This is a genomic window from Gilliamella sp. X-60, assembly GCF_057063585.1.
Map to the genome: position 1 here is coordinate 1 of NZ_JBXSQJ010000006.1, position 57671 is coordinate 57671.

At 36.5% G+C, this 57671-nt stretch carries 54 protein-coding genes, 1 pseudogene and 2 CRISPR repeat arrays (1 of these 57 running past the window's edge); of the genes and pseudogenes, 28 read left to right on the forward strand and 27 right to left on the reverse strand.

What is annotated here, in order from left to right; genetic code table 11:
- Positions 1-564 precede the first annotated feature (564 nt).
- Positions 565-1142: a CRISPR direct-repeat array (repeat unit 28 nt; unit sequence CTGTTCCCTATACACATAGGGATAAACC).
- A 393-nt stretch (positions 1143-1535) separates the two neighbouring features.
- Complete coding sequence (gene guaA, locus ACYIAM_RS04570) at positions 1536-3119, reverse strand: glutamine-hydrolyzing GMP synthase (RefSeq protein WP_483747435.1); 1584 nt, start codon at positions 3117-3119, stop codon at positions 1536-1538.
- A 256-nt stretch (positions 3120-3375) separates the two neighbouring features.
- Between guaA and ACYIAM_RS04575 the strand changes: the two genes are divergently transcribed.
- Entirely contained in the window at positions 3376-3807 is a 432-nt protein-coding gene (locus ACYIAM_RS04575) for an SRPBCC family protein (RefSeq protein WP_065567570.1), read from the forward strand.
- A gap of 3 nt (positions 3808-3810) precedes the next feature.
- On the forward strand, positions 3811-4278 hold the full coding sequence (locus ACYIAM_RS04580; protein WP_483747436.1) for a MarR family winged helix-turn-helix transcriptional regulator: 468 nt from the start codon (positions 3811-3813) through the stop codon (positions 4276-4278).
- A 223-nt stretch (positions 4279-4501) separates the two neighbouring features.
- Here the strand turns inward: ACYIAM_RS04580 and pta are convergent, their stop codons facing one another.
- Complete coding sequence (gene pta / locus ACYIAM_RS04585) at positions 4502-6652, reverse strand: phosphate acetyltransferase (protein WP_483747437.1); 2151 nt, start codon at positions 6650-6652, stop codon at positions 4502-4504.
- A 66-nt stretch (positions 6653-6718) separates the two neighbouring features.
- Positions 6719-7924 carry an acetate kinase gene (locus tag ACYIAM_RS04590; protein WP_483747438.1) on the reverse strand — a complete coding sequence of 402 codons (1206 nt, stop codon included), beginning with the start codon at positions 7922-7924 and terminating at the stop codon, positions 6719-6721.
- 194 nt (positions 7925-8118) lie between these two features.
- Between ACYIAM_RS04590 and yfbV the strand changes: the two genes are divergently transcribed.
- Together yfbV and priC are read left to right on the forward strand one after the other, a co-directional pair.
- Positions 8119-8580, forward strand: a complete 462-nt coding sequence (gene yfbV / locus ACYIAM_RS04595; protein WP_483747439.1) for a terminus macrodomain insulation protein YfbV — start codon at positions 8119-8121, stop codon at positions 8578-8580.
- A 5-nt stretch (positions 8581-8585) separates the two neighbouring features.
- Entirely contained in the window at positions 8586-9092 is a 507-nt protein-coding gene (priC, locus tag ACYIAM_RS04600; protein ID WP_483747440.1) for a primosomal replication protein PriC, read from the forward strand.
- A gap of 309 nt (positions 9093-9401) precedes the next feature.
- Here the strand turns inward: priC and ACYIAM_RS04605 are convergent, their stop codons facing one another.
- Together ACYIAM_RS04605 and ACYIAM_RS04610 are read right to left on the reverse strand one after the other, a co-directional pair.
- Entirely contained in the window at positions 9402-9794 is a 393-nt protein-coding gene (locus ACYIAM_RS04605; protein ID WP_483747441.1) for a hypothetical protein, read from the reverse strand.
- A 107-nt stretch (positions 9795-9901) separates the two neighbouring features.
- On the reverse strand, positions 9902-10120 hold the full coding sequence (locus tag ACYIAM_RS04610; RefSeq protein ID WP_065637828.1) for a DUF7710 domain-containing protein: 219 nt from the start codon (positions 10118-10120) through the stop codon (positions 9902-9904).
- A 594-nt stretch (positions 10121-10714) separates the two neighbouring features.
- On the opposite strand from ACYIAM_RS04610, the gene cysK reads away from it, so the two are divergent.
- The gene (gene cysK, locus ACYIAM_RS04615) at positions 10715-11680 is read left to right on the forward strand and encodes a cysteine synthase A (protein ID WP_174796370.1); all 966 of its coding nucleotides are present in this window, start codon (positions 10715-10717) and stop codon (positions 11678-11680) included.
- 93 nt (positions 11681-11773) lie between these two features.
- Here the strand turns inward: cysK and ruvB are convergent, their stop codons facing one another.
- On the reverse strand, positions 11774-12778 hold the full coding sequence (ruvB, locus tag ACYIAM_RS04620; protein ID WP_174796369.1) for a Holliday junction branch migration DNA helicase RuvB: 1005 nt from the start codon (positions 12776-12778) through the stop codon (positions 11774-11776).
- Between the two features lie 13 nt (positions 12779-12791).
- Positions 12792-13400 (reverse strand): Holliday junction branch migration protein RuvA, encoded by a 609-nt coding sequence (gene ruvA, locus ACYIAM_RS04625; protein WP_174796368.1) that lies wholly within the window; start codon positions 13398-13400, stop codon positions 12792-12794.
- Positions 13401-13670: 270 nt separating this feature from the next.
- On the opposite strand from ruvA, the gene ACYIAM_RS04630 reads away from it, so the two are divergent.
- The gene (locus tag ACYIAM_RS04630; protein WP_174796367.1) at positions 13671-14477 is read left to right on the forward strand and encodes a cold-shock protein; all 807 of its coding nucleotides are present in this window, start codon (positions 13671-13673) and stop codon (positions 14475-14477) included.
- Between the two features lie 65 nt (positions 14478-14542).
- Here the strand turns inward: ACYIAM_RS04630 and ACYIAM_RS04635 are convergent, their stop codons facing one another.
- The 8 genes from ACYIAM_RS04635 to nlpD all read right to left on the reverse strand — a co-directional run bounded on the left by ACYIAM_RS04635 (position 14543) and on the right by nlpD (position 23701).
- Positions 14543-14881, reverse strand: coding sequence for a YbaB/EbfC family nucleoid-associated protein (locus ACYIAM_RS04635; protein ID WP_160431306.1), 339 nt, complete (start codon positions 14879-14881; stop codon positions 14543-14545).
- 32 nt (positions 14882-14913) lie between these two features.
- Positions 14914-17136, reverse strand: a complete 2223-nt coding sequence (gene dnaX, locus ACYIAM_RS04640) for a DNA polymerase III subunit gamma/tau (RefSeq protein WP_483747442.1) — start codon at positions 17134-17136, stop codon at positions 14914-14916.
- A gap of 422 nt (positions 17137-17558) precedes the next feature.
- Positions 17559-18065: direct repeats of the CRISPR family, unit length 28 nt; unit sequence TTTCTAAACCGCCTACACGGCGGTGAAC.
- 291 nt (positions 18066-18356) lie between these two features.
- Positions 18357-18821, reverse strand: coding sequence for a hypothetical protein (locus ACYIAM_RS04645; protein WP_483747443.1), 465 nt, complete (start codon positions 18819-18821; stop codon positions 18357-18359).
- On the reverse strand, positions 18805-19413 hold the full coding sequence (locus ACYIAM_RS04650; RefSeq protein ID WP_483747444.1) for a UbiX family flavin prenyltransferase: 609 nt from the start codon (positions 19411-19413) through the stop codon (positions 18805-18807). The genes ACYIAM_RS04645 and ACYIAM_RS04650 overlap by 17 nt, the downstream gene beginning before the upstream one ends.
- Positions 19414-19679: 266 nt before the next feature.
- On the reverse strand, positions 19680-20888 hold the full coding sequence (locus ACYIAM_RS04655; protein WP_483747445.1) for an aldose 1-epimerase family protein: 1209 nt from the start codon (positions 20886-20888) through the stop codon (positions 19680-19682).
- A gap of 180 nt (positions 20889-21068) precedes the next feature.
- On the reverse strand, positions 21069-21647 hold the full coding sequence (locus ACYIAM_RS04660) for a thymidine kinase (RefSeq protein WP_065637863.1): 579 nt from the start codon (positions 21645-21647) through the stop codon (positions 21069-21071).
- A gap of 115 nt (positions 21648-21762) precedes the next feature.
- Complete coding sequence (gene gpmA, locus ACYIAM_RS04665) at positions 21763-22515, reverse strand: 2,3-diphosphoglycerate-dependent phosphoglycerate mutase (RefSeq protein ID WP_065637836.1); 753 nt, start codon at positions 22513-22515, stop codon at positions 21763-21765.
- Between the two features lie 121 nt (positions 22516-22636).
- Positions 22637-23701, reverse strand: a complete 1065-nt coding sequence (gene nlpD, locus ACYIAM_RS04670; protein WP_483747446.1) for a murein hydrolase activator NlpD — start codon at positions 23699-23701, stop codon at positions 22637-22639.
- A gap of 425 nt (positions 23702-24126) precedes the next feature.
- On the opposite strand from nlpD, the gene rsmI reads away from it, so the two are divergent.
- From rsmI to ACYIAM_RS04690, 4 genes are all read left to right on the forward strand, one after another.
- Complete coding sequence (rsmI, locus tag ACYIAM_RS04675) at positions 24127-24954, forward strand: 16S rRNA (cytidine(1402)-2'-O)-methyltransferase (protein ID WP_174796361.1); 828 nt, start codon at positions 24127-24129, stop codon at positions 24952-24954.
- A 1185-nt stretch (positions 24955-26139) separates the two neighbouring features.
- Positions 26140-27231 carry a redox-regulated ATPase YchF gene (gene ychF, locus ACYIAM_RS04680; protein ID WP_160431299.1) on the forward strand — a complete coding sequence of 364 codons (1092 nt, stop codon included), beginning with the start codon at positions 26140-26142 and terminating at the stop codon, positions 27229-27231.
- 164 nt (positions 27232-27395) lie between these two features.
- Positions 27396-28622 carry a molybdopterin molybdotransferase MoeA gene (moeA, locus tag ACYIAM_RS04685; protein ID WP_483747447.1) on the forward strand — a complete coding sequence of 409 codons (1227 nt, stop codon included), beginning with the start codon at positions 27396-27398 and terminating at the stop codon, positions 28620-28622.
- 211 nt (positions 28623-28833) lie between these two features.
- On the forward strand, positions 28834-28971 hold the full coding sequence (locus ACYIAM_RS04690; RefSeq protein WP_483747448.1) for a hypothetical protein: 138 nt from the start codon (positions 28834-28836) through the stop codon (positions 28969-28971).
- Positions 28972-29124: 153 nt separating this feature from the next.
- Here the strand turns inward: ACYIAM_RS04690 and ACYIAM_RS04695 are convergent, their stop codons facing one another.
- Positions 29125-29718 (reverse strand): hypothetical protein, encoded by a 594-nt coding sequence (locus tag ACYIAM_RS04695; protein ID WP_483747449.1) that lies wholly within the window; start codon positions 29716-29718, stop codon positions 29125-29127.
- A gap of 562 nt (positions 29719-30280) precedes the next feature.
- On the opposite strand from ACYIAM_RS04695, the pseudogene ACYIAM_RS04700 reads away from it, so the two are divergent.
- Positions 30281-30469, forward strand: a pseudogene (locus tag ACYIAM_RS04700) (IS3 family transposase); the annotation flags it as partial.
- A gap of 985 nt (positions 30470-31454) precedes the next feature.
- On the opposite strand, the gene ACYIAM_RS04705 reads toward ACYIAM_RS04700, so the two are convergent.
- The 4 genes from ACYIAM_RS04705 to folB all read right to left on the reverse strand — a co-directional run bounded on the left by ACYIAM_RS04705 (position 31455) and on the right by folB (position 33556).
- Positions 31455-31883, reverse strand: coding sequence for an EamA family transporter (locus ACYIAM_RS04705; RefSeq protein ID WP_174796358.1), 429 nt, complete (start codon positions 31881-31883; stop codon positions 31455-31457).
- Position 31884: 1 nt separating this feature from the next.
- Positions 31885-32091: a hypothetical protein gene (locus tag ACYIAM_RS04710; RefSeq protein WP_174796357.1), complete on the reverse strand. Its 207-nt coding sequence runs from the start codon at positions 32089-32091 to the stop codon at positions 31885-31887.
- Positions 32092-32154: 63 nt separating this feature from the next.
- Complete coding sequence (locus tag ACYIAM_RS04715) at positions 32155-33156, reverse strand: MBL fold metallo-hydrolase (RefSeq protein ID WP_483747450.1); 1002 nt, start codon at positions 33154-33156, stop codon at positions 32155-32157.
- A 28-nt stretch (positions 33157-33184) separates the two neighbouring features.
- Positions 33185-33556 carry a dihydroneopterin aldolase gene (folB, locus tag ACYIAM_RS04720; RefSeq protein WP_483747451.1) on the reverse strand — a complete coding sequence of 124 codons (372 nt, stop codon included), beginning with the start codon at positions 33554-33556 and terminating at the stop codon, positions 33185-33187.
- A gap of 97 nt (positions 33557-33653) precedes the next feature.
- Here folB and rsmE point away from each other — a divergent pair, with 97 nt between their 5' ends.
- From rsmE to ACYIAM_RS04760, 8 genes are all read left to right on the forward strand, one after another.
- Positions 33654-34379 (forward strand): 16S rRNA (uracil(1498)-N(3))-methyltransferase, encoded by a 726-nt coding sequence (gene rsmE, locus ACYIAM_RS04725; protein ID WP_483747452.1) that lies wholly within the window; start codon positions 33654-33656, stop codon positions 34377-34379.
- Between the two features lie 178 nt (positions 34380-34557).
- Complete coding sequence (gene gshB / locus ACYIAM_RS04730) at positions 34558-35514, forward strand: glutathione synthase (protein ID WP_483747453.1); 957 nt, start codon at positions 34558-34560, stop codon at positions 35512-35514.
- A gap of 3 nt (positions 35515-35517) precedes the next feature.
- Positions 35518-35970, forward strand: coding sequence for a GNAT family N-acetyltransferase (locus tag ACYIAM_RS04735; protein WP_065637849.1), 453 nt, complete (start codon positions 35518-35520; stop codon positions 35968-35970).
- A 21-nt stretch (positions 35971-35991) separates the two neighbouring features.
- A complete protein-coding gene (locus ACYIAM_RS04740) occupies positions 35992-36549 on the forward strand; it encodes a YqgE/AlgH family protein (protein WP_174796352.1) in 558 nt (185 codons plus the stop codon).
- Between the two features lie 3 nt (positions 36550-36552).
- Positions 36553-36963: a Holliday junction resolvase RuvX gene (ruvX, locus tag ACYIAM_RS04745; RefSeq protein WP_174796351.1), complete on the forward strand. Its 411-nt coding sequence runs from the start codon at positions 36553-36555 to the stop codon at positions 36961-36963.
- 100 nt (positions 36964-37063) lie between these two features.
- Positions 37064-38101 carry a phosphoribosylformylglycinamidine cyclo-ligase gene (gene purM, locus ACYIAM_RS04750; protein WP_483747454.1) on the forward strand — a complete coding sequence of 346 codons (1038 nt, stop codon included), beginning with the start codon at positions 37064-37066 and terminating at the stop codon, positions 38099-38101.
- A 289-nt stretch (positions 38102-38390) separates the two neighbouring features.
- Complete coding sequence (gene nifJ, locus ACYIAM_RS04755) at positions 38391-41933, forward strand: pyruvate:ferredoxin (flavodoxin) oxidoreductase (RefSeq protein WP_483747455.1); 3543 nt, start codon at positions 38391-38393, stop codon at positions 41931-41933.
- Positions 41934-42197: 264 nt separating this feature from the next.
- Entirely contained in the window at positions 42198-43382 is a 1185-nt protein-coding gene (locus ACYIAM_RS04760; protein ID WP_483747456.1) for a pyridoxal phosphate-dependent aminotransferase, read from the forward strand.
- Between the two features lie 79 nt (positions 43383-43461).
- Here the strand turns inward: ACYIAM_RS04760 and ACYIAM_RS04765 are convergent, their stop codons facing one another.
- The 4 genes from ACYIAM_RS04765 to zapB all read right to left on the reverse strand — a co-directional run bounded on the left by ACYIAM_RS04765 (position 43462) and on the right by zapB (position 46934).
- A complete protein-coding gene (locus tag ACYIAM_RS04765; RefSeq protein WP_174796347.1) occupies positions 43462-43995 on the reverse strand; it encodes a C40 family peptidase in 534 nt (177 codons plus the stop codon).
- Positions 43943-45301: a DUF3482 domain-containing protein gene (locus tag ACYIAM_RS04770; RefSeq protein WP_483747457.1), complete on the reverse strand. Its 1359-nt coding sequence runs from the start codon at positions 45299-45301 to the stop codon at positions 43943-43945. The genes ACYIAM_RS04765 and ACYIAM_RS04770 overlap by 53 nt, the downstream gene beginning before the upstream one ends.
- Before the next feature lies 1 nt (position 45302).
- A complete protein-coding gene (locus tag ACYIAM_RS04775) occupies positions 45303-46610 on the reverse strand; it encodes a DUF2868 domain-containing protein (protein WP_483747458.1) in 1308 nt (435 codons plus the stop codon).
- A 78-nt stretch (positions 46611-46688) separates the two neighbouring features.
- Positions 46689-46934: a cell division protein ZapB gene (zapB, locus tag ACYIAM_RS04780; protein WP_160431283.1), complete on the reverse strand. Its 246-nt coding sequence runs from the start codon at positions 46932-46934 to the stop codon at positions 46689-46691.
- A gap of 100 nt (positions 46935-47034) precedes the next feature.
- Between zapB and tpiA the strand changes: the two genes are divergently transcribed.
- Positions 47035-47799 carry a triose-phosphate isomerase gene (tpiA, locus tag ACYIAM_RS04785; protein WP_483747459.1) on the forward strand — a complete coding sequence of 255 codons (765 nt, stop codon included), beginning with the start codon at positions 47035-47037 and terminating at the stop codon, positions 47797-47799.
- 53 nt (positions 47800-47852) lie between these two features.
- Here the strand turns inward: tpiA and ACYIAM_RS04790 are convergent, their stop codons facing one another.
- Positions 47853-48089 carry a helix-turn-helix domain-containing protein gene (locus ACYIAM_RS04790; RefSeq protein ID WP_065637466.1) on the reverse strand — a complete coding sequence of 79 codons (237 nt, stop codon included), beginning with the start codon at positions 48087-48089 and terminating at the stop codon, positions 47853-47855.
- A gap of 151 nt (positions 48090-48240) precedes the next feature.
- Between ACYIAM_RS04790 and ACYIAM_RS04795 the strand changes: the two genes are divergently transcribed.
- The 8 genes from ACYIAM_RS04795 to ACYIAM_RS04830 all read left to right on the forward strand — a co-directional run bounded on the left by ACYIAM_RS04795 (position 48241) and on the right by ACYIAM_RS04830 (position 56779).
- The gene (locus ACYIAM_RS04795; RefSeq protein WP_483747460.1) at positions 48241-48930 is read left to right on the forward strand and encodes a LexA family transcriptional regulator; all 690 of its coding nucleotides are present in this window, start codon (positions 48241-48243) and stop codon (positions 48928-48930) included.
- A 276-nt stretch (positions 48931-49206) separates the two neighbouring features.
- The gene (gene mnmA, locus ACYIAM_RS04800) at positions 49207-50325 is read left to right on the forward strand and encodes a tRNA 2-thiouridine(34) synthase MnmA (protein ID WP_174796342.1); all 1119 of its coding nucleotides are present in this window, start codon (positions 49207-49209) and stop codon (positions 50323-50325) included.
- Position 50326: 1 nt separating this feature from the next.
- On the forward strand, positions 50327-50974 hold the full coding sequence (gene hflD, locus ACYIAM_RS04805; RefSeq protein ID WP_174796341.1) for a high frequency lysogenization protein HflD: 648 nt from the start codon (positions 50327-50329) through the stop codon (positions 50972-50974).
- Between the two features lie 47 nt (positions 50975-51021).
- Entirely contained in the window at positions 51022-52389 is a 1368-nt protein-coding gene (gene purB / locus ACYIAM_RS04810) for an adenylosuccinate lyase (RefSeq protein ID WP_483747461.1), read from the forward strand.
- A gap of 122 nt (positions 52390-52511) precedes the next feature.
- On the forward strand, positions 52512-53432 hold the full coding sequence (gene hemC, locus ACYIAM_RS04815) for a hydroxymethylbilane synthase (RefSeq protein ID WP_483747462.1): 921 nt from the start codon (positions 52512-52514) through the stop codon (positions 53430-53432).
- Complete coding sequence (locus tag ACYIAM_RS04820) at positions 53429-54157, forward strand: uroporphyrinogen-III synthase (protein WP_483747463.1); 729 nt, start codon at positions 53429-53431, stop codon at positions 54155-54157. Before hemC ends, ACYIAM_RS04820 begins: the two co-directional genes overlap by 4 nt.
- 242 nt (positions 54158-54399) lie before the next feature.
- Entirely contained in the window at positions 54400-55869 is a 1470-nt protein-coding gene (locus ACYIAM_RS04825) for a uroporphyrinogen-III C-methyltransferase (protein WP_483747464.1), read from the forward strand.
- A gap of 10 nt (positions 55870-55879) precedes the next feature.
- Positions 55880-56779 (forward strand): heme biosynthesis HemY N-terminal domain-containing protein, encoded by a 900-nt coding sequence (locus ACYIAM_RS04830; protein WP_174796336.1) that lies wholly within the window; start codon positions 55880-55882, stop codon positions 56777-56779.
- 79 nt (positions 56780-56858) lie between these two features.
- On the opposite strand, the gene ACYIAM_RS04835 is transcribed toward ACYIAM_RS04830, so the two are convergent.
- Both ACYIAM_RS04835 and ACYIAM_RS04840 read right to left on the reverse strand, forming a co-directional pair.
- Positions 56859-57182: an AzlD domain-containing protein gene (locus ACYIAM_RS04835; RefSeq protein WP_174796335.1), complete on the reverse strand. Its 324-nt coding sequence runs from the start codon at positions 57180-57182 to the stop codon at positions 56859-56861.
- Positions 57179-57671 carry the 3' portion of an AzlC family ABC transporter permease gene (locus ACYIAM_RS04840; RefSeq protein ID WP_483747465.1) on the reverse strand. Its footprint extends 203 nt past the window's final position, so the window shows 493 of its 696 coding nt (coding positions 204-696); its start codon lies beyond the right edge, outside the window; the stop codon is at positions 57179-57181. The genes ACYIAM_RS04835 and ACYIAM_RS04840 overlap by 4 nt, the downstream gene beginning before the upstream one ends.

A 57671-nucleotide genomic window follows, 5' to 3' on the forward strand; every position in this document is an offset into this window, starting at 1 on the left:
TTATTCCTAAAATTCATACCGTTTATTTTTATTATGCTATTGGTTTATCGCGATATCATTGTTTTTATGCTGACTATTTTCAATATAAGCGATAATGCAAACAGAGTATAAACGATTTTAACGCAAAATTTAACCTTTTTAATCAATATCTTTGTTTAATATGAATAATTTCAGTTAGTTAAACCAGTAACTGATAGCGGCTTAACCCCTTTGTTAAATAAGGGATTTAAGCAATCTTATTCTTTATCAAAAATAATTTATTAAATGATTGCATTTAAAATAGTTGCACGCTGAAACGGTATAGAATCCTGAATATTTTTTACAAGAATTACGCCTTTTTAATAAAGAAACACCCTGTTTTATTGCTAACTATGTTATAACTATAAGAAATTTAAAGATTAATTGGTAGAATAAAAAAAGTGCAATATCTCCTATTTTATTTTTAATATTAATTTAATAAAAACAATGTGTTATAAAATAATTGTTGTTTTAAGAATAATCAAAAAAGTTGGTAGAAATTTAAACTAAAATATTTTAATTATAAAACAAAATGTTATAATTGGTCTGTTCCCTATACACATAGGGATAAACCGGCAAAATCATAGTGTGGATCAATCCCCGCACGCTGTTCCCTATACACATAGGGATAAACCGCAATGTTATAATTTCAGTCACATCATCTAAATCTGTTCCCTATACACATAGGGATAAACCCCAAGTATTGGATGGATGAGTATTCCTGCGCCTCTGTTCCCTATACACATAGGGATAAACCGAACAGCGATAAGCGCTATTGATAATGACCGGTCTGTTCCCTATACACATAGGGATAAACCGATAAATAGTGCAATATTTTATTAATATGTTTCCTGTTCCCTATACACATAGGGATAAACCGGCATTGATAATCATGAAGCTAAATGTTTTTCACTGTTCCCTATACACATAGGGATAAACCAGCTGAGCGCATTATCGCTGAGGCTCTTGGCTTACTGTTCCCTATACACATAGGGATAAACCGCTCTTGCCGAAACAATTGCTTTAAACGTAAGTCTGTTCCCTATACACATAGGGATAAACCGCCGTGTCTGGTTGTAGAATTAAATTTAGATATCTGTTCCCTATGCACATAGGGATAAACTGCCCGATTTTGAGCTTTTTTAAAAAACACCCCACTGTCCCCTATAAAAATAGTTTTTTGCTTGTCATTACTGAATATGCTTGAATATGCTCAAGAGAATATAAAGGTTGCATGTTTTTTCATTAGGTTAAGTATGCAGTCTTTACTATAACATGGGTATTTCTTGAAACTTTTGACAAAAATCAGTCACTTTTATTGATACAATTTGCATACTTTCTGATTTATTTATATTTAAATACTTTTGATCGTGGCAAATACTCTATTTTTAGTGGTTTTATTTTATAGAAGTTGCTCCAGCCAACTAGCTTCTCATTTTTGGTATTTATAAAATAAAAAAACAGCCTGTTTTTAGACTGTTTTTTTAAATTTTCAAACCAGTTTTAGGAACGGTTAGCTATTCCCACTCTATAGTGGCTGGCGGTTTTCCGCTTATATCATATACGACACGAGAAATACCATTAACTTCGTTGATGATTCGATTGGATACTCTCCCTAAAAAGTCATAAGGTAAATGAGCCCAGTGTGCGGTCATAAAATCGATGGTTTCAACAGCACGCAGTGAAACGACCCAGTCGTATTTGCGACCGTCACCCATTACGCCAACCGAACGTACTGGTAAAAATACGGTAAAGGCTTGGCTGACTTTGTGGTATAGATCAGCTTTATAAAGTTCTTCAATAAAAATAGCATCAGCTTGACGTAACAAGTCGCAATACTCTTTTTTTACTTCACCAAGTACTCGCACGCCTAAGCCTGGTCCTGGAAATGGGTGACGATAAAGCATATCATAAGGTAGCCCAAGTTCTAAACCAACTTTGCGGACTTCATCTTTAAATAGTTCTCGCAAAGGTTCGACCAAGCCCATTTTCATATCTTCGGGTAAGCCACCAACATTATGATGTGATTTGATTACATGGGCTTTACCAGTATCAGCAGCGGCCGATTCAATAACATCAGGATAGATTGTGCCTTGAGCCAGCCATTTTACATCTTTTAATTTTGCTGCTTCTTCATCAAATACAGCAACAAATTCACGTCCAATAATTTTGCGTTTAGCTTCAGGATCAGCCTCACCTTTTAGTGCAGCTAAAAAGCGATCTTCGGCATTTACGGCAATAATGTTTAAGCCAAATTTATTACCAAACATGTCCATAACCTGTTGCGCTTCGTTCAAGCGTAATAAGCCATGATCAACAAATACACAAGTTAATTGATCGCCAATCGCTTGGTGCAATAACAATGCTGTAACAGAAGAATCCACTCCACCCGATAAACCGAGTAAGACTTTGTCATTGCCAACCTGTTCTTTAATTCGAGCAATAGCATCGGTAATAATTGAAGATGGCGTCCAAAGTTTTTCGCAGTGACAGATATCAATCACAAAACGTTGCAATAACTCGAAACCTTTAACTGTATGAGTCACTTCTGGATGGAATTGAACACCATAAAATTGTTTTTCGTCATTAGCCATAATAGCAAATGGGCAAGTTTCAGTACGACCAATCAGAGTAAAACAGTCAGGCAAGGCTGTTACTTTGTCACCGTGACTCATCCAAACATCAAGTTGATGAATACCTTGTTGGCTTGTGCTATCCAATATGCCATCAGTTAATTTTGACGATCCCACAAGATCCACTTTAGCATAACCAAATTCACGTTGGTTAGAGCCAGTCACTTGACCACCCTTACCAACTTGAATCGCCATAGTTTGCATGCCATAACAGATCCCAAGCACGGGTACACCTGCATTAAAGACATATTCTGGAGCTCGTGGGCTATTAGCTTCTGTGGTACTTTCTGGACTTCCTGATAGAATAATACCTTTAGGATTAAATTGTTTAATTTTTTCTTCTGATACATCCCACGGCCAAAGTTCACAATACACACCAATTTCACGAATTCTGCGAGCAATTAATTGGGTAACTTGCGAACCAAAATCAAGAATTAAAATACGCTGCTGGTGGATGTCTTTTTTCATCAATTTTATTCCTAAACTATGAACTAATACAAAATTAGGCTGATATTGTACCATTTACCAATTAAATTGAGAGCATTAATTAAAAACAATTATAAATATTTTATATTATTAATAATTTTGAAATCATCTTATTACAAAGTTCAATATCTAGTCATCAAATTAACCTTGTAATAAGTCAACAAATCAAAAACTTGAATTTTCTTTACTTAATTAATAAGTAAACTTATAACAAGCTAACTTATTAAAAGGAGACACTATGAATACCATTTCAATTTCTTTCATATTACCAACCAAAGCTAAACCAACTCAAATTTGGCAATACTATACTGATCTTAATTTAAGAAAATTATGGGAAACTGATCTTGAAGACTTTCGTATATTTGGTGACTTAAAAACAGGGTCTAAAGGTATTTTCAAATTACAAAATATACCGGAAATGGAGGTGACTTTATCAAAAATTATTGATGAGCAAGAATTTACAGAACAATTTGATATGCCTGAAATAGGTTTACTGTTTTTCTCACATCAGATTATTGAAATATCGCATAATCAATATGCATTAAAATCAGAAATTTCTCTAAAACCGGATCCAAAAATGGATACTAAAGCATCCTATGATTTTATAAAACAGATTTCAGATGATATTATAGATAAAACTTACAAATTAAATGGCTTAGTTGAAGGGTAAATTATGACAAAGGACAATAAGTTTTTGACTCAATTCCAAACTGATTCTGAATCTATTGGTTTTATTTTTATGAAAACTTATTCGTCCTGGCATACGAATATCAAAAATTGCTTGAAAAAACAGTCTATCACTCATCCTCAATTTATAGTGCTTGCAACGCTTGCTTATCTATCACAGCAACCAGACGAAATAACACAAGTTATTTTATCAAATAAAACAAATATCGATGTGATGACAATTTCCCAAATATTAGAGAATTTAGAAAAAAAAGATTATATAAAACGCTCTTGCTCAATTAAAGATAATCGAGCAAAATCCATTCAATTAACACAAAAAGGATTGAATAAAGCAAATGAAACTGTACCTTTGGTTGAACAAATAGATAAAGATTTTTTTTCAACATTACAAGGTGATAAAGAACAATTTATGGAAATGTTATTAACACTATTAAAAACCAACATGAAGGGATAAAATCATTTATAAATTTTTATTATTTATTGTTTTTATCAACTTTGAATGCTTGGACTTGACTTAAAATAAGTTTTTGAAGACTTTGTCTCAAATTTCTAGAACAAAATACTTTAAAACTGAATCGTTATAACTCAACCTTTTAAAGCTCATTACTTGACTAAATTTAATTAAAAAAGGTGATATTACATCACCTTTTATCTATAGTTAGAACGTTTTGCTAAACTTATTTTGCAGCGTTTTGTTCTTGTGCTGATTGAATTGCGGTTAATGCAATGGTGTAGACAATATCGTCAACTAATGCACCACGAGACAAATCATTAACAGGTTTACGCATACCTTGTAGCATAGGACCAATCGAAACAAGATCCGCAGAACGTTGTACAGCTTTATATGTAGTATTACCTGTATTAAGATCAGGGAAGATAAATACTGTTGCTTTACCTGCTACTTGTGAATTTGGCGCTTTCGATTTTGCTACATCTGGCATTACCGCGGCATCATATTGCAATGGACCATCGATCATAAGATCTGGACGTTTTTCTTGAGCAATGCGAGTTGCTTCTTTCACTTTTTCAACATCAGCACCTTGACCCGAGCTACCTGTTGAGTAAGAGATCATCGCAACGCGTGGTTCAATACCAAAGGCAATTGCTGTATCAGCTGATTGAATCGCAATTTCGGCTAACTCTTGTGCATTTGGATCTGGATTAATTGCGCAGTCACCATAAATATACACTTGATCAGGCATTAGCATAAAGAATACTGATGAAACAAGTGAACTACCCGGGGCAGTTTTAATTAATTGTAATGGTGGACGGATAGTATTAGCAGTTGTATGCACAGCACCTGACACTAAACCATCAACTTCATTTGCTTCAAGCATCATTGTACCAAGTACTACATTATCAGCTAATTGCTCACGAGCAATTACTTCTGTCATACCTTTATTTTTACGTAATTCAACTAAACGAGGTACATATTTTTCACGAATTAATTCAGGATCAACAATTTCAACACCTTGACCTAAGCTCACACCTTGAGAAGCGGCAACTTTACGCACTTCGTCCGGATTACCAATTAATACGCATTTAGCGATATTTCGCTCAGCACAAATTGCGGCTGCTTTAACTGTTCTTGGTTCATCACCTTCTGGTAATACCACTACTTTTTTCGCATTACGCGCAAGTTCAGTTAATTGGTAACGGAATGCAGGAGGAGACAGACGACGTGCAGAATTTACCACCTCATTTAATGATTTAACCCATTTAGCATCGATATGGTCAGCCACATAATTTTGGGTGTTTTCCATACGATCTTTATCATCAACAGGGATTTCTAAATTGAATTGTTGTAAATTAATCGACGTTTGGAAAGTGTTAGTTTTAACTGTAAATACAGGTAACCCCGTATCAAAAGCAGGTTGGCATAATTTTGCGATTTTTTCGTCGATTTCGTAACCACCAGTTAAAAGCACACCACCAATAGCCACACCATTCATAGCAGCTAGACTAATCGTCACTAATACATCAGCACGATCGGCAGAAGTCACTAACAGTGCATTTGGTTGTAGATGACTGATAATGTTAGGCACACTACGTGAGCAGAAAGATATATGTTTAATACGGCGGTTTTTGATATCACCTTCATTAATAATTTTTGCGTCAAAATGTTTAGCGATATCAATAGAACGACAAGCACTTAAATCCATATTCCAAGGAATACATCCAAGTACTGGCAATGGGCTATGTGCATTTAAATCATCGATAGTGATTTTTTTATCATCAAATTTAGGAGTGTGATAAATTTCAGCAACATCAGGACGAGCAAGGCTTTGTTCTTCAACTGGCGCATTAACTTTATTAACAATCACACCAACGATTTTTTCGTTTTTAATGCCACCAAAGTTAGATCGAGCAATTTCAATGCGATCTCTAAGTTGCTCTGGCGTATCTTTGCCCATATTGACCACAAAAATAATTTCGGCACCAAGCGTTTTAGCGATATTATTATTGAGTTCATTAGCAAAAGGATAATCAGACGTGGGTACAATACCTTCAACCAAAACAACATCAGCACCTTTCGTGTTTTCAGCATAAAGGGCTACGATTTCTTCCATTAACACATCTTGTTGATTTAAACCTAATAGGTTTTCAACATGGCTCATTTTAAGCGGTTTTAGTGTTGGGATTGAAGTGTTATGACTAACTAACGTTGTGGTATTGTCTGGCGCATCACCACCCGCTCTAGGTTGTGCTACTGGTTTGAACACGTTTAAGTTAATACCTTGACGCTCCATAGATCGAATAACACCAAGACTCACACCCGTTAATCCAACATTGGTACCAGTAGGAATGAGCATAATAGTACGAGACATAATTGTTACCTCTTAATTCTTTTTATATAAAAAACAAACCGCCATTTAGGCGGTTTTAAATATTTATTACGCAGTTAGGCGCGCAGCATCTTGAGCAATAACAAGCTCTTCATTAGTTGGGATTACCATCGCAATAGCTGAACCATCTTTGGTGATTGTGCCACCTTTACCAAAACGTGCAGCTAAGTTACGCTCTTGATCAAGTTCAAAACCAAGAATAGTTAATTTTTGTAATGCCATACGACGCACTTCTTCAGCATTTTCACCGATACCACCAGTAAAGATGATAGCATCTAAACGACCATCTAAAAGCATTGCATAACCACCAATATATTTAACTAAACGGTGAACAAACACATCTAAAGCGTTTTTAGCGTTTTCATCTGTTTCGTAATTATCGGTAACATAACGACAGTCGCTACTTACACCAGTCAAACCTAATAAACCTGATTTTTTGTTTAAAAGATTATTAATATCAGCAACCGACATTTTTAAATTGTCGTGTAAGAAGAACATAATAGCTGGATCGATGTCACCACTTCGTGTCCCCATGACTAAACCTTCAAGTGGCGTTAAGCCCATTGAAGTTTCGACACATTTACCGTTTTTAACAGCAGTGATTGATGCACCATTGCCTAAGTGACAAGTGATCACATTTGTTTCTTCAACTGGTTTATTTAATAATTTGGCTGCTTGTTGGCTTACATAATAGTGACTTGTACCATGTGCGCCATAACGACGGATACCATGTTCTGTGTATAATTCGTTCGGAATCGCGTATAAATAAGCTTCTTTTGGCATTGTAGTATGGAAAGCTGTATCAAAAACAGCCACATTTTTATTTTTTAAATGTGGAAAAGCAGCAAATGCTTCACGAATACCAATTAAATGCGCAGGGTTATGTAATGGAGCAAACGCCGCCGCATCTTCAATACCTTTTAAGACTGAATCATCAATCACAACTGACTTTGTATATTTTTCACCACCATGAACAATTCGATGACCAATAGACTTAATGCTGTCTAATAATTCTGGTTTTTGAGGGAAAATACTATTAACAATAAATTTAATGGCTTCACTATGTGCAGCGCCTGCACCTAAAGATGCTTCACCTTTAACGCCATCAAGTTTCCACTTAATACGTGCATCAGGCAGGTTAAAACATTCGGCTAATCCAGAAAGAAATTCATCACCGTTTTCAGGGTTTATAATAGCAAATTTTAATGATGAACTTCCGCAATTAAGAACAAGAGCGTTATTACTTGATGACATAGTAATTCCTATAGATTGAATAAAAAGATATATACCAATCAAAATTGGTAACTAAGCACATGATTTAAAATCAATGTGACTACGCTAAGGTGACTTCTGATATCTTACTTTTTGAGATAGAATAGAGAGAGTCCCCAATTTGAATGGTACTATTTTAAGATAATAAGAAGTGAATGTCGAGGAGTCACAAAAATATGAATCTAATAAACACATTTAAAGCTGGGCAAAGGTATATGAAGCTTTGCCCAACTGACAAACAACTAGCGCATTCATTTCCTGAATTAAAAATCATTAACCTCATAAAAACCGCAACTCAATACGTACCCCCTATCGTTATTGGTTTGCTGGTTTGGCAATATTACATGCCAGCACAAATTGCGGTCACGGCAATAACAATACTATTTACCTTAAGCCTGCCACTACAGGGGATTTTTTGGTTAGGAAAACGTGCGTTATCGCCCCTACCCCTTAACTTAATTGACTGTTATAACCAGTTAAAAACAAAATTAATAGCTAAAAAAATCATCACTGAAAATAGTATACAAAATAACAAATTGACATTTGAAGCATTTATGAAACTTATCAATCTAGCCAAATTGCACTTAGGCGATTATTTTGGCCTAGATGATGATACTCCACCTTATAACGAAGACTAACTGCAATGGCAAATTTACTCACTACACTACAAAAACAAATTGACCAATTAGAACAACAAGTTCATTTGGCTAACGAACAGAAATTTAAAGAGCCTTATTTTGACGAACAACTTTTTCATACCAATAAAATTGTCACAGATAAAACGTTTTACTTTGAAAAAATCAAACAAACGTATCAAGCATTAGTCGCAAATATCGAATCAGAAAAAATTGAGCAAATTACTTTTTTATCAGAAACATTAGTCAACCAAATGGCTGCCCTAACGCGCGAACTTGCCACCCATAACTTGCGCCAAAAAGAACCCAAAGCCATTATTGAAGAAACCCTAGCCCAAAAACACGTGCGCCATTTAGATTATTTGCGCCGATTACAAGAAATGAAATACGAGCTAGAACTATCACAAGACGTCATCAACCAAAGCAAAATAGCCGCACTTGATAACCGAATTTACCGTTGTGAACAGGCGATTAAGAAGATTGAATTAGAAATTGAAAATGATATTGATGGATAAATTTAAGATAAGTTTATATTAAACTCGATGATAAAATACAGCTAAGCACCACCTATAAGCGTATATTAGTATATAGCTAAATCAGATCGACAAAAACCTGTTACAAAATCCATTAACTCTAAAATCACATCTTCATTATTCGTATATCTTAATTTTTGCAAACATGCATACATGCAATCTTTTGATATACCTTTATTTTTGAAATAGACCAGTGTTTTTCTAATGTCTAATAGGTTGTGATTTTCAGATATTTGTTGTGCGATACAATCCATTAATATTTGTTGATAGAGTATGTTATCATTCAGGTTTTTATCCACTAATGATTACCTTTACCGAACTGTTTAAAAAAATGTTGTTAATATATGTTATTAACAACGTTTTATCAATTTCACTAAATTCAATAATCATTTTTTTAGCCCGTACTTGTTCGGTGTTATGCTTATTTATCTCTATGGTAAGTATGTTTGCTTTCAAAACAATTCGTTTAATTGCTTTAGCCACTTCTATCCCAGTTAGATGCGTTTGAATACCAATTGATTCATCTACATCTACATCATCCTCATCATATCGAGATAAGATTAAGTAATGGTTGGAGGATATTGGATCGTCACTGATGCCAATAATAAACACTCCATTTTCGGTATAACAGTTGGTGGTATTTGCTAAAAATTTTATTTCACTATTCGTTATATTTTCTTTCATATCGTGTTTCTTGATAACATTTACATCAGTGCTTGTAATTATATGCTCTTAACATTATCCAAAATAGAATAATTTAAACAACCTTAGCCTAGTTATTTACTATAATTTTATCTAATACCTTTTTGGTAATGATAGTGTTCAAGCATTTGCTCATTATTTTGTATACACCAATCATAACCACCAATATCTATTGGCATTTTAGTTAAAACGCCAGTTAACTTATTAAGCTTTACCCAGTTATCTGCATTTTCAAGAGACGAAAATACCGCAGACACCATTGAAACGTCATCTCGCTTAAAAACCCACACCCAACGATATTCTTTCATACTATTTCACCTAATAACTCATCTATTCATTTTCCAACTTAGTAAAAATAACCTTCCAAATAGTCACACATAATTTTATATACAAATTTGTCTTTATGCTAATAAACCGTCTTGGGTTGAATCTTTTTCAATAATCTACTTATATACTCTTTTATTTAAAAGCATCTTGATTGATGCTCCCCATAAAGAAAATTTTTAATAAAATCGCTGCTAGTTTTCATTCACTGTAAATATTCGAACTAAATACCGTCTTATTCCTAATGCAATCTCGTATAAATAGATTGCATTGCTTTATTCTACAACATGTAAACGGTATGTTTTTTATATTCAAAGCAACACTTGATTTTATTTAAAAGCAAGTTAATTGTTTAAGCTAAAAACGATCATTCTCACTCATCACTTCTACTTATATTATAACCAATAGCAACTTTACTTAACTATTGATATTCAAAAATAGACATTATTCTTATACCCAAAATGAATATTGTTATAATGATTAATTAGTACCATCTTTTTTCGTTCTATTTATAATAAGTGTTATTAGCAAAACAACGCCATGCTATTTCCTTTATAGCAATTAACAAGGATTCTAATATGAGTAAAATATTTGATGATAATTCACAAACCATTGGTCATACTCCGCTGGTTCGTTTAAAACACTTTGGTCATGGCAATATATTAGCTAAAGTTGAATCGCGCAACCCCAGCTTTAGTGTTAAATGTCGCATTGCATCTAACATGATTTGGGATGCCGAAAAACGTGGTTTATTAACCTCTGATGTTGAATTAATCGAACCAACAAGCGGTAATACAGGTATTGCACTAGCGGCAGTTGCTGCTGCTCGTGGCTATAAATTAACTTTAACCATGCCTGAAAGCATGAGCATTGAACGTCGAAAACTGCTAAAAGCCTTAGGTGCGAATTTAATTTTAACTGAAGCAGCTAAAGGGATGAAAGGCGCAATCGAAAAAGCCGAAGAAATCGTGGCAAGTGATCCTAAAAAGAACCTCATGCTACAACAATTTAGTAATCCTGCTAACCCAGAAATCCACGAAAAAACAACAGGACCGGAAATATGGCAAGATACCAATGGTCAAATCGATATTTTTATTGCTGGTGTCGGAACGGGCGGTACATTCACTGGCGTAACGCGTTACATCAAAAAAACACAAGGCAAAAATATTACTGCGGTTGCCGTTGAACCCACCAATTCACCCGTCATTAGCCAAGCACTAGCAGGCGAAACTATTAAGCCTGGACCGCATAAAATTCAGGGCATTGGAGCTGGTTTTATTCCTACAAATCTTGATTTAAGTTTAATTGATATAGTTGAAAAAGTATCAAACGAAGACGCGATCGAAACAGCTCGCGAATTGATGGAAAAAGAAGGTATATTAGCTGGGATATCATCGGGTGCTGCCGTTTTTGCTGCGGATCGCTTAGCAAAATTACCTGAATATGCCAACAAAACCATTGTGGTGATTTTGCCATCTTCTGGGGAGCGTTATTTAAGTACCGATTTATTTAGTGGTATTTTTACTGAAAAAGAACTCGGTTAAATCAAAATTAGTAATATAAAATCAGTAATAAAAAAACGTGATTTATCCAATAATCACGTTTTTTATTAACATTAAATCGCTCTCAACCTTAACCTAATTATCCTGAATAATGCCAAAATGGCGATACGCATGTGGTGTTGCGATTCTGCCACGCGGTGTTCGTTGAATATAACCTTGTTGAATTAAAAACGGTTCGAGCACATCTTCTATCGTTTCGCGCTCTTCACCAATTGCAGCGGCAATATTATCTAATCCGACAGGACCGCCCATGAATTTTTCGATAATAGCTAGCAACAATTTGCGATCCATATAATCAAAACCCTCATTATCAACATCAAGCATATCTAGCGCTTGAGTTGCGATTTTTTTGTCGATAATCCCTTTTGATTTTACATCAGCATAATCGCGTACACGTCGCAAAAGACGATTGGCAATTCGCGGTGTACCACGAGAACGTTTAGCAATTAAATGTGCACCTTCATCTGACAAATCCATACCTAAAAATTTAGCGCTACGGCTAACAATATATTCTAAATCCTCAACTCGATAAAACTCAAGGCGCTGCACAATACCAAAGCGATCTCGCAGTGGCGAAGTTAACGAACCTGCTCGAGTTGTTGCACCAATTAATGTAAAAGGAGGAAGATCGATTTTGATTGAACGCGCTGCTGGCCCTTCGCCAATCATAATATCTAATTGGTAGTCTTCCATTGCGGGGTATAAAATTTCTTCAACTACAGGGGAAAGTCGGTGGATTTCGTCAATAAACAGCACATCGTTAGGCTCTAAATTGGTCAGCATGGCAGCTAAATCGCCGGCCTTTTCTAATACAGGGCCTGATGTAGTGCGTAAATTAACATTCATTTCGTTGGCCACAATATTGGCTAACGTTGTTTTACCAAGTCCTGGAGGGCCAAATATAAGCACATGGTCGAGCGCATCATGACGCTGTTTAGCGGCTTGAATAAAGATTTTCATCTGCTCGCGAACTTGCGGTTGACCTATGTATTCGTCCAAATATTTAGGACGAATTGCACGATCTAATGATTCTTCTTCTTTTTGCACTTGTGGGGCAATTAAACGATCCGCTTCAATCATAATCAATCCCTATTTATAATGCTGATTTTAAGGCTTCACGAATCAGCGTTTCGCAATCCATGTCAGGAATAATCACTTTATTAATAATACGGCTAGCTTCTTGTGGTTTGTAACCTAATGCAATTAAAGCCGAAACCGCCTCACTTTCAATTTGATTAGCCGTTTTTTGAATGCTACCTATTTCAACAGTCGAGCTAGGACTTGACGATTGTTCACCAAAATGTTTAATGCGATCTTTCATTTCAACAATTAACCGCTGTGCAGTTTTATTGCCCACGCCCGGCAGTTTAACTAAGGTTTTAATTTCACCTTGTTCAACAGCACTAATAAATTGCGACGCTGACATGCCTGATAAAATGGCTAATGCCAATTTAGGCCCCACGCCATTAACTTTAATGAGTTCACGAAACAATTCACGCTCTTGTTCTTGATTAAAACCATACAATACTTGCGCATCTTCACGCACGGCAAAATGGGTTAACACAATGACTTCTTGCCCGTTTTCGGGCAATTCATAAAAACAGGTCATCGGCATAAACACGTCATAACCAACGCCAGCGACTTCAATCAGCACTTTAGGGGGTTGCTTTTCAATAATGGTGCCACGTAAACGACCAATCACAATATATCCTTAATAATAAAGCGTAACAAATAAGCAAATAATAAGGTGTAGTTTACCTGATAGCAAAAAAATAATAAAGAAAAACTGTATAAATAGACAGTTAAATCAAATATTAATTACAGCAAATATCATTTAACTAAATGATATATGGAGCAAATTTATATATAATACTGGTAAAAATGGCCGATTTGTTTATAGCGTTGTAATTATTCAATAATCAAAAATGATGTTTTAAAGTCATAATTTATTCCATTAAGGAGCGTTAGATATATGATTAGTCAGATAAAAAAACTTTGTAAAGATAAAAATAATGAAGATGCCTATTATGGATTTATAAGAGCTTTGGATGAAGGAAAGGATTATTATTTTGCTAAAAAGGATTTTGATAATTTACCTATAGAAGAAATAGAAATAGGCCTACGAGTGGCATTTACTGCAAATGAAAAAGATTCAGGTCAACGATTTGCAACAAATATCAAAATTATCAAAGATCAAGCAACAGAAAACAATGAACAGAGTTTGTCTGATAATAAATCTTTGGCAAATAAAATTGATGCCAAAGGCTATCAAACACTTTTAATAAATTCAGTCCAACAGATCAAATACATTGATGATCCACTAGCGTTTGAAGACTCAGTCTTCAATTTATTAAAAGTGATTGGTTTAAACAAAATATTTCAATTTGATCGTGATAATCAAGCGGGTAAGGCCGATGGTTTTTTTATTATCGAAAATTTAGCTGTAATGTATGACTGTACGCTACAAAAAAACTTTGAATCGTTTAAAGAAGAACAAATAGAAAACTACATCAATAAACTGAACCAAAAAGCACAATTAACCTTCAACATTAAAAAAAATGACGGCGGAATCACCCCTAAAACGATTCCATTAACGGGCAAAAATAAACAAGTTTGGATCATTACCAAAGGAGAAAGCAAGGAGATAAGCGATTTTGATAATGTAAAAGTCAAAGAAATTTCGATATATGATTTGTGTGAAATTTACAAAAAGCGGTTAAGCGATATTACTTATGATAATGAAAAATTAGTAAACGATTTTATTTTTATTGGAAAATAATTTTAGCGAAAAAAGCGGAAAGGAAAAATGATTGCCTTTCCGCCTACTGTCAAAATAATCTACGCTTAAAACGGCATTTTAAAACCTGGCGGTAATTGCATTCCACCAGTAACTTGTGCCATTCTTTCTTTTTGTGCATCATCTAAACGACGAGCCGCATCGTTATAAGCCGCAGCAATAAGATCTTCTAACATCTCTTTATCATCTTCAGTCATAAGTGACGGATCGATTTCAACACGTTTGCAATTATGTGTACCATTAACCGTTACCTTAACTAAACCTGCACCCGATTCGCCTGTCACTTCTAATTTAGCGATCTCTTCTTGGGCTTGTTGCATTTTTGCTTGCATTTGTTGGGCTTGTTTCATTAAATTACCCAAACCACCTTTTCCACCTGAAAACATAATAATTCCTCGTTAAAAAAATATCGCCATGATTATACAGGACGAACACTTGATTCATCAATCTTGGCATCAAAATATCGACAAATTGTTGCCACTTTTGGATCTTCGGCAATAGTTATCTTTGCTTGCGCTAGTTTTTGTTGATATAACGCTTCACGCATTTCAATGGGCGTTTTATAGTCTTGATTATCATCAACAATAATCTTTACATTAAGCTCTTGCTTGCGATGTTCACAAAGTGCTTTTTGCACTTTAGCCACATTATTGGCCGAATTAATCAAATGTTTAACGGCTGAACGCAGATGTAGCACAATAGTGTTATTGTCGATCTGTTCAAACCCAGAGTTGACCGCAATTTGCTTAATCAAAGGTGACAAATCTAATTGCTCAATTTCGGCACACCACGCATCTTTTTGTGCCATTTCGTCAATCAATTTTTTTGCCATTTCGGGGGTTTTATCACCGTTAAGTGATTCACGAAAAGCTTTGGTATTCACCACTAGCTCTTCTTTCATGGCAATCAAACCACTGGCTTGCCATTGATAGTTTTCGGCGGTGATTTCTTCTTTGTCAACATCGCCACCACTATCGTGGCTATCAGCATTGGCATCACCTACGATCGCGACGTTCTGTTTAATTCTTGTGAGTGATTCACGCATGACTGAACTTTTTGGTTGAATCTTATCAACCGATTCAAACTTTTTTGGATTTTGTTCCCCTTTCATCAACTGCATACGCATTTCTAAAACACTTTTAGTTATCGACGAAACTTCATCGGGAATCGCTAGATCATCCGTTGCAGTCTTGCCATCAGCTATTTGTTCCATTTTTGATGGCGCAACGGGTGCCAAATTATTTGTGTCTTGGGGCTGGCTTTTCACCTTGGATGTTAACGATGAACTAGCCACAACTTGTTGTGATATAGCTGATTTATGGGTATTAACCGGCTGGTTCACAGTTGAACTTGTAGTGCGAATGGGCTGAGATTGTTGAATATGAGGTTGATTTTCAACCTGATGATTACCTTCTGCTTGCTTTGGAATATTTGTATGCTCAACGGCTTGAACTTGCGATTGCCGTTCGGGCTGTGCTTTGGTTTGGGGTTGCACCTGTTGCGACCTATTGCCTTGGACAGACGCCGAACTAACCACAGCCGGCACCGCATCAACTACCTTTGGCATAAAAGCCAAAGCGCGTAAAAAGCTCATTTCGACGCCAATTTTTTTATCGGGCGAAAAAGCAAGTTCTTTACGCCCCATTAACAAAATTTGATAAAACAACTGCACATCGTTAGGTGCCATATATTGCGCCAAAAAACGAATTCGCTCTTCGTTATCGGTATAATCTCCCAACGCGGTTGGCACCACTTGCAATAACGCAATTTGATGCAATAAAGTAATGGTTTCGGCTAACAAATTATCCCAATCAACACCTTGCACAGCGGCTGCTTCAATTTGTTGCATTAGGGCATTACCCTCACCATTATGCAATGCTTCAACAATAGCAAACGGAATCGACTTATCAAGCGTGCCAAGCATAACCGCCACCGATTCGACATCGACCTTACCATTACCAAGGGCAATGGCTTGATCGGTTAAACTTAGCGCATCACGCATACTGCCATTTGCAGCTTTAGCTAATAACGCAATGGCTTTAGCATCGCTGTTGATTTGTTCTAATTGCAAAATATGCTCAAGTTGCTGTCCAATTAATGCGGTATCAAGCACATTTAAATGCAAATGCAAACAGCGTGACAATATTGTTATAGGTAATTTTTGCGGATCAGTAGTCGCCAATAAAAACTTAACATGCTCAGGGGGCTCTTCTAGGGTTTTAAGAAGTGCATTAAAGCTACTGCGCGATAGCATATGTACTTCGTCAATCAAATAAACCTTAAAGCGCCCCTTGCTTGGTAAATATTGAATGTTATCAAGGATTTCACGCGTATCTTCAACCTTGGTGCGCGAGGCCGCATCAATTTCGAGCAGATCAACAAATCGCCCTTGCTCAATATCGCGACAATTATCACAAACTCCACACGGCGTTGCGGTAATGCCCGTTTCGCAATTTAACCCTTTTGCTAACAAACGGGCAATCGAGGTTTTACCCACACCTCGCGTGCCCGAAAACAGATAAGCATGATGAACCCGCCCAAGCGAAAGCGCATTAGACAGAATTTTTAGGACGTGCTGCTGCCCTACAACTTCAGAAAATGATTTTGGTCGCCATTTGCGTGCTAGAACTTGATAACTCATTATCACCATAACTTATTGCTATTGAATTTGGCACTAATCATACCATAAACAAGTAAAATAGTCTTTATACGGTCAATAATCGATGCAATATTCAACAATACCAATCAACTTACAAGAGTCTTAGTTCGGTTATACAGCACAACTAGGTTTTATTTCTGACAAATATAACCCAGCGCCCCTTATTTGACGTGCTAACCTTACTCAATTGTCGGCTCACTCTGACACCGATTAATGGCAATATTAACCTCTAGCTGTTATAAAAGCGGTATCTTCCCCTCTATAGAATTGTTTAGACAGGGTGCTGATTTTGTTGGTTTTTTATTTTTTATATAAATAAGTTATATCATGATTTCTGCTTTTTTGAGACTTACCGCCTATACGGCGGTGAACTGCCTGCCCAATTCCTAGCTCCTTCGTCGCTATTTCTAAACCGCCTACACGGCGGTGAACAAATAAAGATAGAAAAAGTGACTTATTGAGCTTTCTAAACCGCCTACACGGCGGTGAACTGCTATATTTTGTTACTAATACGCGCACATCATTTCTAAACCGCCTATACGGCGGTGAACAATCAGTAACCAACCAATAACAGGCATCATTTTTTCTAAACCGCCTATACGGCGGTGAACTATCAGCGTATAGCGAAAACAGTGCTGTACCCTTTCTAAACCGCCTACACGGCGGTGAACATGAGTTTAGAGCGAGCGTACGCGAAATATCTTTTCTAAACCGCCTACACGGCGGTGAACCTTCGTTTTCAGTAGCAGGGAAGCCTTTCAGTTTTCTAAACCGCCTACACGGCGGTGAACTCAAGGTCAATCATGTTGCCATCGTTGCTGAGTTTCTAAACCGCCTACACGGCGGTGAACATTCAGCCAGCCAATATCGCTATGGACGCAAATTTCTAAACCGCCTACACGGCGGTGAACTAGAAGCCGATATACTATAAACCTTGTTTGGCAAAAGGCAAATAGGATTTTTGTTTTCAAAAACCCTTTTTTATAAGACATTTTTAATTTATTGTTTTTATTGATTTTAATTTTTTGATTAAAAAAAGGGTTGGCTGGATTTTGGCTGTTTCGATAATGTGTCAATTTAGCCATTAAAAGATATTCAGATATCGCATTGATTTAAATTAACTTTGATCTTGTTGTTTTTAAGGCAAGATAGCCCCTTATATCCCTCCCCAAAAACCACACCATAACTAACAGGAGAGTACACTAAAAATTATTCTCGCCTTTTAGCCAATGAGTTTTCCTACCAAACCCCAATAAATTACTTGTCATCTTTATATGTTGCAACTGCAATGACCAAATTGGTGCTTTTATCACTCTTGCAAAGGGAAATGCCTGATAATATAACCTATAAGCATGTACGGCTTGCTCTTTTTGTAAAAGCGTTGCTGTGGCTTGAAATTGGATACCTTGGATTTGTGCAACTGTTTTAGGGATTATGTTAATCGTACCTGCAACCTGCGGATGCTTTAACATGGCTTTGGCATGATCGGTTTTTAATTCGGAAAGCAGATACAAATTCATTAACTTTTCATCAAACACATAAAAGGTATTACATGCCCAGAGATTGTCGTCAGGCAAGATAACGCTAAGCGATAATACATGCTGCTTTTTGATAAATTTGATGATTTTAGGATCGACTTGCATGATATCTTTAGGCTCTACTGGCATTATTCGGTTTAGTGTTCAGGTGCAAGTCTTCGCCCCAACGTGGCAGGGACGGGATATCAATGCCAAATAAATCAAGTGCTCTGGCGACACTGTGGGTAATAATATCATCAATGCTAGCAATATGCTGATATAGTGCTGGCACCGGTGGGCAAATTACACCGCCCATAAGTGTGACTGTTTCCATATTTTTTAGATGAGCTAAATTTAGGGGCGACTCACGAACCATTAATACCAAGCGGCGACGCTCTTTTAAAACAACATCAGCAGCACGGGTGAGTAAATTATCTGATAATCCCTGTGCAATAGAAGCAAGCGTTCGCACTGAACAAGGTGTAATTAGCATACCCATGGTTTTAAACGATCCACTTGCTATGGCTGCGCCAATATTGTTGACAGGATAGACTTTGTCAGCCAGTGATTCAATTTGCGCTAAGCTGGTGTTGGGCACTTCGTAAGCGCGCGTTATTTGTGCCGCTTTTGATATAACTAAATGTGTTTGAATATCAAGCGGTTTTAAAAGCTCTAACGCTTTTATCCCATAAGCAAAACCCGTTGCCCCACTAATGCCAATAATTATTCGCTGCGTTGCCATGTCTATCTCTATATTAATATCAAATTACAATAAAAATCATTAATCATTATGTTAAGCAGTCGCCAAATGAAACCTTATTTTAATAATAAGCCATATGAAAGCTAGCTATAAAGTAGACGACTATACCTATCTATTGGTAGCGAATCAAGTAGCTGATGGCTACTTGCATGGCTATTACATTAATAATAGGTAAATTAAGGAATGATGGATTAGCATATTTGATTATGTTTATGGCTATCAATAGATTGATAGCCATTTGTAATGGTTTACTCTTTAGCCATGGGTTCATTAACTACTTTGGTTTCTTGATTACCTTGAATAGCTTTGATTTTTTGCTCATATTTTGTGACAGCATCTTTGCTAGACAATAAGCTATAAGTTAAGGTAAATTCTGTACTTTGCCCTGGCTCTAACTGACGAACACGTTTTTGCTCACGTTCGATAGTTACTGGATAAGCAAAACTGGTGCCTGGCTCTAAGCCTGTAACATAGCCTTGTTTAAGGGTATCGGTGTTTTTCCATAATGATAGTACGGGTAACTGTTTAGTATTAAAGGCAATACCTGCGGCTTTATCACCCAATTTATTGGTTACCATCACCTGTGTTTGACCATTTTCATCAGCAAACGGATAGACATTAAATACCATTTCGTCAAAGCCTTTTGTTGGACCTAGATAAGTTTGCCATGTATTAATCCCCCCTTTCGCATAGTCGTTAAATGGTGAGATTTCCTTAACTGGGGCAACAAACCTTGCGCCTTCTTCAAGAATCGGCGTACCAAAATTACTATGATAAATGATCTGATAATCGCGGGTATAATCACTCTTATTGGTGACAACATCATGAACCGTAAATTCTTGACTTCCTGGTACATAACTTAGTGATGCCCAAGTTTCGAGATTGCTTTTTTTGAAAGTATTTTCTTTAATTAACCCCTTAACCGTTATGGTGTAGGGTGCCTTGTCAGATACATTCACGATGAGTTTAGAGACCGGCGTATTTTGAGCTCGACCGTGTAAGGTATACATCATACCATCAGCTTGCGCTGCATGACCTGTCCATTCAAAACCACAGCGAACCATCATTTCGTTAAAGCCATCTAGCCATCCAATCCCACCACGACTTTCTAAGTTGATATATTTAGGATTGACAACTTCATTTACCGGTGAGTCCCATCCCATACGGATACCATCGCCAACAACAGACAAGATACCTAATCCTCGTGTTGGAATTAATTTAATCGTGAAATTATCACTAGAAATCGTTAGAAGTTCGGTTCCATCTTGTTTACCGCCTTTAAGTACGGTATTTTGAATAGTGAATTTTTGACCGTTAACACCTAAATCTTGGCTTGAAACCGACCAATTACCTTTGGCGATATCTTTTTCGTTATCAGTTAATACAAATTCTTTAGCATTGGCGTTATAACTAACCAAACTAAGTATTACAGCTAATGAAACAATTTTGATTTTCATGGTGATCCCTCATGGTTAACAAAATAGCACTGAATCGTTTCAGTTAATATGACATAAAATAAAAAGAATCAATAAAAGAAAATCGTAAAAATGAGAGATCATTCACACTTTTTCGATATTATAGCATCACATGCATAAATGTGATTTATAGACCAAAATAAGTGTGAAATATTTAGATGATCAGTCTTTAGGTCTTATTTGTCCAGCCTTCCAATGTTTTCGACAAACCGAGTGATATTCACTGTCACCAAGATGGATGGAGTTACCAAATTTAACAATTTGACCATCTTGCCCTTCTAATAAGATCATAGTCGCTTTTTTGCCACACCAACAGACGGTTTTGAGTTCTCTAAAATTATCGGCAATTTCAAGTAGCGTTTTAGATCCTTCAAACAGGTGTCCCATATAATCGGTTTTAATGCCAAAGAACATGATTGGCACGCCATATTCGTCGCACACATCTGATAACTTCCAGATAGTATTGCGCGATAAAAACTGGCTTTCGTCGATGAGTATACAAGCATAGTTGCTTTGTTTGATGTGATCAATAATATCATCAACCGTTGTATCATCAAGCTGTAACGCCTTTTTACGTAATCCTAAACGAGAGACGATTTCGACAGCCGAATCGCGCGTGTCGACCGATGATTTGAGCAGTAATGTTTGCATATTATTACTTAAGTAATTATGATCAATTTGCAACAGTTCGGTGGATTTTCCGGCATTCATTACGCCATAGATATAATAGATTTTAGACAAAATAACGCTCTCAAAATGAAAATAAATCAATAAAATTGAATGAATAAAAAGCCATAATGTAGACAATAAAAAAGGTAAGTTAAATAACCTACCTTTTTATTTGTTTAGGGAATAATTATTTTGCTTTGCCTTGGTTTGCAACAGCTGCTTGTTTGGCAGCGATTTCGTCAGCATTACCTAAATAGTAGTGTTTAATGACTTTCATGTTGTCGTCAAATTCATACACTAATGGTACACCCGTTGGGATATTAAGTTCGATAATATCATCATCGCTGATGTTATCTAAATGTTTTACAAGCGCGCGTAGAGAGTTACCATGAGCGGCAATAATAACACGTTCACCTTTAGCAACGCGTGGCGCAATGGTTGACTCCCAATAAGGTAATACGCGTTTAATCGTTAATGCTAAACTTTCAGTTAACGGTAATTCTGATTCAGGTAATTTGCTGTAACGTGAATCGTGCCCCGGAAAACGCTCATCTGATTTTTCAAGCGCTGGAGGTGTGATTGCAAAACCACGACGCCATAATTTTACTTGATCATCACCATATTTTGCTGCCGTTTCAGCTTTGTTTAAGCCTTGTAATGCACCATAGTGACGTTCGTTTAGTTTCCAGCTTTTTTCAACCGGTAACCATGCTTGATCGACTTCATCTAAAACGTGCCATAATGTGTGAATGGCGCGTTTTAATACTGAAGTGTAAGCATAATCAAATGTGAAACCTTCTTTTTTTAGTAATTTACCTGCTTCAGCAGCTTCTTTATTACCTTTGTCAGATAAATCAACATCAGTCCAACCACAAAAACGGTTTTCTTGGTTCCAAACACTCTCTCCATGCCGAATTAGCACTAATTTTTTAACAGCCATGAATATCACTCCTTTATTACGTAAATTTAATTTTAGTGTATTTTGTTTATAGACATGCTCTGTGATTACCGTGCATGTCATCTGTTTTGGGTTAACCTTTTCTATTAACCCAAAACGTTTATTATTTTGATAAATATTTTAATGGATCAACGGATTGTGCTTTGTAGCGAATTTCAAAGTGCAATCTGACCGACGAAGTGCCTGTTGCTCCCATTGTGGCAATTTGTTCACCCGCGCGCACGAACTGCTGTTCCTTTACTAATATAGATTGGTTGTGCGCATACGCCGTTAAATAGTCATCATTATGTTTAACGATAATTAAATTGCCATAACCCGGTAACGCATTGCCTGAATACACAACCCGCCCATCAGCTGCGGCCATAACTTTATCGCCAACTGAGCCTGATATATCAATACCTTTACTTGCATTTGAGAATCTTTCAATAATCTTACCGCGTGCAGGCCATCGCCATGCAATATTAGAAACTTTTGATTTTGATGTGCTTACTGCAGCTGTACTACTAGAGGAATCATCTAAAGGTTCAATGATGGTTTCAGTTGTTTGAGTTGTAGTCGGTTTTTGATTTTTACCCGTTGTGGTAATCGAAGTAGTTGTTGTTTTGGTTATTGTTGGTTTGGTTTTGGCTTGCCCAATTGCAATAGCTGAGTTATTGCTATTTGTTTTATTTGCTGGTGTATGGTTTGTTGTGGTTTGTTTGGTTACCACAACAGTTCCACCACTCACATCTAATACTTGTCCAACATTAACGGCAAAAGGTTCTTTGATATTATTTTTAGCTGCTAATGAACGGTAATCATTGCCAGTTACCCACGCAATATAAAATAAAGTATCGCCACGCTTAACTGTATAGGTGTCACCTTGATATCCACCTTTTGGAATGTCATCATAATTACGGTTATAAACAATACGCTCATTACTAATTACCGTACCAGTACTGCTGTTAGCGGTATGAGAATTTGACGCTGTTGACTGTCTTGATGATGGTGGATTATAAGTCGTAGGAGCAGATCGACCACTCGTTGAAATATTTGCTGGTGGTTTGGTATAAACAGAAGACGTCGACGCCCCTCCTGCGCCAGAAATATCTTCGATTTCAGCCTGTTCTGTTTGTGTACACGCAGCAATCAATAAACTTAAGCAACTTAATGTAAGTATTTTTTTCAAAGCAACACCTTTCATTCGTGAATTTTGTTTTTTCCGCTATTTTTAGTGTTAAATAGCGTTTTTATATATACCGTTTTATTAGCACATTTTAGCGGTTTTATAGCAAAAAGCTATTATATTAATGACTTATAGCTTAAATCAATAAATTCATCCAAAATTTGGTGATTTATAACCGCTGGCATTCAATTTATGTTAGCATAATGCCACTATTTGTTAATCTATGTTAATCCATTGTTAATCAAAATATAAGCTAAATCTGTACATGAGCAATTTTGCTACAAGCGAGCTATTTTTTGCAGCTATTGATTAACTATTTATTTGGCTTTGTCGGATTTATTTTGAAAGTAGTGAGTATATACAATAAAATAGGCTTTCGTACAGTATCTTTACCGTATTTCTATAAAAATTTAATGTGATTTAAAATAATGACTTTATATATTGTTGCCACCCCCATTGGAAACTTAGATGATATCACGCTCAGAGCCATCAATACACTTAAAAGTGTCGATCTGATTGCGGCTGAAGATACTCGCCACAGCGGATTACTTTTACAACATCTTGGCATTAAAGCAAAGTTATTTGCCTTGCATGACCATAATGAACAAGACAAAGCCAATTTTTTGATCGAAAAACTTAAATCAGGCTTATCAATTGCTTTGATTTCAGATGCCGGTACGCCGTTAATTAATGATCCGGGATATCATCTAGTTAAAGCCTGTCGAGACAATGGAATAAACGTTGTCCCTGTCCCTGGTGCCTGCGCTGCAATAGCTGCTTTATCAGTTGCTGGACTCCCCTCAGATAAGTTTACTTATGAAGGATTTTTGCCGGCTAAAAGTAAAGCCCGCCAAGATTGCCTTATAAAATTACTAGACGAACCACGAACAATGATTTTTTATGAATCAACACACCGTCTGCTAGACGCGCTTAGTGATATGCAAACTATTTTTGGCGCTAATAAACACATTGTATTAGCTAAAGAACTGACCAAAACGTGGGAGACCATTGTCAGTTTTACCGTTAGCCAGTTAATTGAATGGTTAAATGAAGATACTAACAGACAAAAAGGTGAATTTGTGCTGATCGTTGAAGGCCATGCAAAAACAGAGAATGATATCGATCAAAAGGTAATTAGTACGCTTAAATTATTACAAAAAGAGCTACCACTCAAAAAAGCAGCCGCTATCACTGCTGAGATCTATGGACTGAAAAAAAACCAACTTTACCAAATTGGTTTAGATGCAGAACAATAATGAAACCGCTAAACAGTGCTTATAAAAAACATTTATGACCAATATTTTTAACAACGATTTATGGCAAGCCATAACTGAGTACAAGTAAGATGATTATTGCCAATCTGTTTAATGTGTAGCAAAACGACTAGCTGTTACACTTCATGATTAACATAATCATCTAAAAACGCATAAGGCGTTTTGCAAAAATCGCTCAAACTTTTGCTTTCTTTCGTTTGAACCGCTAACAATTTGCTGATTATGCCACATCATCATTAAAGTCGGTATTGCGCTTACCACTTACCCATTCATTTGAAAGATAATAGATTTTGTAAATTTTTAATTGATACAAGGTGAGCATACATTTTAACAAATGAAAAACCGCAAATGCTCAATTAAGTACCAAACGGTATAGAATCCTGAATATTTTTTACAAAAAATATAATCTAAAAAGTAAACATTACATCATTAAAGTATCTATCTTTTTCTCATTTGTTCGTTGGCTGTCAAGTTTATGAATTTTGATTATTAATAGGGTTATCACACGTTTTAATAAATGAGATACGTGAAGTCTTAATTAATCACCAAACGGTATAGAATCCTGAATATTTTTTACAAAAATATAACCTAAAACGTAACCATCACATCATTAAAGTACCTATCTTTTTCTCATTTGTTCGTTGGCTATCAAGTTTATGAATTTTGATTATTAATAGGGTTATCACACGTTTTAATAAATGGGATACGTGAAGTCTTAATTAATCACCAAACGGTATAGAATCCTGAATATTTTTTACAAAAAATATAACTTAAAAAATGAATAGTTATGTAACTACCCCCCATCTGAGCACACAAATCACCTAGAAAATAACGCCACCTGCTTTCGTGTTTTATATGCAATGGCGTCCTGTTATTTAATGTCTTATAAGGTCTTTCATGCGATAAATGGTTGGATGCCTAACCATAAAACGTTTAGCCAAATCGGTGACAATTATTTTCTTTATAATTTAAACAATTTATCTTTTGTCTGGGATACTGTTTTATGGATATTCATTACAGTCGTTTCTCAAATTACTGTAAATAACGTGAGTAATTCTGACATTTATTGGTTGATCTATCGATAAGAATATTGGCACAAATAGCACAATTTAGTATATAATCGCCCCTTATTTTTAAGACATTTTATGACAAAAGGTAACAAACAGTATGGGATTTAAATGTGGGATTGTCGGACTACCCAATGTAGGGAAGTCAACGCTTTTTAACGCACTAACCAAAGCAGGTATTGAGGCAGCTAACTTTCCATTTTGTACTATCGAGCCAAACACTGGGGTTGTACCAATGCCCGATCCACGTTTAGATGAACTGGCTAAAATTGTCAAACCTCAGCGCACGTTGCCAACCACCATGGAATTTGTTGATATTGCTGGTTTAGTTAAAGGCGCATCAAAAGGTGAAGGTTTAGGAAATCAATTTTTGGCTAACATTCGCGAAACCGAAGCGATCGGTCATGTTGTGCGTTGCTTTGAAAACGACAATATTATTCACGTCGCAGGCAAAATAGATCCTGCTGAAGATATCGAAATTATTAACACCGAACTTGCCCTATCCGACCTTGAAGCTTGCGAACGTGCAATAACACGCCTGCAAAAACGCGCTAAAGGTGGCGATAAAGACGCTAAATTTGAGTTAGAAATCCTTGAAAAGTGTTTACCACACTTAGAACAAGGTAAAAAGTTATTGTTACTAAATTTAAGTAAAGAAGAACTTGATGCAATTAAATACTTGAGCTTTTTAACTTTAAAACCAACTATGTATATCGCTAATGTGAATGAAGATGGTTTTGAAAACAATCCTTATTTAGATAAAGTCAAAGCGATAGCTGAACAAGAAAAAGCTGTGGTAGTCCCTGTTTGTGCGGCAATTGAAGCAGAGCTTGCCGAACTGGATGATGCCGATCGTGATGAATTTATGCAAGATTTAGGCTTAACCGAACCTGGCTTAAATCGAGTGATTCGCGCAGGATACAGCTTACTTAACCTGCAAACTTATTTCACCGCAGGTGTTAAAGAAGTTCGTGCGTGGACAATTTCGGTTGGCGATACCGCACCACAAGCAGCAGGAAAAATTCATACCGATTTCGAAAAAGGCTTTATTCGTGCTCAAACCATTGCTTTTGATGATTTTATTAAATACGGTGGCGAACAAGGCGCTAAAGAAGCAGGCAAAATGCGCGCTGAAGGTAAAGATTATATCGTGCAAGATGGCGATATTATGAACTTCTTATTTAATGTATAGCTGATTATTTTACGTCGCCTTTTGGCGACGTTGTTATATTGATGTTCATAATCACTAATTAATATTGATATAAAATTTATTTTTTACTTAAACGTAGTGTTACCTGAAACTTCTTGTCAACTGATCCAATAATAGATTGGTAAATATAAGGACAGCCCACTGTTATGTTACTCACTTTTCAACAAGCCAAACAGCAAGTACTACAAAGCGTATCAACCGTAAAATCACTCACTAGCGAAAAAGTCGGACTATTTGATGCGCTAGATCGAATCACTGCTGAGAATGTGATTTCACCGATTAATGTGCCACGGTTCGATAATTCTGCGATGGATGGTTATGCGATTCGATTAGCGGATCTTAAACAATCAACCTTGTTACCACAAGCAGGGGCGATTTTTGCGGGCGATGATATAAGCAATCTTAATTGGCCAAAAGGTACTTGTTTGCGTATTATGACAGGTGCGCCTGTGCCTAATGATGCTGATGCCGTTGTTATGCAAGAGCAGACTGAAAAATCTGATTTGGGGATTGCCTTTTTAGGTAACATAAAAGCTGGCGATAATATTCGTCGTATAGGTGAAGATGTTAAAAAAGGTGCGATCACAGTCAACAAAGGGACTAAATTAACGATACCAACACTATCGACACTTGCAACATTCGGCATTAGTGATCTTGTTGTCTTTAAAAAGTTAAAAGTTGCTATCTTATCAACTGGTGATGAGTTAACGCCAATTGGTCAGCCATTATCTGGCAATGGCGCTATTTATGACAGCAACCGCTTCACACTAAAATTATTATTAACCAAACTTAATTGTGAAATCGTTGATCTCGGCATTATTCCTGATGACCCAACCCAAATCAAACAAGCGCTAATAACCGCATCTAACCAAGCGGATTTAGTGATAACCAGTGGTGGTGTTTCGGTGGGAGATGCCGATTATACCAAAACAGCACTTGAAACATTAGGACAAATTAATTTTTGGAAGATTGCAATGAAACCAGGCAAGCCTTTCGCCTTTGGCAAAATTGGCAATGCGCTATTTTGTGGTTTACCTGGTAATCCTGTTTCAACTTTAGTGACGTTTTATCAATTGGTACAACCACTTATTTTAGTGCTTTCAGGACAACAACTCACATCAATCGATTTATCTTTCAAAGTAAAAATTGCAACTAGCGTCAAAAAAAGAATCGGGCGATTAGATTTTCAAAGAGGAATACTACAAATTAATGAACAAGGTGAGTTAGAAGTAACAACAACCGGTCAACAAGGTTCTCATATTACGCAGTCATTTAACCAAGCTAACTGTTTTATTGTGCTTGAGCAAGAGCGTGGTAATGTCAACAAAGGCGAAATGGTGACAGTTGAGCTGTTTAATCAGTTACTTCATTAAGTTGTGGTGTAAACTATAGCTAACTATTATGTGTCTAATAGTTAGCTATAGGAATTTAATAACTTATCCTTAATTAGCACCATAAACCCAACCGCGACCTTAAGAGTTAAGAAGTAAATGCTAAAAACTAAGGAGTAGTGCAAATAGCAAGCTCTAAGGAATAATCCGCGCTGCCGGAACTTATGTAACCGTCTGAACCTACCGTATATTGGTGTCGATTTCCCCATGTCGTAGTGTCGCTCGTCCAGAAGCCGGTATAGCCGAAGTTTGCGCTGCGGTAAGCGTCCATACCTCCCCATTCCGAAAAGAATCCTGCTCCTATCCAATGCAAGCCAAAATTACCAGTTGAGGGCGGCGTGGCTCCAATAGCCCCTTCACAGCTATGAAAATCGCAGACTGCGTTAGTCAGCTCCTTCACCTGTGGCACTCGATAACCTAACCCTCCACACCAAGCAACAGCCTCAGAATAATCACGAATATATGAGGCTTCTCCTCGCCATTCTCAGTGCACAAACCACTTTTGTAAAACAAATCCATATTTTACTACCTCTTCACCATTACTATCTTTACCCACTAACTCGAAAGTTTGCGGTAACCTTGGCACTAGAATTCGACTTGGATGGGGATTACCCCATTGAGCGTTTGCATCAGGGCCTGTTAGCGTCACGCGCGCGTATGAAAATGGATTGTTGTTTAAAATCCAATCCCGATTGTGAACCCAACTCTCCATTCTTGTTATCGGTTTTACTGTCGCGGTAATTCCTTCATGCGTCACGGGCATCCATGTCAATCCATCAACATCACCATAGCCGTATATGATTAAATCAAAATACAATCTATTTGCCCCCGTAGTCGGGAAATTAAGCGCGTATGATGCGGGATTGATGTCTTTAACGATGTATCCAAAATCATCGTCCCATATGTCAGTGATGTATCGGTTTGGAAATCCTACTTTCAACGTTGGAGTAACGAACCTGATAGTTGCTGGGGGACTCGACGGCGGCAATATTATAGCATCACTACGATTATTCCCTCGACCATTTTGGCCAGCTAATGCCGGCAAATGCCATAAACATGACAATAATAACAATGCCAACAGGACTTTTCGAGATAATTTTGAGAGTAATTTGAGAAATAACTTCGAGAATATAAACGAGGCAAGAGGAAAAACGCACCTGATGCGTCTATTTGATAAATTTAAGACATTGGTTTGCCAGTGCTGGTGTCTGGTGTCTGGTGTCTAAAATGATAATGCATTACACTTCACCTGTCAAGTAAATTTATGTTTTATTTAGATTTTTTATATCTATTTGCTTATTAAATAAGCTGAATATTGAAATCGGTGAAAGTATAACCGTTTTAAAAAAGCTTGGCTAGTTTTTTTGGGGGATTTTTTGGTGAAAATTATTTAGGAGTGACTTTGATTAAGTTTTATGAAATGCTTTAATAGATTGAAATATTATTAATAAGCAAAAAATAAAATGAAATCAATATATTTCCTGACAATTTTTTGCCTAATATTGAGGCTTTTGTTTAGGTTGGTGGAATGGATTGGGTATAGTGATTTCGGGCATGTGCAGCTTAGATGTTCAAAATAGCTATAGTGACCAGTCCGAGTTAGGGAATTATAGCGAATTCTCTAACATGACAATGCGGTAGCAGAAGCGACATTTAAAACAATTAAAACCGAGTTTGTAAAAGGCCAACGTTTCAACTCAACAACTGAGTTACAACGCGATTTTTCGGCTTATGCCTATTGGTATAATCAGAAACGATTACATTCTTCGTTAGGCCACTTGCCTCCCGTCGAATTAAAAAAACATTTACCCCCTTCATTTTTTGTTTGAAAATGTGTTGCCATTCCATTGTTTATACTCTAAATATTTATCCCAAAAAAGTTGCCTCAACATCATTCGTGCGGTTTATCCCTATGTGCATAGGGAACAGTTAATGCAGGAGATCCAGATGATGAAGGTCAACGGTTTATCCCTATGTGCATAGGGAACAGCTCCTTTTATTTGCTAAATCTACTAAGGTATTCGGTTTATCCCTATGTGCATAGGGAACAGTACAGCAGAGCAACGCCGATTATTGTTACTACCGGTTTATCCCTATGTGCATAGGGAACAGACCAATTATAACATTTTGTTTTATAATTAAAATATTTTAGTTTAAATTTCTACCAACTTTTTTAATTATTCTTAAAATAACAATTATTTTATAACACATTGTTTTTATTAAATTAATATTAAAAATAAGATAGAGAATATGGCGCTTTTTTTATTCTACCAATTAATCTTTAAATTTCTTATAGTTATAACATAGTTAGCAATAAAACAAGGTATTTCTTTATTAAAAAAAGCACAATTTTTGTTAAAAATATTCAGGATTCTATACCGTTTCAGCGTGAAATTGTTTTAAATTTAATGAGTTAATAAATTTTATTGATGAAGAATAATATACCATTTAATGTATTTATTCCGATAATGATTGTGAATATCAAGGCACAAGTGAACACCTATTTGTTAAAACAGGTAATAAACTATAATATCAATCAAAAATTTACCAAACCAACTTACCCACAAACGAATGGCAAAGCGGAAAGAGTGATACGAACTTTGAATTGCGATGTGGCATAATCAGCAAATATTCAGCGAAAAAGATAGGCAACAAAAATTTAAGCGATTTATTAACTTTTATAATACCGTTAAACCGCATAAGGCGATTTCAGGGAAAATGCCTTATGCGTTTTTAGAGGATTATTTTAGCCATGAAGTGTAAACAACTTGGCGTTTTCCTACAATTTAGCTATAGCAACAAATTGGCACATGATTAAAATAACGCCACTAATATCGCACCAACTGCAATCATAGCGACACCAACGCCAGCTAACAACGAGATCTTTTCACCAAATAAAACAGCGGCAAACACAACAGCAAAAACCACACTTAACTTGTCGATTGGTGCAACTTGCGACACCTTGCCTTCTTTGATCGCCATAAAATAAAATAGCCAAGATAGCGCGCCAGCAATACCGCTCAATACAATAATGAGTAATGCCTTTTTATCATTAAAAAAGGTATTGATAAGGTTAAGTTTACCTTGAATAGCAACCACACCAACTAAAAAAATAGCCATCACAATAGCGCGGATGGCTGTTGCCGTGTTGGCATCAAGATGCTGTAAGCCAATTTTCCCTAAAATAGCAACACATGCCGCAGTAATAGCGGAAAGCAAAGCATAAATAAGCCATGCGCTCATATTAGTATTTATCGATTTTAAATAGATATTGTTGGTTGTTTGAATTAGCTTCACATTGTTGTGATTTATTCATAACGCCACGACAATCTTCTAAAACTCCGTGAGCTTTTGACCAATGGTAGGTTTTGCCTTTGTCGTTTTTTCCTCCACATCCGACTAACGTTAAGCTAAACATTAAACAAGATAATCCAATAACTACCGCTTTCATTTCTTTCTCCTTTTTTGGCAAACGTATAAAAAATTAACCGTATTACGTTTGTTTTTATTTAGATTATTTTAATCTAGAATTGATGCGATTGATAGCTAAAGAACCGCCTATTTTTACAAGATGAAAAGTGCGCGCTTCTCGAAGTTCACTTAATAATTCAGGGGGTTCATCTAACGATTCGTCTGCAAGTTCAAATGCCCCCCAATGGATAGCAACAGCTGAAAGGCATTGTAATTCATCATACAATTGCACTGCTTGTTTTGGATCGATATGCTGTGATTGCATATACCAACGTGGCGCATAAGCACCAATGGGAATTAGTGCCAAATCAATTGAAGGGAAACGCTGGGCAATTGCTTTTAGTTCAGAAGAATAACATGTATCCCCCATAAAATAGACTGTTGTTAATTGATTTTGATTATCACTATTAGATTGAATCATCCAACCACACCACAATGCCTTATTTACATCCAATAACCCACGATTGCTCCAGTGTATAGCAGGTGTTGCCGAAAAACTAAGCCCATCAACAGTTACCCGCTCCCACCAATCTAGTTCATTAACACACTTGGCACCCCATCTTAATAATGTTCGCTTTAAACCAAGAGGAACCATCATCACAATATGAGGAAAACGCACAAGTAATTGGCGTATACTGCGATAATCAAGGTGATCATAATGATTATGTGAAATCACGATAAAATCTATTTGTGGTAGTTGATCGATGTTTAAAGCAGGCGGTGTTCGGCGTTTGGGCCCAATTAATTGTGAGGGTGAAGCCCGTTTAGAAAAGATAGGATCGGTCAATATCATTTTGCCACCTAAACGAATCAAGGTTGTTGAATGACCAATCCACCAAACCCTATCGCCTGATAAGCTAAAGTCTATTGTTTCAAACCATGTCTGATTAAAGGTTTGATAACCTACTTTAGGCGGTAACACTTTACGCGCTAAACGCCAACGCAAAAACTCACCTATTTTAATTTTAAAAGATCCATGGTGCCGAAGTCCTTTAGCTGTATGATGCATTTTTTTAGGCGTTAAATCTTGCTTTTGCTTTGTCATCGTTACAATCTTTTTTACAACGAGTAGTTTAACAATTGGCCGTCCGTTCAATGACTACGGCAACATTTTGAGCATTAACTATCGCATTAGGTTTAGATACTTTAACTTTAAGCCAATTAACAGAAAATTGTTTAATAATCATTTCAGCAACGTTTTCTGCTACACATTCAATAAGTTCAAATGTCGAGGATTCAATAAATTGTGTGATGCTTTGACTAACTTTAAAATAATCCAAACAAAGAGAAACATTGTCACTTTCTCCAGCTGGTTGGTTATCCCATGCCATTTCAAGATCGAGAATTAACTTTTGCTTAATGGTCTTTTCCCAATCATATACACCAATGGTGGTTAAAACCGTTAATCCTTCAATTAATACTCTATCTTTGCTATATGTGTTCATACCTGATTCCAAAAGCCTAGTTACAGTAAATAGAGATTACCGAATCTTGATAAATTACGCTATAATTTATTTCAAATAATATAATATATATGTAATTATGACTCGAATTTTTCAGCCTTTTACTATTGAACAAAATAGCGTTATTACTTTAGATGATAATGCATTTAACCATCTTATTCGCGTATTACGCATGAAAGTAGGTGAAAATATTATTCTATTTGATGGTTCAAACCATATTATTCCTGCTGTTATACAGGAAATCAATAAAAAATCAGTTACAGTAAAAACAGCAACAAGAATTTTGGATAATCGTGAATCGCCATTAGAAATTCATTTAGGGCAAGTTATTTCTCGTGGTGAAAAAATGGAATTTACTATTCAAAAATCGGTTGAATTGGGTGTCAGTAGTATTACTCCCCTACTTTCTGAACGTTGTGGTGTCAAGCTTGATGAAAGCAGGCTAGAAAAAAAAGTTCAACAATGGCAAAAAATCGTTATTTCTGCCTGTGAACAGTGTGGACGCAACATAATCCCTGAAATTAAACCTGTCATGAAATTAGAAAGTTGGTGTGCTAACTTAACTACTGGATTAAAGCTTAATTTACATCCTAAAGCAAAACATGGTATAAAACAGCTCTGCAATGAACATACACAAATCCATTTGCTGATTGGACCAGAAGGCGGGTTGTCCGCTAATGAAATTAGCATGACACATAATTATCAGTTTACCGATATTTTGCTCGGCCCACGCGTTTTGCGTACCGAAACGGCAGCACTAACAGCAATAACGACTTTGCAAGTGCATTTAGGTGATCTTGGATAAATACATCAAAATACAGATGATAAGTAATGATTACTTTGCAACTGCGCTTGTAGCGAGTATGATATCAGAAAGCACTGCGTTGAGTATGACCATAAAACATCTGTTAAGAAGTTTCAGAAAATATCAACGTTTTAGTATAAAATCCAATTAAACAAGATAACATCAGTAAGGAGTCATCATGATAAAACTGGGCATTGTAATGGATCCCATTAGTCATATCAAAATTAAAAAAGATTCCAGTTTTGCCATGCTACATGAAGCACAAAAACGTGGATATCAACTTTTTTATATGGAGATGAATGATCTCTTCTTACGAAATGGCGAAGCTTACGCAACAACACGCGCATTAACAGTTTATAACGATAATCATCATTGGTTTGATGTAAGCGAAGAACAGAGCATACCATTAACTGACCTTGATGTTATTTTAATGCGTAAAGATCCCCCTTTTGATACTGAATATATTTATGCTACTTATATTTTAGAGCGTGCAGAAGCCAAAGGTGTATTAGTGGTGAATAAGCCACAAAGTTTGCGCGATTGTAACGAAAAGCTCTTTACTGCATGGTTTGCCGAGTTTACCCCTGAGACACTGGTTACTCGTCAAACTCAGCATATTAAAGCATTCCACCAAACACATCATGATATCATTTTAAAACCTCTTGACGGTATGGGTGGCTCATCTATATTTAGAATCAAACAAGACGACCCTAATGTTTCAGTGATTATTGAAACCTTAACCGAACATAACACTCGTTATTGCATGGCTCAAAACTTTATTCCTGCGATTAAAGACGGCGATAAACGTGTTTTAGTCGTCGATGGCGAGCCTGTACCTTATTGTTTAGCACGAATCCCACAGAAAGGTGAAACTCGCGGCAATCTTGCAGCAGGAGGGCATGGTGAAGTGAGGGCATTAAGCGAAAGTGATTGGCACATTGCTAAAAGCATCGCGCCAGTTTTAAAAGAAAAAGGCCTACTATTTGTAGGGCTTGATATTATTGGTGATAAGTTAACTGAAATTAACGTTACCAGCCCAACTTGCATTCGCGAAATTGAAGCCGCCAATCCCGACCTGTCAATCACTGGTATGCTAATGGACGCAATTGAACATCGATTAAATAAAAAGAGTTAAGCAATGATTAGAGAATATAAGCCCGAAGATTTAAACAGCGTAATGGCAATATGGTTGCAAGGTAATTTGCAAGCTCATGAATTTATCAATCCAGAATTTTTTAAACAAAATTACGATTTAGTAAAAATGCTAATTCCAATGTCCACTTTATACGTGCAAGATCTTAACGGCGTACAAGGATTTATTGGTTTAACCGAAAACTATATTTCAGGACTGTTTGTTGATCAAGATCACCGTCGGCAAGGAATCGGTCACGCATTAGTTAACAAGGCAAAACAACGCCACAATGAATTGTTAGTGCATGTTTATAAAAAAAATAGTGCAGCGATTGATTTTTATCTTGCTCAGAATTTTGATATTGTTTCAGAATCGATCAATGAAGAAACCAATGAACCTGAATTATTAATGCGCTGTCATGTTGAACACAACGTAAAAATTGGCAAATGTGCTTTATAAAATTTACCGAAACGTGAACCTATGAATTTAAAAGATCATTTTATTATTGCTATGCCAACACTTGATGACTCGTTGTTTAGCCATTCGGTTATTTATATTTGTGAACATAATCGCGATGGCGCTATGGGCATTATAATTAATAAACCAATTATGGAACTTAACGTAGCAACCGTCCTTACACGATTAGAAATTACTTCGCCAACAAGTTGTGCTGAATTAGAGTATCCTGTATTTTGTGGTGGACCAATTGCCGAAGAGCAAGGATTTATTTTACATACACCCCAGCAAGGATTTGCTTCAAGCATTCAGATTTCGGATGATGTGATGATTAGCACTTCGATTGATGCGCTTAAATCAATTGGTTCTCCCCAGCAACCTCAAGATATCTTTTTAGCGTTAGGTTACTCAAGTTGGCAATCATTGCAACTAGAAGACGAAATTGCCCGTAATGATTGGTTAGTTGCCGATGCTGCTCCCCAAATTATCTATGAAGTCGCTATTGAGGAGCGTTGGCAAAAAGCCGCTGAATCGCTTGGCGTCAATATGAACACCATCTCACACCAAATGGGTAATGCATAACCTATGGCAACCATTATTGCATTTGATTTTGGCACGGCAAGTATTGGCGCTGCTATTGGTCAAGATATCACTAAAACCGCCAATCCTTTATGCTCGTTTAAAGCTCGCGATGGTATTCCTAATTGGCAAGCTATCGAAAAAGTTTTAAATGAGTGGAAACCTGACTTTTTAGTAGTGGGATTACCGTTAAATATGGATGGCAGCGAACAACCGCTGACAGCAAGAGCGCGTAAATTTGCCAATCGTTTACATGGCATGTTTGGTTATCAAGTTCATTTACAAGATGAACGATTATCAACCGTTGAAGCAAAATCCCACATTTTTGCTTCTCGTGGTTATCGTGCATTAGAAAAAGGTCATGTAGATGCAACTTCAGCCATCATTATTTTAGAAAGTTGGTTTGAAAATAATTAGCGATTTTTAATAAATTAGTTATTTTATCAATAATTAATCGCCATTAAATTTCATCCTTGCTAAAATAATCATCTACTTTCTATTGTAAGGATTGCTTGCTGTGTCAAATAATAAATCTCTCAGTTACAAAGATGCTGGTGTCGATATTGATGCTGGCAATGAACTTGTTGATCGCATCAAATCTGTCGTTAAAGAAACTACACGACCAGAGGTTATGGGTGGACTAGGCGGCTTTGGTGCACTATGTGCTATTCCTCAAAAATACAAAGAGCCGATATTAGTATCTGGCACTGATGGTGTAGGGACTAAATTACGCCTTGCAATGGATTTAAACCGTCATGAATCAATTGGTATTGATTTAGTAGCCATGTGTGTTAACGATTTGATTGTGCAAGGTGCCGAACCTTTATTTTTCCTTGATTATTATGCTACAGGCAAACTTAATGTTGATGTTGCAACGACTGTAGTTACTAGCATTGCCGAGGGATGTAAACAATCAGGGTGCGCTTTAGTGGGCGGTGAAACGGCCGAAATGCCGGGTATGTACCATAATAATGATTATGATTTAGCTGGATTTTGCGTTGGCGTCGTTGAAAAATCTAAAATGATTGATGGCAGTAAAGTGCAAAACGGTGACGCATTAATTGCATTAGCTTCAAGTGGCGCTCATTCTAATGGCTATTCATTAGTCCGTAAAATTATTGAAGTCAGTGGTGTAAACCCAATAACCGAACAATTAGACGGCATACCACTTGCTGATCACCTACTTGCACCCACTAAGATCTATGTCAAGTCTGTCCTTGATCTTATCACTCAAGTTGAGGTGCACGCCATTGCCCATATTACAGGTGGTGGATTTTGGGAAAACATTCCGCGTGTTTTACCTGACAATACTCAAGCAGTCATCAATGAATCAAGTTGGCAATGGCCAGCCATATTTGATTGGCTACAACAAGCTGGCAATGTTAGTCGTCACGAAATGTACCGAACTTTCAACTGTGGTGTCGGTTTAATTATCGCATTACCTAAACAATCAGCCGATAAAGCAATTAACTTACTAAATAACCATGGTGAAAAAGCGTGGTTATTAGGTGAAATTAAGCACGCTACATCAAGTGAACGTGTTATTATTAAGTAGTGAGTATTCTATTTGAGATATTATTCAACTTTAAACAAGTTGAATAATATCTATTTAGACTATTTCAAGTTTTATCGATTTAAATAATGCCCCATAGTTTAATTACCGATATATCATTGTTTTATTTTTTATATCTTTATCATTCGTCTATCCTTTAGCTTACAATTCCAACGATTTTACTCAAAAATTTAATATAAAAATAGCTCAAAGCAATCTGACTTTTTGGTACAATAGCAGAAAATATTATAACAAAGTGATGTCGTAATACTTTAAAATAAAAGGTTTTTTAATGATCATATCAGACGCTAACAGCGCGGTGTCATCCGTCGCTTATCGTGCAAACGAAGTTATTGCTATTTACCCCATTACTCCAAGTTCAACAATGGCCGAACAGGCAGGGACGTGGGCTGAATTTAACAGGCCAAATGTATTTGGTGATACGCCAAGAGTGATTGAAATGCAGTCCGAAGCTGGTGCAATTGCGACTGTTCATGGTGCATTAATGACAGGTGGACTAGCAACTTCGTTTACTTCGTCACAAGGTTTACTTTTAATGATCCCATCGCTGTATAAAATAGCCGGTGAACTGACTCCTTTTGTTTTGCATGTTGCTGCTCGTACCGTTGCAACGCATGCCCTTTCAATTTTTGGTGATCATTCTGATGTTATGGCAATTAGGCAAACGGGGTTTGCTATGCTTTGTTCAAGTTCTGTGCAAGAGGCGCAGGATTTTGCCCTAATTTCGCAAATGGCCAGCTTTAATAGTCGCGTACCTTTTATTCACTTTTTTGATGGATTTAGAACGTCACACGAAGTTAATAAAATCTATCCAATTAGCGATGACCAAATCCGTAACTTATTACCACACGAAGCCATTAAAGCCTATCGCTCGCGTGCTTTAACACCTGATAACCCAGTAACACGCGGTACATCAGCTAATCCAGATACCTACTTTCAATGTCGTGAAGCAATAAATACCTATTATGATAATGTCTATCAACATGTTGTTGATGCTATGGACGCTTTTGCAATAGAAACTGGCAGAAAGTATCAACCTTTTGAATATTATGGTGCGAGTGATGCCGAGCGCATTATTGTGGTGATGGGATCGGGGGCAAGCACCACCAAAGAAGTGGTTGATGTATTACTTAAACAAAACGAAAAAGTCGGTGTGGTAACAGTTAGATTATTCCGCCCTTTTTCTGCCAATCATTTGCTAGAGATTATTCCAAGTACTGTGAATAAAATTGCTGTTCTTGATAGAACCAAAGAGCCTGGATCTCAAGCCGAGCCACTTTATTTAGATATTATAACTGCATTTGCTGAAAGCTTATCGCGCGGCGAACGTACCAGCATGCCGATCATTGTAGGTGGGCGTTATGGGTTATCGTCTAAAGAGTTTGATCCTCGTTGTGTACTTGCCATTTTTACCGAACTGGGATTAGATAAACCTAAACCACGATTTACCGTTGGTATTTATGATGATATAACTGGGCTCTCTTTACCGTTACCCGAACAATCTATTCCACAAAAATCCGCTCTTGAAGCCCTATTTTATGGACTTGGTAGTGATGGCACAGTGTCGGCAACCAAAAATAATATTAAAATTATCGGTGATAGTTCGCCTTTTTATGTACAAGGTTATTTTGTTTATGACTCTAAAAAAGCAGGTGGTTTGACTACTTCGCACTTACGAGTTAGCCTAGAGCCAATTGATTCCCCTTATTTAATTACCAGTGCCCATTTTATTGGCTGCCACCAAGACCAGTTTATCGATAAATATCAAATTGTTGATAAATTAAAAGACGATGGTATCTTTTTGCTTAACACGCCGTACAGCAAAGATGAAATTTGGCACCGCCTTCCTAAAGAAGTTCAAGTGCAATTAATTCAAAAACGAGCACATTTTTATATCATTAATGCAGCAAAAATTGCTCGTGAATGTAATTTAGGGGCAAGAATTAATACCGTTATGCAGGCGGCGTTTTTTCACCTAGCTGGAATTTTTAAAAATGATTTTAATATTACCCAATTAAAAGAAGTCATTGCAAAAAGTTATAGCAGTAAAGGACAAGATTTGGTTGAAAATAACTGGAAAGCACTTGATTTGGCTATTGCTTCGCTTGAGCAAATTCCACTTAGTTGTGTTGACCAAAGTAGTGCCATGATGCCTCCAATTGTGCCAGCTAACGCGCCTAATTTTGTTAAAACAGTCACTGCTGCTATGTTAGCAGGTTTGGGGGATAGCTTACCAGTATCAGCATTTCCACCCGATGGTACATGGCCAATAGGCACAACCAAATGGGAAAAACGTAACATTGCTGAAGAAATTCCTATTTGGCAACCCGAACTATGTACTCAGTGTAATCACTGTGCTGTTGCTTGTCCACATGCTGCCATTCGTGCTAAAGTTGTTGCGCCCGATGATATGGCTAATGCACCAGACTCATTAAGCTCGCTTGAAGTCAAAGCCCGTGATATGAAAGGTCAACGCTATGTGTTGCAAGTTGCACCAGAAGATTGTACAGGCTGTAATTTGTGTGTCGAAGTTTGCCCTGCTCGTGATCGCAATAATTTTGCAATTAAAGCAATTAACATGCAATCGCGTATCGACAACCTTGATACTCAGCGCACCAATTTTGACTACTTTATGGCATTGCCAGATCGCGATATTAATACGCTTGAACGCATTGATGTGCGTACATCACAATTACTTACACCGCTATTTGAATATTCAGGTGCTTGTGCTGGTTGTGGTGAAACACCATATATTAAATTGTTAACACAACTTTATGGCGATCATTTAGCAATTGCGAATGCCACAGGCTGTTCATCAATTTATGGTGGTAATCTTCCATCGTCACCTTACACAACTGATCGAGATGGTCGTGGACCGGCTTGGGCAAATTCGTTATTTGAAGATAATGCTGAATTTGCTTTAGGGTATCGCATTACTTATGATCAACATAAAAAACGTGCATTGCGCTTACTTGATTCTGTTGCTGGTGACATTTCGCCCGAGATTGTCATAGCATTAAAATCATCAGAGACATCTATCGCTGAAAAACGCCAACAAATCGAGTTATTACGTGAACAGCTTGCTCACCTAGACTCAGCTCAAGCACAAGAGTTGATCCAAGATGCAAACTACTTGGTTGATAAATCAGTTTGGGCTATTGGCGGTGATGGTTGGGCTTACGATATTGGATTTGGTGGGCTTGATCATGTCATGAGCTTAACTGATAACGTAAATGTATTGGTGCTAGACACCCAGTGTTATTCTAATACAGGAGGTCAACAATCAAAAGCCACCCCAATGGGTGCGGTATCAAAATTTGCTGATTTAGGCAAGCATAAAGCCCGTAAAGATCTTGGTGTGAGTGTAATGATGTACGGACATGTATATGTGGCACAAATTGCGTTAGGTTCGCAACTAAATCAAACGCTTAAAGCCTTACAAGAAGCTGAAGCATATGATGGACCATCGCTCATTATTGCTTATAGTCCTTGTGAAGAACATGGCTATGATCTTGCTAAATCACATGAGCAGATGAAAGATTTAGTTAAATCAGGATTCTGGCCTTTATATCGTTACGACCCACGCCGTATGGCAGAAGGCAAGCCAGCTTTGGTGTTAGATTCAAAAGCACCAAACAGCGAGTCATTAACTGGTATATTATTAAAAGAACAGCGTTTCCGCCGTTTAGAAACACTTGAACCTGTAATTGCTAATACCTTGCATGAGCGTTCAACCAAAATGGTGGATTCTAAATATCAGTTTTTGCAGATGCTGGCAACCTTTTCAGATATCGAAACACCAGCGGATAGCTAACATTAATTACCCACAGTAATTGACAAAAACCTCCAAAGGACTGTTATTTATAACGGTCCTTTTTATACACTTTCTTGAGCAATAAAGCACCAATATTGTGCATATTCAAATCAACATGTACTGATAGCAACAACATCATCTCTCATTTTTCGTCGTTATTACCACATAAATCAAGCTCTCTATTGAACATTAAAAACTTGGTATTATTTTTGCTTAATTAATAATTGACCCAATAAGGATCAATTAAACATGAGGTGAATCATGATGTCTAACTTAAATATCAGTAGAAGAAAATTAATCACATTTTCAAGTGCAGCAATAGCCGGATTATCGGTTAATCAACTGCTAGCAAAAGCGTATGCACAAGATATACAAAAAACGATCTCATTCTCACTACCCATGGTGAATAAAGTTGTCACGCCAGATGCTACTAATCCTGTTCGACTTAACTTTAACGAAAATACACTAGGCATGTCACCAAGTGCTAAGCAAGCTGCCATTGATGCTGTTCCTAAAGCTAATAGATATGCAAAAGCTGAAATGCCGCTATTAAATAAAGCATTGGCGCAACATCACCATGTTAATGAAAAGCAAATCCTTTTAACAGCGGGATCATCAGAAGGTATCCGTAGTACTATTTCTGCTTTTGTTAAACCTAATACGCAATTAGTTATACCAGAACTTACCTATGGTGATGGCGAGCATTTTGCTAAAATTTTTAATTTAAAAATAACCAAAGTTCCATGTTTATCCGATTGGAAAATTGATATCACAGGCTTAAAAAAAGCAGTTGAAGATTATCAAGGATTTTCTATTGTTTATCTAGTTAATCCAAATAACCCAACTTCGACTGTGTTTGGCATTAATGAGATCGAATCATGGATATCAAGTAAGCCTAAAAACACCATTTTTATTTTCGACGAAGCATATGCTGAATTTGTTAATGATCCTACTTTTGAATCAGCAGACAAATTTATTACACAAGGATATGAAAATATTGTATTACTTAAAACATTTTCTAAAATTCATGCTATGGCTGGCTTACGTGTAGGCTACGTTGTAAGTACTGATGAAAACATTAAAAATATAGCACAGTATGTAGCAGGTGAAAAACTCAACTATTGTGGTGTTTGTGCTGCGTTAGCATCGATAAATGATACTCAATATTTGACCTACTCCAAAAAAGTGGTTGATGTGTCACGCGAGATTATGGAAAAAGTATTGTCAGAGTTGGGACTACATTATCTTAAATCAGAAACTAATTTTATGTTTCATAAAGTACCTATCAAGTTAAATGATTATCGTGAATTAATGAAACATAAATTTATATTAGTCGGTCGAGATTTTCCCCCTGCGACCAATTGGTGTCGTATATCACTCGGCACACCGGGCGAAATGCTGTATGTCGCAAATGTAATGCGTGAATTAAGAGATAAAGCGATAATTTAAATCATAAACTAATAATTAAAGCGCTCTAAATCGATTAAATTAAGAACGCTTTAATTTAAATACTAGATAAATCTCAATGTTAGCTACCAGTTAAACGGCGTGTCATCCAGTAATGTTTCTTCCAGTAGCTTTCATTTAAGTTAGAATAGGTAACCCCTTTCGACGTTGAAGCATGCAAAAATTTACCATCTGCATAGTAAATACCTACATGTAAACCACTACGGCTACGACCGGTTTTAAAGAACACCAAATCGCCTGCTTTAGGCTTCTTCACCTTGACACCTAATTTAGCTTGCTCTGCAGCACTTCTCGGTAAAGTTTTTGAAAGTTTATTTTTGAAAAAGTTCATTACCAAAGCAGAACAGTCACTACCCGCTAAAGTTGTACCTCCATAACGATATGGCGTATTTTGCCATTTTTTATAGTGAGATTCTATTTTAGCTAACATAGTTGGGCTAGGTTTACTGCTCTTAACAGCAACTTGACCTTGGCTAGTACTACAACCAAATAACATAAGGATAGAAAAGATCAACGTAGTTATTAAAAAAAGTTGCTGTAAATTAATGCAATTGCTCAGCAACGTCCCTAATAGTCGATTGTCTTTTTTTGTCATTTCTTTTTATTCCTTTATTTAAAGTCGACCAATGCGAATAACGTCTTGCTACCTTTAAGCTTTTAGGTAATATTCCCTTTTCCCATTCACTTTTATCTAATTTAGATAATTTAACAGGACTCATGTCCGCATGGCTGCGATGATTTAGACTTTCTTTTAGGCGAATTAATCGCAAAGAAAGAAAACAAATAATAACATCATCAACACTTAATTTACTATAACCAGAAAGCTGATACCGCATTCTAGCACCATAATGTTTTGCAGTTTGCATTAAACTACCCACGGCTGCGCCAATTAACGCAGCCGAGCCTAGCGAAATTCCTCCGGTTGCTAAGTCAATACTTGCACCTATCGTTGCGCCAGACACAAAGCCTTTAGTCAAATGGATACCCATCGTTTTTAATGCATCAACATTAAAAAGGTCAGCATTATAACGGCCTTTGATTAAAGGCAAATTTTCTTCACTCTCTTGAGTTGAATCGAATTGATACAACTTTAGTAATTCGTTGATCGCTATTTGTTCTCGCTTTCTGACTTTATTTTGCATATCAGTAATTGCTTGATTGTCATTTAATTTAGCCATTTCGTAAAAGGCCGTGACATCAACAAGAGTTTCAGCAATAATTTGATTTGCGGTTTGATTGCGAGATTCGCGAATTTGTGCGATTTTATCTAGCCAATTATCTAATATTTCTTTAGCTGGCTCAACCAGTAAAGCAAGGCTATGATATAAACGCTCCTCACCATCTAGGGGAGGAAATATAGCATCGAAGCGTATGATAGCATGAATCCCAATGCGTGACAGTAACTTTTTCCATTCCTTTTCATTCTGATCGCTATCAGAGATAAAATTTAAAACGGCTAATATGGGTTTATCACTATTGGCTAAAATAGCTAATTCATCATGATACTTGGCCAATACTGGCTCACGTGCATCAATGACATAAATGGCTGCATCGCTATTTAACAATTGTCTGATAACTTTAGCTTCTTGATTAAATACGTTTTCGGATTCTGGACTTTGTAAAAAAAATGTTAATTTATCAATACCATCAAGTTTTGAATTAGCGGGAACAAGTTGGTTAATATAATCATAAAGCGCTAAACTGTCTTCTAACCCCGGGGTATCATAAAAAACAATCGATTTATTATGTTCAAGTGGCAATGTTATTGATTCAACATGTCTTGTAGTACCGGGGCTATCAGACACATGACCAAAATGACTGTTACGAATCAAAGTACGAAGTAACGACGTTTTGCCAACATTAGCATGACCCACCACTGCTAATTTTAACGTTGATAACATATTAAAGGTCCTCGCTTAGCCAATCAGGTTGAGCTAACTGAAAAGATAGCAATTGCCAATTATGATACTGTTTGCCTTGATTAATAAACCAAATACGAGTTTGCTGTGATTTATTAATCAACTGATGAATAAAATTCAATAATCCCCGATCGGGCGATCTATCGGTATCAATCGCTATTAACAGTTTTTTGGCTGGTGTCAATTGTAAATAATCTAAAATCTTACTACGCTGCTCACGAGTATTTAAAAAACCTAAAAATGAAACAGATTCTGGATAATGCCAACTTTCTTGCACATCTATGGCAACCAAAAATGCACCCTCGCCGTTTTCAATTGAATGTATTGGTAAATACCATTGATTGCTGGTACTACCAAATTTATCTGCATCCTCAATCTTAACAAACAGTGGCTGTAATTGATTTGCTAATATCTGATAATCAGGGTGTGCAGTATTTAGCGTAATTTGGCGGCAACTAACCAACCAATTAACACCACAAAATACCATACATAAAAATCGTACCACCAAGCCATAGACAATAAACACGCCAAGCAACCAAACAGCCCATGATGAACGTACTTCACCAGCGCTTAGCGCATGTTCGCTTAGCTTTATGACTTCGTCCTTAGGAATTTCAAAACCAAATAATGACGGTAAGTAACCTAAATAGTGAGTTAAAGCAATCACAGTATCAGAACTAAGCAGCGTTGTTTGCCATTCAAAGCTATAATGCTTGGTTGAAAATAGCACAACTAACACCAATAACGAACTGCTTAAGATCACAGTCCAAAACAGATTAAGCACAAAACCGATAAGCCAACGAATGCGCGATCCAAACAGCTCAACAAACGCAGGTATAAGTTGCTGGACTGTCTTTTTTTGAGAGAGTTTTTTAGCTAACCATAACCAACAATGAATCAATAAACTGCCACCAAAATTAGCAAAAAATAAGAACGAACCAAACCAAATAGATAATGTAATAAAATGCACACCTAATAAGCTAAAAAGTGCCCAATACAAATTGATTGGATTTTGGCTTAACGCCCCCAATGCTAAAGAGCTCCCCAAAAACACCGATAATAACAACAATAGCACAAAAGAGAATTTAACAGATCGCAGCAGTACTTTTTGCGCCGAATATAGCCCATTTTGTTTAGACAACATGGTTGCTCGCATCACAATTCGATCTGTAAGCGATATTTGTTCTGCTCTTACTTGTCGGTTAATGTCTTGATCGGCAAATCGTCCAGACTCAGTTTCAATTAAATGGATGGTTTCGGTCAGCCAGAGTGATTTTAGCTTTTGTCGCATTAGATTTAATCTTCGCCATTATGATGAATATAATATAAAAGAAACGCGACCTAAGTCGCGTTAAAAAAATCGAATCAATTACTGTGTTATTTCACCAATCTTGCTTAGTAAAGTTTGAATACGTTGTTGCCATACTTGCTGATCTTGTTTTAGTTTTTCGTTTTCGTCGCGTAACACTTTCATTTCATCAGAACTATCATTAATTAGTTGCTCCAACTCTTGATTACCTTGCTTTAAAGTAGCAATCTCTTGTTGTAATGTAGTGATAGTATTAATTGTATGTTGGATTCGACTTTCTAATTGATTTAATATTTCTAATGACATATTTTTCCTCAAGCTCAATTTATTTGATGTATAATAGATAGTATTATAACCAATTCATTCTGAAATCAACACCTTTTTAAATCTTAAGTTGGAGAAAATTATGCGAAAACCTCTCGTTATGGGTAACTGGAAACTCAATGGTAGTATTGAAATGGCAAAAAACTTAGTGGCAGAGCTAAAAAATGAGCTATCAACCAATACTCAATGCGATGTAGCCATCGCCCCACCAGTTGTTTATTTAGACTTTGTCAAACATCAATTAGATAAGTCTAATATTATTTTAGGTGCACAAGATGTAGGAGTTAACTTATCGGGTGCTTTTACTGGTGAAGTATCAGTCAATATGCTCAAAGAAGTTGGCGTAACTCACATTATCATTGGTCATTCTGAACGTCGCACTTATCACAAAGAATCTGATGAATTTATTGCTAAAAAGTTTGGTGTAATTAAAGAGGCGGGTTTAGTGCCTGTATTATGTATTGGTGAAACCGAAGCCGAAAACGAAGCAGGTCAAACACAAGCAGTTTGCGCACGTCAAATTGATGCAGTTATTAAAGCGCTTGGCGTTCAAGCATTTAACGGTGCTATTATTGCTTATGAACCAGTTTGGGCTATTGGAACTGGTAAATCTGCAACCCCAGCACAGGCGCAAGCAGTCCACAAATTTATTCGCGATCATATTGCCAAACAAGATGCAAAGGTAGCACAACAAGTGATCATTCAATATGGTGGTTCTGTTAATGATAAAAATGCAGCCGAACTATTTACTCAGCCAGATATTGATGGCGCATTAGTTGGTGGAGCATCATTAAAAGCCGATGCTTTTGCCGCAATCGTTAAAGCTGCTGAACAAGCTAAAAAATAAATCACAAACATAGCCAATAATAAAAAGACGCTTATTAGCGTCTTTTCATTTTCCTAGTTAATTTCAATTTTAGCTTTTGGCTGATAGCGTGATGGCCAAATTTTCTCAGCAGGAACTTGCAAATAATCAGAAATTATTCGCTCATACTTAGGGCAATGTCGATACAATGCGTTTCTCAACGTATCCGCCTGCAAGCCGCTGGCTCTCGATAATGCCCTTAAATTTCCGCCTCTGATTTTAATTTCACCTACGACTCTAGATGGAGTCCAGTCTTGATCTTGTTCTCTCATTATGAGATCCTCTATTAGTTAAACTCTTGCTATTGTAAAGATTATCGGTATTACAATACTTAAAATATAAGAAATCACTAGCAAAGGATATCACATAAAAAAACGAATTAAAATAACAAAAGCAAAAAGAATACAAGTAACGGAATAAAAAATGACTAAAAACAATGTAAAAAAACAAGGTGAATTTGAAAAAACGCGCATATTAACCGAGACAGGGGTAATTCATTTTAGGGATAGATTAAACTTAGTATTAGAAGGTGCATCAGGAAATGCTTTCGCCAAAAAAGTCGGAATGTCAGAAGCGGTAATACGTGATTACTTATCTGGCAAAACCTATCCGGCCTTAAATAGACTGGCCATTATTGCCCAAAAATGTGATGTACCTATTGAGTGGTTAGTGACAGGCAAAGGAGAATGCCGCTTATTATCTGAATCTGGAGGCCGGAATTCAGTTTATATTCCATTTCATCAATTGAACGAAACAAGTAAATCTTATTCCCAAATAGAATCCATTCCGTTCGAAATTACCTTAATAAAACATCTAGGTTGCAATCACGAAGACTTAACTGCGGTTTGGGCAAAAGGCGACAGCATGGAACCCACGATATCAAATCATGATATCCTAATTATCAATAAAGCCCATCACAAACCGATTGATGGCTATTTGTATGCTGTTGAATATGAAGATCAAATCTGTATTAAACGAATTCAAAATCAAGGTGTTAATTTGGTATTACTTTGTGATAATCCTAAGTACCCAGCTATTATTGGTGAGAAGAATGAATCACAAAACTTTAAAATTATTGGACTTGTTATTTATCTTTTAAAAGATCTTAACTAAGCCCCATTTCACCTTTAATAATAACAGCTTTATCAGTTTTGACTGATAAAGCTGTTTTAACTTGCGAAAATTCGTTTTTTTACACGAAAATCAAAACTAAAAAAATGTAAAAAAGTTTCAGGAAACTATGCGTTTTAGTATAAATTTAATGTAAAGTTAATTTAAATAAAAAATCAATACAGCGATCGCTATCCGCATAACTTTATGCTTTTTTCCGTAGTTATGCTAAAATTAACTCCAAATTTTTTATTAATTTTACCTATTAATACAATCATTATGCCAAATATAAAAACTCAAAAAAAAGTCGTTGTCGGTATGTCTGGTGGCGTGGATTCTTCTGTCTCGGCTTATTTATTACAACAACAAGGATATGAAGTTGTTGGATTATTTATGAAAAATTGGGAAGAAGACGACACAGAAGAATATTGTTCAGCCGCTATAGACTTAGCGGATGCGCAAGCAGTGTGTGATAAATTGAATATTAAATTACATACTATAAATTTTGCAGCTGAATATTGGGATAATGTATTTGAACATTTTCTATCTGAATATAAAGCAGGTCGAACGCCAAACCCTGATATTTTATGTAATAAAGAAATTAAATTTAAAGCTTTTTTAGAATATGCAGCAGAAGATCTTGCAGCTGACTTTATTGCCACAGGGCATTATGTCCGTAAACGTCAAATAGGCGACAAGGTTGAATTATTACGTGGCATCGATACTAACAAAGATCAGAGTTACTTTCTTTATACCTTAAGTGAAGCACAAGTGAGTCAAAGCTTGTTTCCGGTTGGTGAACTAGAAAAACCAGAGGTGCGTAGAATTGCACAACAGCTTGGCTTAGCTACCGCAGCTAAAAAAGACTCAACGGGCATCTGTTTTATTGGTGAACGCAAATTTAGTGACTTTTTAGCGCGATATTTACCAGCGCAATCAGGTAATATTCGCACTGTTGATGGCAAAGTCATCGGTCAACATCAAGGTCTGATGTATCACACATTAGGGCAACGCAAAGGGCTAGGTATTGGTGGCTTAAAACAAGCCGATGACACACCATGGTACGTAGTTGACAAAGATCTTACCAATAACGAACTGATTGTGGCACAAGGTCATGATCATCCCGCGCTATTTTCTGATGGATTGATTGCTCAGCAACTCCATTGGGTGGACCGTAAAGTAGTGACCAAACCATTTAGTTGTACCGTAAAAACGCGCTATCGCCAACAAGATATCGCTTGCCAAGTTATCCCATTAGGCGATGACAAAATCAAAGTTATGTTTGATAATTCTGTTGCAGCTGTTACACCGGGCCAATCTGCCGTCTTTTATAAGGATGAAGTCTGCCTTGGTGGTGGTATTATAGAAGAAAGAATTAAAAGCAATAAGGAGTACTAAAGTGAATAATAAATATCATCATATTGCTATCGCTCTTGCTGGTGTTGCACAAAGTGCCATATTAGTGCCCCAACTAGCTAACACAGGCGCTTGCAGTACCATGCTTTATGAACAAACAATAAAAAGTGTATTTAAAACCTCGCCAACAACAACGGCCGATGTTTATGATGGTATTGAAAATATCAAAACAGGATTACAAACGCTAATACAACTATTATCGTCTGGTCAAAAAGAACAAATGCAAATAATTCGTTACCTGTTTGGCACGCTTAGTATTACAAGCAAATTATTAAAAAATAATGACGCATTAGATAAGATAGACCAGCGATTAAAACGCATCGCAGGACTTTATTTAGAGATGAATGATGAAACTGTCAGCGCTCATGTTAATGATCTATCTTACTCATTAGCGGGAATTTATTCAGATATTATCAGCCCAATATCAACGAAAATCAAAGTTATTGGCAAAGTCGAATTTTTACAAAACTCGACAGTACAAGCTGAAGTAAGAACGGCACTTTTGGGGTGTGTTCGATCGGCCATTTTATGGTATCAAGTTGGCGGTAGTCGCTTTCAGTTTATTTTTTGCCGTAAACGTATTTGTAATGCTGCACAGCAACTATTAGACCAAATTAATCGCGCAAACTAATTTACACTTTATAATTGATATTTCAAAATAGCAACGGAGTTAAACCGATGGAATTATCTGCACTTACTGCCCTTTCACCAATTGATGGACGTTATGGCGACAAAACAACAGAGTTACGCTCTATTTTTAGCGAATATGGTTTATTAAAATACCGCGTCCAGGTCGAGGTTTGTTGGTTACAAAAGTTAGCCTCACAAGCAGATATTTTAGAAGTTCCAGCGTTAAGTCAATCAGCCATCAATCATCTTAATCAAATTGTAGATCAATTTAATGAGCAAGATGCAAATCGCATTAAAGAAATTGAAAGAACTACGAATCACGATGTCAAAGCAGTGGAATATTTTTTAAAAGAAAAAGTTAGCACAAATAAAGAATTACACACCATTAATGAATTTATCCATTTTGCCTGCACATCAGAAGATATTAACAACTTATCTTATGCGTTAATGCTAAAAACAGCCAGAGATACCGTTTTACTGCCCTATTGGAATAAACTGATTGACAAAATCACCTCACAAGCCAAAGCCTATCGTGATTTACCGCTGCTTTCAAGAACACATGGTCAACCTGCTACGCCATCAACTATTGGTAAAGAGTTTGCCAATGTCGCTTATCGCCTAAAACGCCAATTAAAGCAACTACAATCGGTTGATATACTGGGTAAAATTAATGGCGCAACTGGAAATTACAACGCGCATATGGTGGCTTATCCACAAGTAAATTGGCATCAACTGAGTGAGGAGTTTGTCAGTTCATTAGGGTTAAAATGGAATCCTTATACCACACAAATTGAACCCCATGATTATATTGCCGAATTTTTTGATTGTGTGGCGCGATTTAATACCATTGTTATCGATTTTGATCGAGATATCTGGGGATATATTTCATTAAATCACTTTAAACAAAAAACTGTTGCTGGTGAAATAGGATCTTCAACCATGCCACACAAAGTTAACCCAATTGATTTTGAAAATTCTGAAGGCAACTTAGGGATTGCCAATGCAATCATGAATCATTTAGGCAGCAAATTACCGATTTCCCGCTGGCAACGCGATTTGACCGACTCTACTGTTTTACGAAATCTGGGCGTGGGTATCGGTTATGCCATTATTGCTTATCAATCAACTTTAAAAGGATTAAACAAGCTTGAAGTCAACGAAGCCTATTTACTTGAAGAACTTGAACGCAACTGGGAAGTATTAGCCGAACCAATCCAAACCGTCATGCGCCGTTACAGTATTGAAAAGCCATACGAAAAATTGAAAGAATTAACACGTGGCAAACGTGTTGATGCAGAGGGAATGAAACAATTTATTGATTCATTAGATTTACCAGAAGACGAAAAATCACGATTAAAGCAATTAACGCCAGCTAACTATATTGGTTATGCAACCCATTTTGTTGATAAACTATAATACTGACTTAAATCTCATAGTTAGCCTGAACTTGATTAAAGCTAATCTTTCAGGCGACTATGATAAGCACATTTATCCAACTCAATAAAAGTGCATTATTTGTATAAAATAGGAAAATATAATTGAAGATCCGCATTGCAACTCGAAAAAGCCCCTTAGCATTATGGCAGGCTAATTTTGTTAAACAAAACCTATTACTGGCACACAAAAATTTAACTGTAGAACTAATACCGATAGTTACACAAGGCGATGTATTACTTGATAGCCCACTATCAAAAATTGGTGGAAAAGGTCTTTTTGTTAAACAACTAGAACAAGCCATATTAAATAGTGAAGCGGATATTGCGGTCCACTCAATAAAAGACATTCCAGCAGAGTTTCCTGAAGGGCTAACACTCGCGACAATTTGCAAGCGAGATGATGTACGTGATGCATTTATTTCAAACAAGTATTCAAATCTAGATGAACTACCAAATGGAGCGGTAATTGGCACATCAAGTTTACGACGTCAATGTCAGTTACGAGCAAAATACCCCCATTTACAAATTAAAGATCTTCGAGGCAATGTTGGTACTCGCTTAGCTAAGCTTGATAATAACGAATATGATGCCATTATTTTAGCCTCAGTTGGTTTAAAACGTCTAGCATTAGAAGACAGAATTAAACAGTATATTGATACCAGCTTAATTTTACCGGCTGTCGGACAAGGTGCAATTGGTATCGAAACTCGAACAGATGACAAGCAAATATTAAATATTCTTTCAGTGCTTGATGACAAAAATAGCCGAGTTTGTATCCAAGCAGAAAGAGCAATGAATAAAACATTACAGGGTGGTTGCCAAGTGCCTATTGCTTGTTATAGCCAATTAAATAATGATATCTTATCATTACAAGGTCTTGTTGGGCGCATTGATGGTTCTAAAATAATCAAAGCCGCATTAACAGGTGATATATCAGAGGCCGAAAAGTTGGGGCAAGAACTAGCAAAACGCTTATTAGAACAAGGTGCAAAAGCAATATTACAGGAATTGAATGGAGGATGATTTATGTCACTAGGCCCTCTCCTGAGGGTGAAAAGCTTACCCAACTATTTAATCAAACAAACCTGTCAGCACAACATCTGCCATTATTTAATATTTCTCAAGGTGATGATCTGCTCAATTTACAAGAGCAACTGAATCAACTTTTACCCAACGACATTGTCATCGTTGTTTCACCACAAGTAACACATGTTATTAACACTTACCTTTCCAATCTAATATTACCAGCTAGCCTGCGTTATTATGCGATAGGTAAAAAGTCAGCACAATTATTTAACCAATTTACCACTGCTAAAGTCAATTATCCCAATATAGAAAATAGCGAAGGGTTATTAGCTGAACTCCAACAAGAATCTGTACAACACCACACTATTTTGATTTTATGCGGTAATGCAGGTCGGCAATTACTCACGCAAAAACTAACTAGTCGAGCAGCCAAGGTTAAATCAATAACCTGTTACCGCCGTAAACCCATCCACTACTCACTAAATATATTATCCAGCAATGTTGAAAAGCAAATCATCATTATTACTAGCCTAGAACACTTAATCCAACTTGAATTATATAGCAATCTTGAACATAAAACACAGGCTAATCTTGTTGTAACCAGTCAACGAATCTTTGCAAAAGCCAAACAACTCAAATGGCAAAAAATTCTACTGGTCAATAGCGCAAATAATCAAAAACTTTTTGAGGCTGTAACGGTAAACTACGGTATAACCGAATAATTTAAATAGATTCGGAAAGTAAATTATTGGTCAGTATTGAAAGAAAATGATGTTCAAGGCTAAGCATATGATAGAAATTAAAAACTGATGGGTGAATTTACTTAAATTGATAGTAATAACCTACCTAAGAGTAGTCTATGATACTTGCTTATTAAGACAATCATTAAAATTTATTTAAAACAATATTAACTCTATGTCATAATGCCTATATAAATTTCAAATAAATCTAAATGAGGTCATTTATGCCACCAAGATATTATGGTGCTAATGCAACACTGTCAACAATAAGCACAACTTCATTTAGTCAACCAGTAGCCATTCAAAATGAAGCGAATAAGACTATGAAAGAAGACACAAAAAATCAAGAAAATACACAATCTAGTCCAGCAGTGGAATCTAAAGCTCGTCCACAAGCCAATAATAGCAACCACGCCGATAATACAAGCAAAGCGCCTGTTTCAAAACTCTCTATTATAGCTATAGCATTAACCGCTTGTTTAGGTGGCTTTGGTTTTTATTATGGTCACAAGCAAGTTGAGGCACAAAAAAAGACCATCTCAACCTTGCAAACTGAACTGGCCAATTTAAAACAGACAACTAAGCAAAGTATAACAACCGATTTACAAAATAGCATTACCGACGCTGTTAATAAACAAAATCAGCAATTCAATTTGTTAGAACAACGCGTTGATCGTGAGCTTAGTGATCAGCAAAAAATACAACAACAGTTAAGTAATCAAATAAATGATACTTCAAAACTTGCCGAACAAAGTCTACAAAGCATTAACGAACGTTTATCTGCCATGTCAACGACTGATCACCATGTCTGGCTAATTTCACAAGCAAATTATTTAGTACATTTAACAGGCCGAAAAATTTGGAATGACCAAGATTACACATCAGCTCGATTACTTCTAAAAAGTGCCGACGAAAGCCTAGCCCAAGCTGATGACCCGAGCCTATTACCAGCACGACAAGCCATTAGTAAAGATATCAATTCGCTTGCTCAAGTAAGTTTTATTGATACTGATGGCATTATTATGAAACTCATTGGTTTATCTGAATCGCTTACCGAATTACCTTTAGTGGGTAATTATAAAGATATCGATCTTGGCATGACCTTATATAACGAAGATACTACAAGTACACAAACCAATGACGCTCAAACAGAAAAGGCAGATGCAGGTAGCAATCAGCAAACCCGAGCGCACAATGCAACTGATAAGTTTAATAATGATGTATCATCATCGGTCAATAATTGGTCGAGTAATTTATTAACTAGTGCCAAAACCTTTATGGATAAATTTATTACCATTGAAAAGCTTGACGATAAAGATAACAACTTTAAAGCGTGCTTAGAACAAGCGGAAAAAGATGAAAAACAAATTGCCAAATGCCAAATATTAAAAGCGCCATTGAGTTTAGAACAGTCACTTTATTTACGCGAAAACATTCGCTTCCGACTACTGATTGCCGCACAAGCAGTGCCAAGACATCAAGATCTCATTTATCAACGTGCGCTTAATGATGCTGCAATTTGGGGGAATGCTTATTTTGATGGAAATGCACCAAGCGTAAAAGCCTTCATTGATGAGCTTGATAATTTGCAAAATCAATCCATCAGCAATCAAAACGTACCAGACAACCTAACTAGCATTGGCGAGCTTGAAAAACTAATGCAAACCCGTGTTCGTTCGACGTTGACAAAATAGGAGAATAATAATGATAAAAATACTAATTATTTTCTTAGTGTTAGTGGGCGGATTCTTTTTGGGACCATTATTGCAAGGACACCAAGGCTCAGCGGTATTTGAATTTGCTAGGTATCGTGTCAGTATGTCATTTTATTCATTTATCATTCTCGAATTAATTGGCCTGCTGTGTCTTTATTTAATTTATTGTTTTTTTAACAAAATATTTAACTCCAAAACGGCGTTAGGCAATTGGTTACGCTTAAAGTCACCTCAAAAATCGATAAAACGCATAGAACAAGCGCAAATGTTATTGCTAGAGGGTGATTATCAACAAGCGGCTAAACTCTTTCTCAAAAGTGCTAAAGGGGCAAAAAATACCACCTTATCGTATTTGCTTGCCGCACAAACCCAAATCGATAATAATGAATTCATTAAGGCCAATCAATCACTTGAACAAGCCGCTAGAAATTGTCAACCTAAAGCGTTATTTGCCTTCCAATTAGTACAAATTCGATTGCAACTAAAAAACCGTGAATACACTGCTGCTCGAATAACGTTAGATCAGTTACTAAACGAAAAACCTCGTCATGTTGAAGTACTTAAATTGGCAAATCAACTTTATTATGAAATAAGTGACTACCAAGCAATTATTGACCTATTGCCTGCAATGTACAAAGCTAAAGTGTATAGCGAATCCCAATTAGATCAGTTTAAACAAACAGCTTATATTGGTCGAATCGAGCAATTAGCGACTAACGGTGATGAACAAACACTCGTAAAATGGTGGAATTCACAACCAAGGGCTATTTTGAATAATATTACTTATCAAAAAGCAATGGCCAACTATCTTCAACAACTGGGACAAGATAGTGAAGCTAAAAAGCTATCAAAATCGATTAGCAAACTTGAGGCAAAAGAAAGAACATAAACAGGGCATTTGCCCTGTTTTTGCTCCTGCTCAACATAACAATTTGCCAAAACAACATTAAAAATCAGTTATTGCTCAATCAAACCATAAAATAACGAATTAACGCCATAAAGGACACACCAGCAACTACAATGCACATCAAGTTCTTAGTTAAAAAGGCAACAACTGCGGTTGGAATTGTTGCTAAACAGTATTCCACATTAAAATCTGGAAACTGCCCTTGTTTTGCCACAAATAGGTTTTGTACAAATAGCGCAGTTAAAATACATAAAGGCACGTACGACAAAAAACGAATGATAATATCAGGTAACTGAAACTTTCGAACTAACATAAATGGCATGACTCTTGGCAACCATGTTACGAGTCCACAACCTAAAATGATAAATAAACTATAAATTGTCATGTATCACGCTCCATTGCTATTCCCATAAAGCAACCACAAAAAGTGCTGATTAAAATTGCCATTTCAGGTGATACAAAGCGCATTAACAAAATCAACATAACAGCAACGGTTAACATGGCTAAAAGTCGGTTTTTAAGACTTTTGCTTTTATCACCAATCAATTGTAAATAAAGCAAACCAACAAACATAGCCACTAAAGCATAATCTAAGCCAAATTGAGTTGGGTCTGGTAACCACTCACCAATTAAAGCACCCAGCAAACAAGATACAATCCAAGTAAGATAAGCAGTTAAATTAAGCCTATGCATCCAAGCAGCATTAACAGGCACTTTATTGGTAATTGCATTCATTGCCACAGCAAAACTTTCGTCAGTCAATAAGCTACCAATACCAATATTATTGAATAAAGAGAATTTTCGAAAAGCTGGGGCAGTTGCCATGCTCATTAAAAAATGACGTGAATTAACCAAAAAAATCGTAAAAATAACA

Coding starts and splice junctions, on each gene's coding strand:
- guaA (WP_483747435.1), bottom strand. CDS start 3,119: ATGAAAAAAGACATCCACCAGCAGCGTATTTTAATTCTTGATTTTGGT.
- ACYIAM_RS04575 (WP_065567570.1), top strand. CDS start 3,376: ATGAATACCATTTCAATTTCTTTCATATTACCAACCAAAGCTAAACCA.
- ACYIAM_RS04580 (WP_483747436.1), top strand. CDS start 3,811: ATGACAAAGGACAATAAGTTTTTGACTCAATTCCAAACTGATTCTGAA.
- pta (WP_483747437.1), bottom strand. CDS start 6,652: ATGTCTCGTACTATTATGCTCATTCCTACTGGTACCAATGTTGGATTA.
- ACYIAM_RS04590 (WP_483747438.1), bottom strand. CDS start 7,924: ATGTCATCAAGTAATAACGCTCTTGTTCTTAATTGCGGAAGTTCATCA.
- yfbV (WP_483747439.1), top strand. CDS start 8,119: ATGAATCTAATAAACACATTTAAAGCTGGGCAAAGGTATATGAAGCTT.
- priC (WP_483747440.1), top strand. CDS start 8,586: ATGGCAAATTTACTCACTACACTACAAAAACAAATTGACCAATTAGAA.
- ACYIAM_RS04605 (WP_483747441.1), bottom strand. CDS start 9,794: ATGAAAGAAAATATAACGAATAGTGAAATAAAATTTTTAGCAAATACC.
- ACYIAM_RS04610 (WP_065637828.1), bottom strand. CDS start 10,120: ATGAAAGAATATCGTTGGGTGTGGGTTTTTAAGCGAGATGACGTTTCA.
- cysK (WP_174796370.1), top strand. CDS start 10,715: ATGAGTAAAATATTTGATGATAATTCACAAACCATTGGTCATACTCCG.
- ruvB (WP_174796369.1), bottom strand. CDS start 12,778: ATGATTGAAGCGGATCGTTTAATTGCCCCACAAGTGCAAAAAGAAGAA.
- ACYIAM_RS04630 (WP_174796367.1), top strand. CDS start 13,671: ATGATTAGTCAGATAAAAAAACTTTGTAAAGATAAAAATAATGAAGAT.
- ACYIAM_RS04635 (WP_160431306.1), bottom strand. CDS start 14,881: ATGTTTTCAGGTGGAAAAGGTGGTTTGGGTAATTTAATGAAACAAGCC.
- dnaX (WP_483747442.1), bottom strand. CDS start 17,136: ATGAGTTATCAAGTTCTAGCACGCAAATGGCGACCAAAATCATTTTCT.
- ACYIAM_RS04645 (WP_483747443.1), bottom strand. CDS start 18,821: ATGCCAGTAGAGCCTAAAGATATCATGCAAGTCGATCCTAAAATCATC.
- ACYIAM_RS04650 (WP_483747444.1), bottom strand. CDS start 19,413: ATGGCAACGCAGCGAATAATTATTGGCATTAGTGGGGCAACGGGTTTT.
- ACYIAM_RS04655 (WP_483747445.1), bottom strand. CDS start 20,888: ATGAAAATCAAAATTGTTTCATTAGCTGTAATACTTAGTTTGGTTAGT.
- gpmA (WP_065637836.1), bottom strand. CDS start 22,515: ATGGCTGTTAAAAAATTAGTGCTAATTCGGCATGGAGAGAGTGTTTGG.
- rsmI (WP_174796361.1), top strand. CDS start 24,127: ATGACTTTATATATTGTTGCCACCCCCATTGGAAACTTAGATGATATC.
- ychF (WP_160431299.1), top strand. CDS start 26,140: ATGGGATTTAAATGTGGGATTGTCGGACTACCCAATGTAGGGAAGTCA.
- moeA (WP_483747447.1), top strand. CDS start 27,396: ATGTTACTCACTTTTCAACAAGCCAAACAGCAAGTACTACAAAGCGTA.
- ACYIAM_RS04705 (WP_174796358.1), bottom strand. CDS start 31,883: ATGAGCGCATGGCTTATTTATGCTTTGCTTTCCGCTATTACTGCGGCA.
- ACYIAM_RS04710 (WP_174796357.1), bottom strand. CDS start 32,091: ATGAAAGCGGTAGTTATTGGATTATCTTGTTTAATGTTTAGCTTAACG.
- ACYIAM_RS04715 (WP_483747450.1), bottom strand. CDS start 33,156: ATGACAAAGCAAAAGCAAGATTTAACGCCTAAAAAAATGCATCATACA.
- folB (WP_483747451.1), bottom strand. CDS start 33,556: ATGAACACATATAGCAAAGATAGAGTATTAATTGAAGGATTAACGGTT.
- rsmE (WP_483747452.1), top strand. CDS start 33,654: ATGACTCGAATTTTTCAGCCTTTTACTATTGAACAAAATAGCGTTATT.
- gshB (WP_483747453.1), top strand. CDS start 34,558: ATGATAAAACTGGGCATTGTAATGGATCCCATTAGTCATATCAAAATT.
- ACYIAM_RS04735 (WP_065637849.1), top strand. CDS start 35,518: ATGATTAGAGAATATAAGCCCGAAGATTTAAACAGCGTAATGGCAATA.
- ACYIAM_RS04740 (WP_174796352.1), top strand. CDS start 35,992: ATGAATTTAAAAGATCATTTTATTATTGCTATGCCAACACTTGATGAC.
- ruvX (WP_174796351.1), top strand. CDS start 36,553: ATGGCAACCATTATTGCATTTGATTTTGGCACGGCAAGTATTGGCGCT.
- nifJ (WP_483747455.1), top strand. CDS start 38,391: ATGATCATATCAGACGCTAACAGCGCGGTGTCATCCGTCGCTTATCGT.
- ACYIAM_RS04760 (WP_483747456.1), top strand. CDS start 42,198: ATGTCTAACTTAAATATCAGTAGAAGAAAATTAATCACATTTTCAAGT.
- ACYIAM_RS04765 (WP_174796347.1), bottom strand. CDS start 43,995: ATGACAAAAAAAGACAATCGACTATTAGGGACGTTGCTGAGCAATTGC.
- ACYIAM_RS04770 (WP_483747457.1), bottom strand. CDS start 45,301: ATGTTATCAACGTTAAAATTAGCAGTGGTGGGTCATGCTAATGTTGGC.
- ACYIAM_RS04775 (WP_483747458.1), bottom strand. CDS start 46,610: ATGCGACAAAAGCTAAAATCACTCTGGCTGACCGAAACCATCCATTTA.
- zapB (WP_160431283.1), bottom strand. CDS start 46,934: ATGTCATTAGAAATATTAAATCAATTAGAAAGTCGAATCCAACATACA.
- tpiA (WP_483747459.1), top strand. CDS start 47,035: ATGCGAAAACCTCTCGTTATGGGTAACTGGAAACTCAATGGTAGTATT.
- ACYIAM_RS04790 (WP_065637466.1), bottom strand. CDS start 48,089: ATGAGAGAACAAGATCAAGACTGGACTCCATCTAGAGTCGTAGGTGAA.
- ACYIAM_RS04795 (WP_483747460.1), top strand. CDS start 48,241: ATGACTAAAAACAATGTAAAAAAACAAGGTGAATTTGAAAAAACGCGC.
- mnmA (WP_174796342.1), top strand. CDS start 49,207: ATGCCAAATATAAAAACTCAAAAAAAAGTCGTTGTCGGTATGTCTGGT.
- purB (WP_483747461.1), top strand. CDS start 51,022: ATGGAATTATCTGCACTTACTGCCCTTTCACCAATTGATGGACGTTAT.
- ACYIAM_RS04820 (WP_483747463.1), top strand. CDS start 53,429: ATGATTTATGTCACTAGGCCCTCTCCTGAGGGTGAAAAGCTTACCCAA.
- ACYIAM_RS04825 (WP_483747464.1), top strand. CDS start 54,400: ATGCCACCAAGATATTATGGTGCTAATGCAACACTGTCAACAATAAGC.
- ACYIAM_RS04830 (WP_174796336.1), top strand. CDS start 55,880: ATGATAAAAATACTAATTATTTTCTTAGTGTTAGTGGGCGGATTCTTT.
- ACYIAM_RS04835 (WP_174796335.1), bottom strand. CDS start 57,182: ATGACAATTTATAGTTTATTTATCATTTTAGGTTGTGGACTCGTAACA.